The 57,671-nt window shown below is 35.5% G+C and carries 49 protein-coding genes and 1 tRNA gene (1 of these 50 cut by a window edge); 14 read left to right on the forward strand and 36 right to left on the reverse strand.

Annotated elements, in window-relative coordinates:
- From WCP78_RS04265 to WCP78_RS04280, 4 genes are all read left to right on the forward strand, one after another.
- Positions 1–721 carry the 3' portion of a DNA polymerase III subunit delta' gene (locus WCP78_RS04265; protein WP_336279274.1) on the forward strand. The gene continues 335 nt to the left of window position 1, outside the view, so only the last 721 of its 1,056 coding nucleotides appear in the window; its start codon lies beyond the left edge, outside the window; its stop codon occupies positions 719–721.
- A 61-nt stretch (positions 722–782) separates the two neighbouring features.
- Positions 783–2,342, forward strand: a complete 1,560-nt coding sequence (gene metG / locus WCP78_RS04270; protein WP_336279275.1) for a methionine--tRNA ligase — start codon at positions 783–785, stop codon at positions 2,340–2,342.
- Complete coding sequence (locus WCP78_RS04275) at positions 2,332–3,105, forward strand: TatD family hydrolase (RefSeq protein WP_336279276.1); 774 nt, start codon at positions 2,332–2,334, stop codon at positions 3,103–3,105. Before metG ends, WCP78_RS04275 begins: the two co-directional genes overlap by 11 nt.
- A 10-nt stretch (positions 3,106–3,115) precedes the next feature.
- Entirely contained in the window at positions 3,116–3,919 is an 804-nt protein-coding gene (locus tag WCP78_RS04280) for an MBL fold metallo-hydrolase (protein WP_336279277.1), read from the forward strand.
- A gap of 613 nt (positions 3,920–4,532) precedes the next feature.
- Here the strand turns inward: WCP78_RS04280 and WCP78_RS04285 are convergent.
- The 3 genes from WCP78_RS04285 to pcsA are packed head-to-tail and all read right to left on the reverse strand — an operon-like array spanning position 4,533 to position 6,832.
- On the reverse strand, positions 4,533–4,985 hold the full coding sequence (locus tag WCP78_RS04285) for a DUF6163 family protein (RefSeq protein WP_336279278.1): 453 nt from the start codon (positions 4,983–4,985) through the stop codon (positions 4,533–4,535).
- Positions 4,982–6,028: an enoyl-CoA hydratase/isomerase family protein gene (locus WCP78_RS04290; protein WP_336279279.1), complete on the reverse strand. Its 1,047-nt coding sequence runs from the start codon at positions 6,026–6,028 to the stop codon at positions 4,982–4,984. The genes WCP78_RS04285 and WCP78_RS04290 overlap by 4 nt, the downstream gene beginning before the upstream one ends.
- Before the next feature lie 21 nt (positions 6,029–6,049).
- Positions 6,050–6,832 (reverse strand): phosphatidylcholine synthase, encoded by a 783-nt coding sequence (pcsA, locus tag WCP78_RS04295; protein ID WP_336279280.1) that lies wholly within the window; start codon positions 6,830–6,832, stop codon positions 6,050–6,052.
- A 239-nt stretch (positions 6,833–7,071) separates the two neighbouring features.
- Here pcsA and WCP78_RS04300 point away from each other — a divergent pair, with 239 nt between their 5' ends.
- Both WCP78_RS04300 and WCP78_RS04305 read left to right on the forward strand, forming a co-directional pair.
- On the forward strand, positions 7,072–8,313 hold the full coding sequence (locus WCP78_RS04300) for a UbiH/UbiF family hydroxylase (protein WP_336279281.1): 1,242 nt from the start codon (positions 7,072–7,074) through the stop codon (positions 8,311–8,313).
- Positions 8,300–8,767: an NUDIX hydrolase gene (locus tag WCP78_RS04305; RefSeq protein ID WP_336279282.1), complete on the forward strand. Its 468-nt coding sequence runs from the start codon at positions 8,300–8,302 to the stop codon at positions 8,765–8,767. The genes WCP78_RS04300 and WCP78_RS04305 overlap by 14 nt, the downstream gene beginning before the upstream one ends.
- A 207-nt stretch (positions 8,768–8,974) precedes the next feature.
- On the opposite strand, the gene WCP78_RS04310 is transcribed toward WCP78_RS04305, so the two are convergent.
- Complete coding sequence (locus WCP78_RS04310; protein ID WP_442895300.1) at positions 8,975–9,271, reverse strand: hypothetical protein; 297 nt, start codon at positions 9,269–9,271, stop codon at positions 8,975–8,977.
- A gap of 173 nt (positions 9,272–9,444) precedes the next feature.
- Between WCP78_RS04310 and WCP78_RS04315 the strand changes: the two genes are divergently transcribed.
- The 3 genes from WCP78_RS04315 (at position 9,445) to sodC (ending at position 11,101) form a co-directional block, all read left to right on the forward strand.
- Entirely contained in the window at positions 9,445–9,795 is a 351-nt protein-coding gene (locus WCP78_RS04315) for a hypothetical protein (protein WP_336279283.1), read from the forward strand.
- Positions 9,767–10,087, forward strand: coding sequence for a hypothetical protein (locus tag WCP78_RS04320; protein ID WP_336279284.1), 321 nt, complete (start codon positions 9,767–9,769; stop codon positions 10,085–10,087). The genes WCP78_RS04315 and WCP78_RS04320 overlap by 29 nt, the downstream gene beginning before the upstream one ends.
- A 486-nt stretch (positions 10,088–10,573) precedes the next feature.
- On the forward strand, positions 10,574–11,101 hold the full coding sequence (gene sodC / locus WCP78_RS04325) for a superoxide dismutase [Cu-Zn] SodC (RefSeq protein WP_336279285.1): 528 nt from the start codon (positions 10,574–10,576) through the stop codon (positions 11,099–11,101).
- A 461-nt stretch (positions 11,102–11,562) separates the two neighbouring features.
- Here sodC and WCP78_RS04330 read toward each other — a convergent pair whose 3' ends face one another.
- The 6 genes from WCP78_RS04330 to WCP78_RS04355 form a co-directional block, all read right to left on the reverse strand.
- Complete coding sequence (locus WCP78_RS04330; protein WP_336279286.1) at positions 11,563–11,964, reverse strand: SUF system Fe-S cluster assembly protein; 402 nt, start codon at positions 11,962–11,964, stop codon at positions 11,563–11,565.
- Entirely contained in the window at positions 11,957–13,201 is a 1,245-nt protein-coding gene (locus tag WCP78_RS04335; protein WP_336279287.1) for an aminotransferase class V-fold PLP-dependent enzyme, read from the reverse strand. The genes WCP78_RS04330 and WCP78_RS04335 overlap by 8 nt, the downstream gene beginning before the upstream one ends.
- An 11-nt stretch (positions 13,202–13,212) precedes the next feature.
- The gene (gene sufD, locus WCP78_RS04340) at positions 13,213–14,481 is read right to left on the reverse strand and encodes a Fe-S cluster assembly protein SufD (RefSeq protein ID WP_336279288.1); all 1,269 of its coding nucleotides are present in this window, start codon (positions 14,479–14,481) and stop codon (positions 13,213–13,215) included.
- Between the two features lie 12 nt (positions 14,482–14,493).
- Positions 14,494–15,249 (reverse strand): Fe-S cluster assembly ATPase SufC, encoded by a 756-nt coding sequence (sufC, locus tag WCP78_RS04345; protein WP_336279289.1) that lies wholly within the window; start codon positions 15,247–15,249, stop codon positions 14,494–14,496.
- 57 nt (positions 15,250–15,306) lie between these two features.
- The gene (gene sufB, locus WCP78_RS04350; RefSeq protein WP_336279290.1) at positions 15,307–16,818 is read right to left on the reverse strand and encodes a Fe-S cluster assembly protein SufB; all 1,512 of its coding nucleotides are present in this window, start codon (positions 16,816–16,818) and stop codon (positions 15,307–15,309) included.
- Positions 16,819–16,972: 154 nt separating this feature from the next.
- The gene (locus tag WCP78_RS04355) at positions 16,973–18,118 is read right to left on the reverse strand and encodes a cysteine desulfurase family protein (protein ID WP_336279291.1); all 1,146 of its coding nucleotides are present in this window, start codon (positions 18,116–18,118) and stop codon (positions 16,973–16,975) included.
- 185 nt (positions 18,119–18,303) lie between these two features.
- Between WCP78_RS04355 and WCP78_RS04360 the strand changes: the two genes are divergently transcribed.
- From WCP78_RS04360 to WCP78_RS04370, 3 genes are all read left to right on the forward strand, one after another.
- A complete protein-coding gene (locus WCP78_RS04360) occupies positions 18,304–18,984 on the forward strand; it encodes an alpha/beta hydrolase (RefSeq protein WP_336279292.1) in 681 nt (226 codons plus the stop codon).
- A 285-nt stretch (positions 18,985–19,269) separates the two neighbouring features.
- Complete coding sequence (tyrS, locus tag WCP78_RS04365) at positions 19,270–20,526, forward strand: tyrosine--tRNA ligase (protein WP_336279293.1); 1,257 nt, start codon at positions 19,270–19,272, stop codon at positions 20,524–20,526.
- A 206-nt stretch (positions 20,527–20,732) separates the two neighbouring features.
- Positions 20,733–21,215, forward strand: coding sequence for a peroxiredoxin (locus tag WCP78_RS04370; protein WP_336279294.1), 483 nt, complete (start codon positions 20,733–20,735; stop codon positions 21,213–21,215).
- A 127-nt stretch (positions 21,216–21,342) separates the two neighbouring features.
- Here the strand turns inward: WCP78_RS04370 and prfB are convergent.
- The 3 genes from prfB to WCP78_RS04385 all read right to left on the reverse strand — a co-directional run bounded on the left by prfB (position 21,343) and on the right by WCP78_RS04385 (position 26,467).
- Positions 21,343–22,471 (reverse strand): peptide chain release factor 2 gene (gene prfB, locus WCP78_RS04375; RefSeq protein ID WP_336279295.1). Its coding sequence is split into 2 segments (ribosomal slippage): positions 21,343–22,401 and positions 22,403–22,471, totalling 1,128 coding nucleotides; the frame shifts between segments, so codons are not numbered across the junction.
- A gap of 168 nt (positions 22,472–22,639) precedes the next feature.
- Positions 22,640–25,090, reverse strand: coding sequence for a penicillin-binding protein 1A (locus WCP78_RS04380; protein WP_336279296.1), 2,451 nt, complete (start codon positions 25,088–25,090; stop codon positions 22,640–22,642).
- Positions 25,091–25,246: 156 nt separating this feature from the next.
- Positions 25,247–26,467: an N-acetylmuramoyl-L-alanine amidase gene (locus tag WCP78_RS04385; RefSeq protein ID WP_336279297.1), complete on the reverse strand. Its 1,221-nt coding sequence runs from the start codon at positions 26,465–26,467 to the stop codon at positions 25,247–25,249.
- A gap of 595 nt (positions 26,468–27,062) precedes the next feature.
- Between WCP78_RS04385 and WCP78_RS04390 the strand changes: the two genes are divergently transcribed.
- Positions 27,063–29,693 carry an Rne/Rng family ribonuclease gene (locus WCP78_RS04390; protein WP_336279298.1) on the forward strand — a complete coding sequence of 877 codons (2,631 nt, stop codon included), beginning with the start codon at positions 27,063–27,065 and terminating at the stop codon, positions 29,691–29,693.
- An 82-nt stretch (positions 29,694–29,775) separates the two neighbouring features.
- Here the strand turns inward: WCP78_RS04390 and WCP78_RS04395 are convergent, their stop codons facing one another.
- On the reverse strand, positions 29,776–30,387 hold the full coding sequence (locus tag WCP78_RS04395; RefSeq protein ID WP_336279299.1) for an invasion associated locus B family protein: 612 nt from the start codon (positions 30,385–30,387) through the stop codon (positions 29,776–29,778).
- A gap of 305 nt (positions 30,388–30,692) precedes the next feature.
- On the opposite strand from WCP78_RS04395, the gene WCP78_RS04400 reads away from it, so the two are divergent.
- Entirely contained in the window at positions 30,693–32,510 is a 1,818-nt protein-coding gene (locus WCP78_RS04400) for an extracellular solute-binding protein (protein ID WP_336279300.1), read from the forward strand.
- A gap of 248 nt (positions 32,511–32,758) precedes the next feature.
- On the opposite strand, the gene mfd is transcribed toward WCP78_RS04400, so the two are convergent.
- The 22 genes from mfd to WCP78_RS04510 all read right to left on the reverse strand — a co-directional run bounded on the left by mfd (position 32,759) and on the right by WCP78_RS04510 (position 57,646).
- Positions 32,759–36,250 carry a transcription-repair coupling factor gene (gene mfd / locus WCP78_RS04405; RefSeq protein WP_336279301.1) on the reverse strand — a complete coding sequence of 1,164 codons (3,492 nt, stop codon included), beginning with the start codon at positions 36,248–36,250 and terminating at the stop codon, positions 32,759–32,761.
- A gap of 10 nt (positions 36,251–36,260) precedes the next feature.
- Positions 36,261–36,545, reverse strand: coding sequence for an FAD assembly factor SdhE (locus WCP78_RS04410; RefSeq protein WP_336279302.1), 285 nt, complete (start codon positions 36,543–36,545; stop codon positions 36,261–36,263).
- 69 nt (positions 36,546–36,614) lie between these two features.
- Entirely contained in the window at positions 36,615–37,295 is a 681-nt protein-coding gene (locus WCP78_RS04415; protein ID WP_336279303.1) for an ABC transporter ATP-binding protein, read from the reverse strand.
- Entirely contained in the window at positions 37,295–38,563 is a 1,269-nt protein-coding gene (locus WCP78_RS04420; protein WP_336279304.1) for a lipoprotein-releasing ABC transporter permease subunit, read from the reverse strand. The genes WCP78_RS04415 and WCP78_RS04420 overlap by 1 nt, the downstream gene beginning before the upstream one ends.
- 11 nt (positions 38,564–38,574) lie before the next feature.
- Positions 38,575–39,900 (reverse strand): proline--tRNA ligase, encoded by a 1,326-nt coding sequence (gene proS / locus WCP78_RS04425; protein ID WP_336279305.1) that lies wholly within the window; start codon positions 39,898–39,900, stop codon positions 38,575–38,577.
- Positions 39,901–40,118: 218 nt separating this feature from the next.
- Complete coding sequence (locus WCP78_RS04430) at positions 40,119–41,795, reverse strand: ribonuclease J (RefSeq protein ID WP_336279306.1); 1,677 nt, start codon at positions 41,793–41,795, stop codon at positions 40,119–40,121.
- A 52-nt stretch (positions 41,796–41,847) separates the two neighbouring features.
- On the reverse strand, positions 41,848–42,657 hold the full coding sequence (locus WCP78_RS04435) for a biotin--[acetyl-CoA-carboxylase] ligase (RefSeq protein WP_336279307.1): 810 nt from the start codon (positions 42,655–42,657) through the stop codon (positions 41,848–41,850).
- A complete protein-coding gene (gene nuoN / locus WCP78_RS04440) occupies positions 42,657–44,114 on the reverse strand; it encodes an NADH-quinone oxidoreductase subunit NuoN (protein ID WP_336279308.1) in 1,458 nt (485 codons plus the stop codon). The genes WCP78_RS04435 and nuoN overlap by 1 nt, the downstream gene beginning before the upstream one ends.
- Positions 44,115–44,129: 15 nt before the next feature.
- Entirely contained in the window at positions 44,130–45,599 is a 1,470-nt protein-coding gene (locus WCP78_RS04445; RefSeq protein ID WP_336279412.1) for an NADH-quinone oxidoreductase subunit M, read from the reverse strand.
- On the reverse strand, positions 45,599–47,563 hold the full coding sequence (nuoL, locus tag WCP78_RS04450; RefSeq protein ID WP_336279413.1) for an NADH-quinone oxidoreductase subunit L: 1,965 nt from the start codon (positions 47,561–47,563) through the stop codon (positions 45,599–45,601). The genes WCP78_RS04445 and nuoL overlap by 1 nt, the downstream gene beginning before the upstream one ends.
- Positions 47,564–47,569: 6 nt before the next feature.
- Positions 47,570–47,878 carry an NADH-quinone oxidoreductase subunit NuoK gene (gene nuoK / locus WCP78_RS04455; protein ID WP_336279309.1) on the reverse strand — a complete coding sequence of 103 codons (309 nt, stop codon included), beginning with the start codon at positions 47,876–47,878 and terminating at the stop codon, positions 47,570–47,572.
- Positions 47,879–47,888: 10 nt separating this feature from the next.
- A complete protein-coding gene (locus WCP78_RS04460; RefSeq protein ID WP_336279310.1) occupies positions 47,889–48,509 on the reverse strand; it encodes an NADH-quinone oxidoreductase subunit J in 621 nt (206 codons plus the stop codon).
- Between the two features lie 97 nt (positions 48,510–48,606).
- Entirely contained in the window at positions 48,607–49,098 is a 492-nt protein-coding gene (nuoI, locus tag WCP78_RS04465; protein WP_336279311.1) for an NADH-quinone oxidoreductase subunit NuoI, read from the reverse strand.
- A 14-nt stretch (positions 49,099–49,112) separates the two neighbouring features.
- Positions 49,113–50,159, reverse strand: coding sequence for an NADH-quinone oxidoreductase subunit NuoH (nuoH, locus tag WCP78_RS04470; protein ID WP_336279312.1), 1,047 nt, complete (start codon positions 50,157–50,159; stop codon positions 49,113–49,115).
- A 23-nt stretch (positions 50,160–50,182) separates the two neighbouring features.
- A complete protein-coding gene (gene nuoG / locus WCP78_RS04475) occupies positions 50,183–52,252 on the reverse strand; it encodes an NADH-quinone oxidoreductase subunit NuoG (RefSeq protein ID WP_336279414.1) in 2,070 nt (689 codons plus the stop codon).
- Between the two features lie 50 nt (positions 52,253–52,302).
- Entirely contained in the window at positions 52,303–53,610 is a 1,308-nt protein-coding gene (gene nuoF / locus WCP78_RS04480; RefSeq protein ID WP_336279415.1) for an NADH-quinone oxidoreductase subunit NuoF, read from the reverse strand.
- Positions 53,611–53,757: 147 nt separating this feature from the next.
- Positions 53,758–54,414 (reverse strand): NADH-quinone oxidoreductase subunit NuoE, encoded by a 657-nt coding sequence (gene nuoE, locus WCP78_RS04485; protein ID WP_336279313.1) that lies wholly within the window; start codon positions 54,412–54,414, stop codon positions 53,758–53,760.
- Positions 54,414–55,604: an NADH-quinone oxidoreductase subunit D gene (locus WCP78_RS04490; RefSeq protein WP_336279314.1), complete on the reverse strand. Its 1,191-nt coding sequence runs from the start codon at positions 55,602–55,604 to the stop codon at positions 54,414–54,416. Before WCP78_RS04490 ends, nuoE begins: the two co-directional genes overlap by 1 nt.
- Positions 55,605–55,716: 112 nt before the next feature.
- The gene (locus tag WCP78_RS04495; protein ID WP_336279315.1) at positions 55,717–56,325 is read right to left on the reverse strand and encodes an NADH-quinone oxidoreductase subunit C; all 609 of its coding nucleotides are present in this window, start codon (positions 56,323–56,325) and stop codon (positions 55,717–55,719) included.
- Positions 56,326–56,341: 16 nt separating this feature from the next.
- A complete protein-coding gene (locus tag WCP78_RS04500) occupies positions 56,342–56,923 on the reverse strand; it encodes a NuoB/complex I 20 kDa subunit family protein (RefSeq protein ID WP_336279316.1) in 582 nt (193 codons plus the stop codon).
- Complete coding sequence (locus WCP78_RS04505) at positions 56,914–57,279, reverse strand: NADH-quinone oxidoreductase subunit A (RefSeq protein ID WP_336279317.1); 366 nt, start codon at positions 57,277–57,279, stop codon at positions 56,914–56,916. Before WCP78_RS04505 ends, WCP78_RS04500 begins: the two co-directional genes overlap by 10 nt.
- Positions 57,280–57,569: 290 nt before the next feature.
- A tRNA-Asp gene (locus tag WCP78_RS04510) sits at positions 57,570–57,646 on the reverse strand.
- Between the last annotated feature and the right edge of the window lie 25 nt (positions 57,647–57,671).

Below are 57,671 nucleotides of genomic sequence, written 5' to 3' on the forward strand. Positions count from 1 at the left end.
TAAAACAGTTGTATCCATTGATGATATTCGTGATATTACCCATTTTTTAAATCAAACATCACAAGACAATGGGTGGCGCATTGTTATTATTGATCCAGCAGATGATATGAATGTAAATGCAGCTAATGCAATTCTTAAAACGCTTGAAGAACCTCCTGCAAAAACTTTATTTATCATCATCACCCATTCTTCAGGTAAATTGCTTCCAACCATTCGTTCACGGTGTCAACAAATTTCTTTGCGACCATTGCATGATAAAGAGATGAAACAAGTTATTAGACATGTTTTTTCTAACCAAGTAGTAACCGATGAAGAAACGATTGATATAATTATTCAAAGATCCAAAGGAATCCCTCGGAAAGCAGCATTACTTATTTATCATGACGGACTTGAAATTATAAAAAACATTGATGCTTTTTTAGAACAGCCTGTTTGTAATCCTGCTATGGTACACGCTTTTGCTCAAACACATTCGTCCTTGTCTGCAGGTATTCAATTTCAACAGTTTTGTGATGAAATTCTTGATAAAATTCAAAAAAGAGCTATCATGTTAGCTGAAAGAGGAAGTTTTACTTTTTCAAAAAAATGTGCAGAAGCGTGGCAGGAGATTTATCAGGAAATAGAGGAAATACGGTTATTTAACATTGATAAAAAACAATTCATTATCAATTTGCTTTTTAAAGTGCATAAGATCATTCGTGAGAGTGAGCTTTTTTCGTGACAATATGATTAACAGGCGTTATGTCATTGTATCTTTGATTGCGTTTTAAAACGAGTATGACATGCGTGACACATATTATATAACAACTCCAATTTTCTATCCTAATGGTACTCCACATATTGGGCATGCCTATAGTGCTATTGCAAGTGATTCTTTAGCTCGTTTTCAACGACTAGATGGTAAGAGTGTATTTTTTCTTTCTGGAACGGATGAACATGGTCTGAAAATGCAACAGACAGCACAAGCGTTAGGTATAAAACCTCAACAACTTGCAGACAATAATAGTGCTGTATTTAAAAAAATGCTTGCGGTATTCAATTGTTCTAACGACGATTTCATCCGTACGACAGAAGAGAGACATTGTCAAGCGTGTCAAGAAATTTGGAAAAAGATGGAAGCTAACGGCGATATTTATCTTGGCCGTTATAGCGGTTGGTATTCAGTTCGTCAGGAAGCTTATTATGAAGAAAAGGATACTGAAATTGGGGAAGACAAAATTCGTCGTGAAAAAGAATTAGGTTCTCCAGTTGAATGGAACGAAGAAGAAAGTTACTTTTTTAGACTTTCGCGTTATGAAAAAGCTCTTCTTGACTATTATGAAAAACATCCTGATTTTATTGCTCCTTTTGAACGGCGTAACGAAGTTATCAGTTTTATTAAATCTGGCTTAAAAGATATTTCCATTTCAAGGACAAGTTTTACTTGGGGTGTTTGTGTTCCAGAGAATCCAAAACATGTGATGTATGTCTGGGTTGATGCGCTTACAAATTATCTCTCAGCAATTGGCTATTTCGATAAAAATTCAAAAAATCGTAACTTTTGGCCTGCAGATATTCATATCATTGGTAAAGATATTATTCGTTTTCATGCAGTTTATTGGCCTGCATTTTTAATGTCTGCCAAAATTGAATTACCTAAGCACATCTTTGCTCATGGTTTTTTACTTAATCGCGGAGAAAAAATGTCAAAGTCCATTGGAAACGTAGTTGATCCTTTTGAAATGGTCAATCACTATGGTCTTGATCAAGTTCGTTATTTTCTGCTCCGTGAAGTGCCATTTGGCCAAGATGGAAGTTATAGCCATGATAACTTTGTAAATCGTATTAACGCCGATCTTGCAAATGATCTTGGTAATTTAGCACAGCGTTCTTTGTCTATGATTGCTAAAAATTGTGATGCAAAAGTTCCTATACCAGCTGCATTATTAGTTCAAGATGAACAGCTTTTGGAACAATCTCTTCAAACACTTGAAATTGTGCGCCAAGCCATGTTATCTCAGAAAATGCATGCAGCTCTTTCAGCCATTTTTTCACTTGTTGCAAGTGCTAATCGTTATTTTGCCAATGAACAACCTTGGAGTTTACGCAAAAATAATCAAGAAAGATTTTGTACAGTTCTTTACATAACTGTAGAAATTCTGCGGCGAATTGGAATTATGTTATTGCCTTTTATACCACAATCAGCTGCAAAAATTCTTGATAGCCTTGCAATTCCTAAAGAAGATCGATTACTGTGTCATATAAGTAGTTCAAAGATTCAAGAAGATATTGATCTTCCGCCACCACAACCAATTTTCCCTCGTTATATTATTAAGAAAGACGATATTCATCATGCTAATTGATACACATTGTCATCTTGATTTTGAAGATTTTTCACAAAATTTGAATGATGTTATACAACGGGCTTTAGATGCTGATGTTAAACGTATGATAACGATTTCAACACATGTTCATAAATTGGATAGGCTTTTAGAAATCACACAGACATATGACCAAGTATTTTGTTCTGTTGGTACCCATCCTAATCATGCTCATGAAGAACAAAATATCACAGCTGAAAACCTTATTCGCTTATCAAAACATCCCAAAATTGTTGCGTTTGGAGAAGCAGGGCTTGATTATTATTATGATTACTCCTCACCTGAAGAGCAACAAAAAATTCTCTTAGAACATATTATTGCTTCTCGAGAAACACAATTACCCATTATTATTCACTCACGCAATGCTGATACAGATATGGAGAGAATATTACGCGAACAGACAAAAGAAGGATCTTTTCCGTTTGTATTTCATTGTTATTCATCGGGAATGCAGCTTGCTCGTACTGGTATTGAGCTTGGTGGTTATATATCTTTTTCAGGTATTCTTACATTCAAAAATGCGCTTGAAGTTCGTGAAATAGCAAAAATTGTGCCTCATAAGCAATTGTTGATTGAAACAGATGCTCCGTTTTTAGCACCTATTCCTCATCGAGGTAAAACAAACGAGCCATCTTTTGTGCGTTTTACAGCATCTGTTTTGGCTGAAACTATTGACTTAAGTCTTGAAGAAGTAGCTCAGATAACGACACAGAATGCTTTTCGCTTATTTAACAAAATGAAATAAGGTCAAAGGTATGTTGGATCGGTATCGATTTACAATCTTAGGCTGTGGTTCTTCTCCAGGAGTACCACGTCCCAATGGTGATTGGGGAGCTTGTGATCCGAATAATTCTAAAAATAAACGCTACAGAAGCTCCTTATTGGTCGAGCGCATCAATAAATCAGGTAAAAAAACAACAGTTATTATTGATACTGGTCCAGATTTTCGTTCACAAATGATTGATGCACATGTAAGCCACCTTGATGCAGCTATTTATACACATTCCCATGCCGATCATACTCATGGTATTAATGATTTGCGTAGCTATGCGCTTGCACAAAAATGTCTGATAGATGTTTATGCAGATGCGTTTACACTGAAGCATCTAAAAAATTCTTTTGGATACTGTTTTCAAACACCGAAAGACTCATTTTATCCACCAATTTTAAAAGAAAATCTTATCAATGAAGATAGCCAATTTACAATTCAGGGGCAGGGCGGTGCAATAACAGTTAATACACATTTACAATTTCATGGTGGTATCCACTCTTTAGGTTTTCGTTTCGGAAATGTAGCTTATTGTACAGATGTTAGCAAATTTCCTGAAAAAACGTTACCAAAATTAATGAATTTGGATGTTTTAATTATTGAGGCTCTTCAGTTTGAATCTCATGCAAGCCATCTTTCAGTTGATCAAGCATTGCAATGGATAAAATATTTGAAACCAAAGCAAGCTATATTAACACATATGGATAGATCGCTTGATTACAATGAGCTTATTAACTATATTCCACCGCACATTAAGCCTGCATATCAAGGCCTTACTTTTGAGATATAAATAAAATATTTTAAAAATATTATTTAATATCCAGAAAAAAGTACTTCAATTACAATGATACACAACAAAATGATAAATTCTTCGGATATTTATTGCCGCCAAATGAACTTTTATCTAACAAACATAGAATTGAGAACAATCTTATATTTTTACATAATTTACTAGTCTTGTCTTTTTAAATTTAATGAAACTATATCTTTGAATAATCGTAAAATTTTTAAATTATCTTGCTGTTGATCAAGAATTTATAATGGACAAAGTATTTATGTTTAAAACCAAATTAATATCTATACTAATGTAAGTAAAATATATTCTGATATTTTATTTGCATATAAAAGACTTATTTTTGACATAATTGTGTTATAAAAGTGAATTATATGACGGTAATATGATCATTATTAACGAAGTTATAAATTTTTATTCGTTTTCACATATCGCATAATATATATTATGGAACTTTTTAATAGAAAGGATACATATATGGTAGTATCAGCGCTTTGGGGAACAATAGCGACATTATTATGGATATTTTCAACAAAGGTAACCAGTGTGTGGGACTTATGGTGGGTTCCATTTACTTAAGATAAACAAAAACTCTCGGATAGGATCAATATTACTGGTCTGATCCTATTCCAGAAGTATCAGTTCCAGATTTTTTTTTAAAGAAAATTATCATAATTTGTAATATCATAAAAATTAAGAATAGTGTTCCGTGAAATAATGGCATAAGCGACTGATAGGTAGAAACTGAATCAAAACAAAGAGTTTTTATCACAAATGTTTCGGTAAATACTGCTATGCACCATAAGACAATTCCCCACGGTGAATACATCCAAAGCCCAATTAATGCGATAGGATAAATAATAGCTAATGTGCCTGTTAAAAATTTCCATTGCCATGGCATAAGATCAAATTGCCATAAAACTCCAGGAAATACACCAACAAGACGTAACCAATAAAAAATACTCAAACTCAAGCAAATTAGCGCTAAAAATCTTAAATAAAAGCTATAAATTAATAATAATATATTGATTTTTGAAGTATGTTTTTGAGTGCTATTTATCAAAACAATAATTCTCGTTTTACGGGTTGAAAATAAGCGTTGATCATTTCGTCTGTTATATCTGACAGTTTATTGGGATACCATCTAGGTGTATAGCTCTTGTCAATCAACGTTGCACGCACACCTTCACGAAAATTATGCGTATCAATCATGTGATGTGCAATACGATTTTCAATTTTCATACAATCTTCCAGAGATTTAAATGAACTTTGTTTCATTTGTTTCCAAATAACTTTCAAGCTCGTTGGAGCACGTGATTGTAAAATATTATAACATTTTTTAGCAAATAAAAGTCCTTCATTGCTTCTTTTATAAAGCAACTCTATACATTCTTCTAGTGTTTGTGTACTAAAGCAAGTTCTAATAACACTGCGTATTTCATGATTTGTTTCATAGTCCCTTGTGATTGCCCGTTCTTTCAAAGCTAAAATAGGGCTTCCCTGCTCAATAATCGCTTTTCTAATAACATCTAGTTCAATTGCTGAAACTGCATGAGTTGCTAACCTTAAATTTAAACAATCTCCCCATCTTATACGCATACCTGTCAAAGCAAGGTAAACACCAAAATAATCTGGAAGAGGAGGCAAAAAAAAGCTTGCACCAACATCTGGAAAAAAACCAATAGCACCTTCCGGCATAGCGAAGAGTGTATTTTCTGTAACAATCCGATACGAGCCATGTACAGAAATACCAACCCCTCCTCCCATACAAATACCATTCAAAAAAGAGACATAAGGCTTTGGAAAACGCTTAATATAAGCATTTAAACGATAAGTATCACGAAAATATTGATAAGAAGATTCTATATCTTTCATATGATAGATCTCTACAATATCTCCACCAGCACAAAAGGCACGTCCCTCTCCTTCAATTAAAACACATAAAATATCATCATCTTTTTCCCATGTACTGAGAGCTTCTTGGAAAGCAGAAATCATCCTATGATTAAGAGCATTTAATGCAGAAGAACGTGTAAGCTTTATGATACCAGCATAACCCTCTTTTGTAAAAGAAATGTCATTACCGCCCCCAAAATCAATTTGCATTTTATGCCCTTCTTAAAGTACCTACTTCATTGTTTTAACGTTTTTTTGCACACCTAATTGAGGAAATAACTGCATAACAGCACCAATACAATATATATAAATTCCTGTTATTGAAATTCCTATCTTAATCCAAGATGGAGCATTAAGTTGGTAAAAAAACGCAGAAACGCCAAAAGCACACCATAAGAGAAAAATTGAAAAATTAAGTTTGCGCAAACGAATAACTCTAACTGGGTGTATAAAATAAATTGGTAAAAAAGATACAACTGCTGATAAGGCTATAATAGTAAAAGCAACCCATTCTCCTGGTCTGACTACAAAAAGCATAAAAACCATCATATTCCAAACTACGGGAAATCCTTTAAAAAAATTCTCTTTGGTTTTCATTCCAGTATCAGCGTAATAAATAGCCGATGAAATAACAATGATAGCGCTCAATAAAAACGATACTCTCGATCCCATAAAACCACTTTGGTAAAGAGCAAAAGCTGGAATTAAAACATAAGTTACATAATCAATAATGTTATCTAATAGTTCTCCAGACCATGTTGGAAGAACGTACTTAACATCAAGTTTGCGCGCAATTGGCCCATCGATACCATCAACGAGAAGTGCTAGTCCAAGCCAACAAAACATAGCAGTCCATTCTTTTTCAGATGCAGATATAAGAGAAAGAAATGCTAAAAATGAACCCGACGCTGTTAATAGATGGACAGAAAAAGCCTTCGCTTGCGGCATCGTTACTGTCTTATGGCGCAACAGATCAGCCTTAGTTTTTATTCTTTTTGTCAGTTTACGTTTCAAAGTTTTGTTATCCTCACTTTAAAGCTTTTATCCCCTTTATTCATATGTCATGTTTTTCTTATGATATGATTCATTTATAAAAAACACAAAAAAGTTACTTTTTTATATCGTGTTGAAAAGTTATTTTTTATTTATGTTACTGCTTATATAATATAATAGGAGAGTTTTATGTAATAAAAAGAGATTATTCACTTAGAAAAGTTAAAATAGTTGATAGATTAGGAAAGGTTTAAGTAGTTGTGACATTTCAAAAAAACAAACATGAAAGTATTACTGTTATTGGTGCAGGTCCAGTCGGTATGTTAGCAGCACTTAGCCTTGCACATAAGGGGTATTCAGTTTCCCTTATTGGCCCACCTGCTCACGCAGATGAATTGCGTACAACAGCTCTTATGATGCCAGCTATTCGTTTACTTCAAAAGTTAAATATTTGGGGTACTCTCAAACATCATGCTGCGGCTCTATCTTTTATCAAAATTATTGATATAACCTCTAGAGTTGTGCGTGCTCCTACTGTAAATTTTTGTTCAACTGAAATTGGTGAAGAGGCTTTTGGGTATAACGTCCCCAACAGTGAATTAAACAATGCTTTAAAAAATTCTATTCTGCGTACACCGAATATTGTAAGATTTTTTTCTCCGGCAAAATTTTTTAATTATCAGCAAAATCACGTATCCATCACTCTTGCAGACGATACAGTTATTAAAACGTCGCTCATTATTGCCGCGGATGGGCGCAATTCTTTAACACGTACAGCCGCGGGAATAGGCATAAAACAGTGGGATTATTCTCAAACAGCATTGGTTTTAAATTTTTCACACGACGTTCCACATAAAAATACATCAATTGAATTTCACACAGAATATGGTCCATTTACACAGGTTCCGTTACCAGGGAATAGGTCTAGTCTTGTATGGGTTGTCAATTCTTTGCGTGCTAAAGAACTATTAATTTTAGAGCAAAAAGCAATTGCAAAAGTGATTGAAAATCAAATGCAATCAATACTTGGAAAGATAACATTAGAAACATCAGTTCAAGCGTGGCCTCTTTCAGGACTTATTTCTCATTGTTTTGCTGCTAATCGAACAATTTTAGTAGGAGAAACAGCTCATGTCCTTCCTCCTATTGGAGCGCAGGGATTAAATTTAGGATTTCGTGATGTTCAAACTTTAATTGATGTTGTGCCCAACGAAATATCTGATTTTGACTTTAAAACGATTATTATGCACTATAACCGACGTCGTAAATCGGATATAATTATTCGGAGCGTATTTATTCACATGTTCAATAATGCTTTACTTTCTAATATGTTGCCTGTACATATTATGCGAAGTGTTGGGCTTGGAGTATTACGTAATTGTTCACCGTTACGTAACTTTTTGATGAGAGAAGGTATGTACCCTGGCTCCGGATTAAAAGGGATTATGCAAATATTTCCAATCAAATTGACTGAACGATTAAGCTTATATGATAGAAATTAATAATACTAGCGTAGCTCATAATAAGTATATTTTGCTAGATAATGGATGTTTTTTGCAAGTTGGCGCATTGGTTTATCGCATAAGAAATGAAAGTCCTGAATTTCTTCTTATTACTAGTAGAAGATCTGGACGGTGGATCATACCAAAGGGATGGCCGATCCCCAAAAAATCTTTTTCACAAGCTGCATTACAAGAAGCCTTTGAAGAAGCTGGCGTGCGGGGTACAAGTGATGCATATCCTATAGGTACTTATGAATATAAAAAATCAAATTTTAAGATAAAGGAAAATAGAAAACTCTGTGTTTACGTTTTTGCCGTGCTCTATTTGCATCAAGAGGAAAACTGGCCAGAAAAAAAACAACGTATATGTGAATGGGTTTCCGTACAAGAAGCAGTTAGTCGTGTTAAAGAGCCACAGCTTAAAGATATTTTTTTGAATTATAAACCTTGTTAAAATCTGTATACATATTAAGTTCCCCTTCTATACCAATTACTTAACAATATGAATGTTGTGAAGTTCATATTTAAGTAAATAAATACTATTGATTTCTCTTCCTATTGAATCTGCAATGATAAATGATGTACATACAATCATCATAAAAAAAAATAGTTAATTTCAAATTTATACTTAATATCATCTCATACGCTTAATTAATTTCTTTCAGGCTTTCACATCGCTTTCATTTTTTATATTAATTGTTCCAGAATAATCGATAGATATGAAAAAATGACATTTTTTGAATTCTACTAAAGCACACCAAATGCCTTTGTCATCTAAACGCAATCGTTTAATATCTTTAAAACCGCTGCGCGTTAGATAAGTCTTAATTTGCGAAGCAGTAAATGAATTGTGGCCTGGTTTAGTGATATTTTTGGTAAAAGTATAATCGAGAATTTGGCAATAAAGAAAGATTCCAATTCTATTTAAGAAACTCGCACTTGCGGCATTACAAACAATATCATCAAAAAAACAATTGTAGTGAATCAATTTAATTTTTTAATAATCTTACTGTTAAGTATAATATCAAAAATATAAAATAGATGTGGGAACCTTAAGTAAATATAAAGGTTAATTAAGCGTATGAGATGAATATTTAAAATCATCGTTTAACTTAAATAAATAGTGATACAATGAAGTTAAGTATAAATTTGAAATTAACTATTTTTTTTATGATGATTGTATGTACATCATTTATTATTGCAGATTCAATAGGAAGAGAAATCAATAGTCTTTATTGTCAAATCCCTAATTATACTTTTACCAAAAATATTACTAAACCAGGCCACAATTCATTTACTGCTTCGCAAATTAAGACTTATCTAACACGCAGCGGTTTTAAAGATATTAAACGATTGCGTTTAGATGACAAAGGCATTTGGCGTGCTTTAGTAGAATTCAAAAAATGTCATTTTTTCATATCTATCGATTATTCTGGAACAATTAATATAAAAAATGAAAGCAAAAAATATGATTTATTCTAAGATTTGTAGCAGCCTTGACCCAAATGGACAACAGAGAATTTTTTTTAAAAAAATTTATAATTCTATTAAAGAACTCGCACTCATTGGAAGTTTAAACGGTAGTGTCTCTGGAGCAATTGCAGCAATTCTTGCAGCTTATGGTTATATTGCTCTTCCAGGATTTGGGCCAATTATTGCAATGGGTGTAAGTATAACATTCTTTATTAGCGTAATAATTGGTGCAACAATAGGATCAGTATTGGGTATTTTAATCGGAACACTTTGTGTCTTTACAGGCAATTTATATGCATAATAAATTGAGACAAAAACACCTTGTAAAATGCGGATAATCGATTAATTGATAAATTATATAACGGAAAAAACCTTGACCGTATTATTAATTTAATTACTGTTAAAGTATTCAATATTTCTTACTTGGATTTTTCTATATCCTAAAAATGTATCCTAAAAATGTGTTTATTAAGACTTATTTAGGAATGTGATCGTATAGATAATAAATGACTACACAAGCTATGTTGCTTATAGATAGAAAAATTGTTTTCAACTAGTAAGCGATAACCTGGGTTGATTTCTTTAAGCTTATAAAGATTTTAAATCACATTTGCTCAAAAAAAATAGTGTCCTACTTATAGCATAAATTACTTTTTTAATAAAGTAATGTGTCATACAAACCTAAATAAACTAAAAAGCTGCATTACAAGTATAAAATATAATTTTTATAATTATTAAATGACTTTGAAAAGTATTTTTTAGTTAAAACAAATATAAAAGGTGTTATATGAATAAGATTTTTTTTCCTTTACTAGCTTTATTTACATTTTTAACTTACGCATCTACATCATTAGCAATGTCAACTCAAGTAAAAATTTATGAACTTGGAAAAGATAATGTAAAAAAAGATATAGGTATAATAACAATTGAAGAAAATATACATGGATTAATTTTTACGCCAGATTTATTTAGTCTTCCAGAAGGTTTACATGGCTTTCATGTACACATGTATCCTTCGTGTGATACAAAAGACAGTGTAGTTGGTGGTGCTGCAGGAGGACATTATGATCCGAAAAATACCAACAAACATCTTGGACCTTACAATGTTAATGGACATCTTGGTGACTTACCTGCACTTTATGTCGATGAACATGGTAAAGCAACAATGAGTGTTATTGCACCAAAAATTAAAAAAATTTCTGAAATTAGCGGCCGCTCGTTAATAATTCATTTAGGAGGAGATAACAATTCAGATCACCCATTGCCATTAGGTGGAGGTGGTGCACGTCTAGCATGTGGTGTTATAGAAAAGTAAACTTAAAACTGTAAAAAGTAACAAACTGTAGAAGCACGTAATATCTTCTACAGTTTTCTGATAGGAAAATCTTCCTTTCATTTCTATTACAATTTTTTACAAAACCCTTAAATATTTTTTGGAAATTTCTGTTTTAGAAGCCACTTTATGAAACATTAATTTCTTCAACTTTTTCCTATATTTTTCAGAAATCTTATCATGCTAAAGACACTTTCTGACAACGCACAAAATTCATCCCCCCTCTCCCTTATATAGCAGAATATTTATAGGATTTTTGCCAAATACCGCATGAACATTTAACAACAATCATAATCAGTGTTAAATGTCCTTATAAGCTTAAAAAAATAGATAAATTCAGTTTGTATTGGTTAATTCATATAATCATACTCAAATTAAGTACTTACCAAAAATAAAAATGGTTCATTCATGAACAAGTAAAACAAAACTATCTTCTAAAACTTTTAATACCACCCAATAGCAACTTGAGCTTCTTCTGACATACAATCAGGTGTCCATGGAGGATCAAATGTCATGATCACTTCAACATGCGAAACACCTTCAACTGCATTCACAGCATCTTCCACCCAGCCTGGCATTTGTCCTGCAACAGGACATCCTGGTGCTGTAAGAGTCATTTCAATTTTTACCGAACGATCATCTTCAATATCAATACGATAAATAAGTCCCAATTCATAAATATCAGCAGGAATTTCTGGATCATAAACCGTTTTTAAAGCAGAAATAATATCATTCGTCATCCGTTCAATTTCAGCTTCTGGAATTGCTGATATATAAGATCTGTCTTTTTCGCTGTCTTTATTACCAGATTCAATAAAACTACATCGCTCAGTTGATTTAGCCATTAAAAAATGTCCTTGCTTTTTCTAACGCTTCCACTAATTGATCAATATCTTCATGATTATTGTACATTGCTAATGATACACGACAAGCAGATGTTAAGCCCAAATGTCGTAATAAAGGCTGTGCACAATGTGTTCCTGCACGTATAGCAACACCTTGTCGGTCAATAAACATAGCAATATCATGTGCGTGAATACCTTCTATTTCAAAAGATATAATAGCGCCTTTATGAGGCGAACGACCGTAAATGCGCAATGATTTAACCGTTTCAAGCTTTTCATGAGCATAGGCTAATAGTGTTGCCTCGTGTGCATGAATAGCATTTTTATCTTCTCTTTGTATGTAATCAATAGCGGCAGCCAATCCAATAGCTTCGACTATAGGAGGAGTTCCTGCTTCAAAGCGAGACGGCGGGGCATTATAAAGAACTTTTTCGGTAGTCACATCTTCAATCATTTCCCCCCCTCCTTGAAAAGGATGCATTTCCTCCAAGCGATATTCTTTACCATAAAGAACACCTATACCTGTAGGACCATAAAGCTTATGACCCGTGAAAACATACCAATCACAATCAAGATCTTGTACATCAACTGTTAAATGTACAGCTCCTTGAGAACCATCAACCAAAACAGGGACGGAATTTTGGTGTGCCAACTTAATAATCTCTTTAACAGCAGGGATAGTTCCTAACACATTAGACATATGAGTAATAGCAACAAGTTTTGTTTTATTGCTCAAAGCTTTCTCAAAGTCTTCAATATGCAAAACGCCATTTTCATCGACTGGAACAAAAATAAGCTTAACACCCTTTTGTTCACGAATAAAATGCCAAGGAATAATATTTGAATGGTGCTCCATAATGGTGAGGACAATTTCATCCCCTTCATTTAATTTAAACATACCCCATCCATAAGCAACAGCATTAATGGCTTCCGTAGCATTTTTTGTAAAGACAATTTCCTTAGCTGTTTGAGCATTTAAAAAAGTACAAACAGTTTTTCGGGCATCTTCATAAGACTGAGTAACTGCATTTGATAAAAAATGTATTCCTCGATGCACATTTGCGTAATGGCGTCGATAAAAATCATTCATCGTGTCAAGCACTGATTGTGGCTTTTGTGCGGATGCACCACTATCAAGATAAGCCAATCGCTTTCCATAAACATCACATTGTAAAATAGGAAAATCACGGCGAACTTTTTCTACATCATAATTTAACGTTGGTACGTCATTTTCCATTTTATTTTGCCTTAAATATTCTTTTTTAACCATTGAACAATAACATCATCAAGTATGGTTTTAATTTTATCCTGCTGGATGTCATCGATCAATTCTGAAACAAAACCTTTGATCAAAATTTCTTGAGCAGTTTTAAAAGGAATACCACGTGCCATCAAATAAAAAAGTTGATCACGATTAATTTTTGCAACGGTCGCTCCATGACCACATGCAACATCATCAGCAAAAATTTCCAATTCAGGCTTTGCATTAAATTCTGCATCATCTGAAAGGATAAGACTATTGCAAGCCATACGTGCATCCGTTTTTTGAGCTTTTTGTGCTACCCGTATCATTCCTTGAAATACACCATGCGCTTCATCTGTAATAACATTGCGAACAATTTCTGTTGAAGTTGATCCTTCAGCAATGTGACGAACTGTCATTGTAAGATCACTATGCGTTTTCCCAAATAATAAATTTATTGTTCGTAATTGAAAATTAGATTCTTCTTTTTGCAACTCAACATCAATTTCTTGACGATTAAGCTGACTGCCAATATTAATTATATAAAGCGATAATTTTGCATTTTCTCCAAGTGTCGCATGTAATCGACTAAATTGAGTAGAATTTATTCCTCTATCCCTGATAAGGATCCATGTGACGTCACTACGATCTGCAACATCTAACGAAAATATTGAACTTACAAACGTATCTTTATCATTACCAATTTCGCGCTCAATAATAGTAGCTTGGCTATTTTGTCCAATTTTTATCTCTGAAAAAGTATGAGACTGCCCCCCTCTTTGAATATTTTGTATCTCTATGGGAGTATTTAATTTGGTATTCTCAAGAATCTGAATAATCCAACCATCTGTAACAAAAGCTGTGTTCAATTGCCCGATAAAATCTTCATCGACAGTGACTGGAACTATTTTTACACAATTTTTTTTCAATGCATCTGCAAAACTTTCTGCTGAAACATTTGATATTTCTGATTTTATAACCGTTCTGCCATTTTCAATAGAAAATATGCTATTGTCTGGAAGTAATGCGTCAACTAACTCACTGTTATTTGTTTCTAAAAAATCACAGATAGTTTTTAATAAAACACGCAAATTAGTATAATGCCAATTCTCAATTTTACGCGAAGGAAGCTGTGCTTTTTTAAATAGTTCAATAGCTTCTTTGCGTATTGTGCGTACTGCTTCATTCCCAGGTAAAGTATCAATACATCGATTAAAGTTATTGATAATATCTGTTTCAACTTCTATAAATTTTCGTTGTGAATTCATACGCATATCCCAATAACCTTAAGCTGCTTCATTAATAATATCAGCATATCCATTTTTTTCTAAATAAAGTGCCAATGATTTATCTCCGCTTTTGATAATCCGACCTTTATGAAGAACATGCACTGTATCAGGAATAATATAATCAAGTAGACGCTGATAATGGGTAATAAGCAAAAATGAACGTTCCAAATCACGAAGCTTGTTAACACCATTTGCAACTATCTTTAATGCATCAATATCTAAACCAGAATCTGTCTCATCTAAAACACAAACTTTTGGTTCTAATAAAGCCATTTGGAGAATTTCAGTTCGTTTTTTTTCACCACCTGAAAAGCCAACGTTTAAAGGACGTTTAAGCATAGACATATCTATATCAAGCTTCGAAGAAGCTTCTTTAACGCGTTTTATAAATTCAGGAGTTTTAAGCTCTTCGTCTCCACGAGCTTTACGTTGAGAATTTATTGCAACTTTTAAAAATTCCATTGTTGCAACACCTGGTATCTCCATTGGATATTGAAATGCAAGAAAAATGCCAAATGCAGCTCGTTCTGCTGGATCCATTTCTAAAAGCGATTGTTTGTTATAAAGAATATCACCTTCTGTTACCTCATAATCATCGCGTCCAGCAAGCAAATAAGATAAAGTAGATTTTCCTGCTCCATTTTGTCCCATAATAGCAGCAACTTCGCCATTTTGGATAGTTAAATTTAAACCCTGAATGATCTCGGTTTCAGTTCCAGCAATACGAGCGCGCAAATTTTTTATCTCTAACATAATGTTATCCTGTTCTCACAACTTGTACTTAGCATATTATTTTGCGTTATGGATAAATCAACCCACGCTACCTTCAAGACTAATACCAATGAGTTTTTGTGCTTCAATAGCGAATTCCATTGGAAGCTTTTGAATGACTTCTTTTACAAAACCATTCACAATTAACGCAATAGCCTCTTCTTCAGGAATTCCTCGTTGCATAACGTAAAAAAGTTGATCATCAGATATTTTAGATGTTGTTGCCTCATGCTCAAGCTGAGCTGTAGCATTTTTTGCTTCAATATAAGGTACTGTGTGAGCACCACAATCATTGCCAATGAGTAAGCTATCACATTGGGTAAAATTCCGCGCATTTTGTGCTTTTCGGTGTGCAGAGACCTGGCCACGATAGGTATTATTGGAAAAGCCTGCAGAAATACCTTTAGAAATAATACGACTTGACGTATTTCTTCCTAAATGAATCATTTTAGTACCAGAGTCAACTTGTTGATAACCATTTGCAACAGCAATAGAATAGAACTCCCCACGTGAATTATCTCCACGTAACAAGCAAGACGGGTATTTCCAAGTAATAGCAGAGCCAGTTTCAACCTGTGTCCACGAAATCTTAGAATTATCACCTCGACAATCTCCACGCTTCGTCACAAAATTATAAATACCACCTTTTCCTTCTTTATCACCAGGATACCAGTTTTGTACTGTAGAATACTTAATTTCTGCATTCTTCAATGCAATAAGTTCAACAACGGCAGCATGAAGTTGATTTTCATCACGTTGAGGCGCAGTACAGCCTTCAAGATAAGAAACATAAGAATCTTCATCTGCAATAATGAGTGTTCGTTCAAATTGTCCTGTATTGCGCTCATTAATCCTGAAGTAGGTCGAAAGTTCCATAGGACAACGAACTCCTTTAGGAATATAAACGAAAGAGCCATCTGTAAAAACAGCTGCATTCAAAGCAGCATAATAATTGTCACTAACTGGGACAACAGCTCCTAAATACTCTTTAATAAGGTCGGGATGTTGAATAATCGCTTCTGAAATAGAACAAAAAATAACACCAGCACGTGCTAATTCTTCTTTAAATGTTGTAACAACAGAAACAGAATCAAAAACTGCATCGACAGCTACTTTCCCTGAAGCATAAATATTATCATCAAGGTTAGAAGGCTCTCCTTGTTTTCTTACACCCGCTAGAATTTCCTGCTCTTTGAGAGGAATGCCGAGCTTTTCATAAGTTAACAATAATTCAGCATCAACCTCATCTAAAGACTTTGGCCCTGCATGATTTTTAGGAGCAGCATAATAATAAAGCTCCTGAAAATCAATTTTTGGATATTGAATGCGCGCCCAATGTGGTTCTTCCATTGCAAGCCAACGATGAAAAGCTTGTAAACGCCACGTTAACATCCACTCAGGTTCATGTTTTTTGGCAGAAATAAATCGAATAATATCTTCGGTTAATCCTTTAGGAGCTTTATCTGTCTCAATATTGGTTTCAAAACCATATTTATATTGATCAACATCTATTTCACGTACCTTGCGTATTGTTTCCTGTACTGCAGGCATTAACTTTCTCCATTTTTTTGGTATCACGAACCTATAATTATCGTTCCCACAAGATTACAGAAGCAATTTATCTTTTAAACTACATGCAAAGTGAAAAAGTTTCAATTAAGCTTATTTTATTTTTTAAAATAACTCTAAATTTAAATGATAAACTCTATTTTTTATGATTATTTATAATTTGAGAAAAAACCAATAAAAAATCATCAATATCTTCAGAAGTGGTGCTGTGTCCTGTTGAAACACGAATCGCGCCAGTTGAAGAATGATGCCCCATTGCTTCCAGAACTCGGCTTTGTTTTACTTTTCCTGAAGAGCAAGCAGAACCTGCTGATACAGAAAATCCTGCTAAGTCAAAACCAATCTGCATGGTCTCAGCTTTTATATTTTGCACAGAAAAATAAGTCGTATTTGGCAAGCGTTGCGCTTCTTTTCCAAAAATTTCAACATCCTTACTAATTTTTTCTAACCCATCTTCTAATTTATTACGTAAATAAATTAACCGATTTATTTCTTCTTGAGTATAACAATCAGTGATTGCTGCCCCAAAAGCAGCAATGAGCGGTAAAGCTTCTGTCCCTCCACGCAGTCCTTTTTCTTGCCCTCCTCCGACAATAAGAGGACAAGGCATCAAAAGATCACCACAGGAAACAAAAGCACCAACTCCTTTGGGGCCACCAATCTTATGGGCAGAGAGTATAAAAAAATCTCCTCCCATCTTGTTAATATCAATAAAATTTTTATCTACATATTGTGTTAAATCAACAATCAGAATACCTCCAGCATTCCGAACGATAGCAGCGATTGATGTTATTTGTTGAATAACACCAGTTTCACCATTTGCAGCTTGAATAGCAACGAGCGGGAGACCTTTTATGTTATCGTGCATTGCTAAAAGAGAGCTTAATTTATCTTGTTGAATTAAACCATGCTGATCAACAGGAATTATGCTGATCAATTCTTTAGAAAAACGCCCCCCTTCTGCAACAGATGGATGTTCGGTAGCCCCAATGTAAAGGCGAGAAAATTGTATCTTAGAGCTTCCCATATTATAAAATGGTGTTAACACAGTCATTGCTGCTTCACTTGCTCCAGATGTAAACACAACATGGTTGGGGTCTGTATTGAGCCTATCAGCAATTTGCCGACGTGTTTTTTGTAATAAAGCCTTAGCAGCTCGTCCTTCTGTATGAACAGAAGATGGATTCCCAAATATTTCCAAAGATTCTAATAACGCTGCTCGTGCCATTTTTGTCAGCGGTGTGGTTGCATTATGATCAAAATATCGGCGTTTTATACCCATTTTACATCTCAATCATTAATCTTATAAATTGATTTTCAAAAATAGCGCAATTTTCTTGAAAAATGCACAAAAAACAGAATATCTAACGGTTCATTAAAATGAAATGATCATGTAAAAAGACTACTATAGCAGAAATAGACTAAGGTCAATGAAGAAGAGCTCTAATAGCATTTAAGGAACATTTAATGCCAGAAATTATTTTTAATGGTCCAGCAGGCCGTCTCGAAGGACGCTATCAGCCTTCACAACAAAAAAATGCACCAATCGCAATTATTCTGCATCCTCATCCTCAATTTGGTGGAACAATGAATAATAAAATTGTTTATGATCTATTTTACATGTTTCAACAACGTGGTTTCACTACGTTGCGCTTTAATTTTCGTGGTATTGGTCGCAGCCAAGGAGAGTTTGATTATGGAATAGGAGAACTTTCAGATGCTGCCGCTGCACTTGACTGGATACAAGCACAACATCCTGATTCTAAAAATTGTTGGGTAGCGGGATATTCATTTGGAGCTTGGATTGGTATGCAGCTTTTAATGCGCCGGCCAGAAGTTGAGGGCTTCATATCCGTTGCTCCTCAACCTAATATTTACGATTTTTCATTTCTTGCCCCTTGTCCATCTTCTGGGCTTATTATTCATGGCGATATAGATAAGGTTGCCCCTCCCAAAGATGTCCAAGGTCTTGTTGATAAATTAAAAACGCAAAGAGGAATCGTTATTACGCAAGAAATATTAAAAGGTGCCAATCATTTTTTTAGCGGACACAATAAAGAACTTATTGAACGATGTGCACAGTATTTAGATAATCATATTATCAAGGAACTTTCGATTCTGCCGAATGAAATATCTTTACTCACTTAGAAGTATTAGAACATTATAAAGAGTGAACAATGATCATTATAAAAAATTCAGTTTCTCCTTAGAAGAGTTTTGTATTTTCTTATATCTTACCACGTACAAGAATAGAAATTTACCTTCTAAAATTAATGATAATCACTCTTTTGATCGTATAACGCATAAAATAAATTTTGTGTTATATTTACGTCTAGTATTTTCATTCTCTTGTGATCTTCTTGTGGTTTATATGCCATCTATGGTACTAAGAACTGGTTATAAAACAAGCGCAAATTGGTTAGGAAAAGATTCATGCTTCCCTTTAAATCTGATTTTTTACATATTATGAGAGAGCGTGGCTTTATCCACCAAATTTCGGATGAAAAAGGCTTAGATTCACTCTTTGCAAAAGAAGTTGTAACTGCTTATATTGGATTTGATCCTACAGCATCAAGTCTGCATGCTGGAAGCCTCCTTCAAATTATGATGCTTTATTGGTTACAAAAAACCGGTCATAGACCTATTATTTTAATAGGTGGAGGAACGGGTATGATCGGTGATCCTTCTTTCAAAGATCAAGCTCGCAGTTTGCTTACACAAGATAATATTGCTAAAAACATTGCTGGTATTAAAAAGGTATTTTCTAATTATTTAACATTCGGCGATAAAAAAACTGATGCGTGTATCGTTAATAACGCTGAATGGTTATGCAATTTAAATTATTTAGAATTCTTGCGAGATATTGGCAAACACTTTTCCGTTAATCGTATGTTGTCATTTGATTCTGTCAGGCTCAGGCTTGAGCGCGAACAGTCTTTGTCATTTCTTGAATTTAATTATATGATTTTGCAAGCATATGATTTTGTTGAGCTTTATAAGCGTTATGGATTACGCGTACAAATGGGTGGCTCTGATCAATGGGGTAATATTATCAATGGAATTGAATTAGGACATTCTTTAAACACACCTCAATTATATGCATTAACTTCACCGTTACTTACCACTTCTTCCGGTGCAAAAATGGGTAAGTCGTTGAATGGTGCTGTGTGGCTTAACGCGGATATGCTTTCACCTTATCAATTTTGGCAATATTGGCGCAATACAGAGGACGCTGATGTTATACGATTTTTAAAGCTGTATACCACATTGCCAATGGAAGAAATTAATAAGCTTTCCACATTAAAAGGTACTGAAATTAACGAAGCAAAAAAAATTCTTGCAACAGAGATTACAGCAATGTTGCATGGACGGAACCTTGCAAATGCAGCTGCAGAAACTGCTCGTAAAACTTTTGAAGAAAAAACTTTAGGAGACAATCTTCCAACTATTGAAATTAACACCAAAGAATTAAAAATAGGCACTGGATTACTGACCCTTTTAGTACAAGCAGGGCTGGCTAAGTCTAATAGTGAGGCTCGCCGACATGTCCAAGGCGGAGGTGTACGTGTCAATGATCAAATTGTTGAAGATGAGACGCGCCTTATTATTGAAGAAGATGTCAATACAGCAGGAGTGATTAAGCTTTCTTTTGGTAAAAAAAAGCACGTTTTAATTAAAGCTCTACAATAACCTTTATTTCATTCTATGTTTTTTATGCATGTTATAATTGTGATAGATACTGTTTCCATCATTTAGTTTTCCAATTTAATTCTAAAGTGCCTTTGCTATTATCTTTTAGATAAAAATTTTTTAATTATTATATTTAGAACAGTTGAATAGCTATTTTTTCTATGTATTCTAACGCTTTATATTCACTAAAATAGAAAGACAAAACGATGACAAAATCAATGAAAGGTACTTCAGCTCCTGATTTTAATTTACCATGTGATGGTGGAAGTAAGTTATGTCTTTCTGACCTCAAAGGAAAATTGGTTGTCTTATATTTTTATCCGAAGGATGATACAAGTGGATGCACAACTGAAGCAGTTGATTTCACACGATTGAAGACACAGTTTGATGAAATCGGTGCTGTTGTTATTGGTATGTCTCCAGATAATATTAATAAACATAACAAATTCAAAACAAAGCATGAACTTGATGTTATCCTTGTGTCAGATGAAGAAAAAACTACACTCGAGAAATACGGTGTTTGGGTTGAAAAAAGTATGTATGGGCGCAAATATATGGGTGTTGAACGAAGCACTTTTTTAATTGATTCAACTGGGAAAATAGCAGAAGAGTGGCGCAAAGTTAGCGTATCTGGACACGCAGAAAAAGTTTTAGCCGCTGCCACACTTTTACACAATAATGGCTCATAAATACGGTTATTTATACGCATGTAAAATGAAGCTATTTCAAAGTCAGTTCTGTTATCTAACCGATATAACTTGAGTTTAACGAGCTGAGTTAGTAGATTAGGCAAAAAATTGAATTAGGACTGTTAATTTAATCAACATCTTCAATTTTTTGCTCTTTTCCGTGAATACGTCTAGAAAGTGCTGCCTCTATAAAAGCATCTAAGTCGCCATTTAGTACGGATTGCGGATCAGTATTTTCAACGCCAGTGCGTAAATCTTTGACAAGCTGATAAGGTTGAAGAACATAAGATCTAATTTGATGTCCCCACCCGATATCTGTTTTAGAAGATTCAATAGCGTTCGTTTCCTCTTCTCTCTTTTTCAGTTCTTCTTCATAAAGCCGAGCGCGCAACATAGACCATGCGGTTGCTTTATTTTTATGTTGGGAACGCTCAGTTTGACATTGAACAACAATACCCGTTTTTATATGCGTAATGCGAACTGCAGAATCTGTTGTGTTAACATGTTGCCCTCCCGCACCTGATGCACGATATGTATCAATACGAACATCTGATTCTGAAACATCTACTTCAATATTATCATCAATAACAGGATAAACCCAAATACTTGCAAAAGACGTATGTCGCTTTGCATTCGAATCATACGGAGAAATCCGTACCAAACGATGGACTCCTGATTCTGTTTTCAGCATACCGTACGTGTTATACCCTTTTACAAGAATAGTTGCTGATTTTATTCCTGCTTCTTCTCCATCGTGAATTTCCAATACTTCAGTTTTCATTTTATGTTGCTCAGCCCAGCGCATATACATGCGTAAAAGCATAGAAGCCCAATCTTGGCTTTCCGTACCACCTGCACCGGCATGAATTTCCAAATAAGTATCATTTGAATCTGCTTCTCCTGATAGAAGCACATCAATTTGCTTTTTATCTATTTCGTTTTTAAGATTACGTATTACATTTTCTGCATCAGTGATAATTTCCATATCACTTTCTTCTTCGCCCATTGCAATCAACTCAATACATTCTTCAAGCGTTTTCATAAATGATCGAATGCCATTTATTGAGTCTTCGAGACTTTGACGTTCACGCATCATATCCTTTGCTTGTTGGGCATTATGCCAAAGCGTTGGATCTTCTGCTTTTTGATTAAGATATTCAAGCCGTTTTAGTGACTGTTCCCAGTCAAAGATGCCTCCTTAGCAATTTAATTGCTTGTTGAATTTCATCGACCAAAGTTTCTATTTCTGTACGCATAATTTAACGCCTTAACTGTTTTATTTGCACTTTTTAACTATGCTCTTAAGCATATCAATATGTTAGCATAGATACATTTATTAAAATTTATTTTTTCAAGTGTATCATATAAATAAGCAGATTTATTTATATCACCTATTATCATATTTAGGAGAATTGCTTAATTTATTAATATAACCCACCAGAACCACTTTCAAGCGCTTTATTAACCTGCGGAGATATTGTTATTGAAGGTACACCTTCTTGAAAAGATGTACCTCCATCAATGACCTGATATATATCTGCAGGACCAGTTCCTGGTTTAAATGCCTCTATAATAACATTACTATCCCCCTCCTCAGCGAGCATACCTGTCCTACGATTAATTGGCATTAAAACCATTCCTTTTGGCATTTTAAATGGAACATCTGGTTTACCTTTCAGAGCATTTTGTATAAACTCACCAAAAATAGGCGCTGCTAATGCACTTCCTGTTCCATTATACCCTAACGGAGCAGGTTGGTCATAACCAATGAAAATACCAACAACCAGATTGGGGGTAAATCCCATAAACCAAACATCTTTAGAATCATTCGTTGTTCCCGTTTTAGCAGCAATGTGTCGATGAAGGTAATGCAAACGTGCCGCTGTACCACGTTGAACAACGCCTTCCATCATTGATGTAATCTGATAAGCTGTCATAGGATCAAGTACTTGATCTCGCTCATCAATCAATGTTGGTTCGGGTTGATTATTCCATGACTGGGCATTACAATTTTCACATATACGATCATCATGACGATAAATAGTTTTGCCGTAGCGATCCTGAATTCGATCGATAAGTGAAGGTTTAATAGAACGTCCACCATTGGCAATAACTGAATAAGCTGTAACCATTCGTAAAACTGTTGTTTCAGCGGCTCCCAAGGCCATGGGAAGATAAGGCTGTAATTTGTCTACAATACCAAAACGCTCTGCATATTCGGCAACAAGAGGCATTCCCATATCATGTGCAAGTCGTACAGTCATAAGATTACGGGAATGTTCAATACCATAACGCAGAGTTGAAGGCCCTGCAAATGTGCCACCATAATTTTTGGGTTGCCAAACCTCACCATTTGTTTGGCGAACCTCAATAGGACCATCCAAAACGACTGATGCTGGTGTATATCCATTATCTAATGCTGCTGCATATACAAAAGGTTTGAAAGCAGAACCAGGTTGACGGTAAGCCTGTGTTGCACGATTAAATTCCGATTCAGAAAAAGAGAAACCTCCTACCATCGCCAGAACACGACCAGTGTGAGGATCCATAGCGATGATGGCACCTTCAATCTTTGGGATTTGCTGTAAACTGTATATTTTGTTTGTATTTGATATTTTTTTAACAAAAATAACATCTCCAACTCGCAAAATATGAGATAAGTCTTGAACAGTTCTTCGATAACCATTTTTATCAATAGTATTTAATGCCCATTTTGAATCTTCTTCAGATAAAACAGCAATTTCCTGTTTTTTGGATAATGCCCCCGAAGATTCACGCTGTGGCTGCAAACCAATTTTTATTTTATTTGCATGAGTAGAAAGAACAACGGCCAAATGCCATTCAGGAATATCACTTAACCCTGAAATATTTGCGAGTTCAACACTCCAATCGCTCATTTCATTAATATGTTTATAAGCTCCACGCCACCCTTGCAAATGATCAAATTTAATTAAACCATTTTGCAAAGCACGTCGAGCAATAACCTGTAAACGTGGATCAAGTGTTGTACGAACTGAAAGTCCACCTTCATAAAGTGTTTTAGCTCCATAATTACGCATTAAATAACGACGTATTTCTTCGACAAAATAGTCGGCAGAAAAAACATGATTATCACCATCACGTATGCTTATCTCCAAAGGTTTTTCTTTAGCTTCCTTACCTTGTTCGAGTGTTACATATCCGTTTGCAACCATTCTATCTATAACCCAATTGCGCCGTTTAATGGCACGCTGTGTATTTTTAAATGGATCATAATTCGCTGGTCCTTTCGGAAGAGCAGCCAAATAAGCACATTGCTCTAAAGTAAGTTCATTAACAGACTTATTGAAATAAGCTAAAGAAGCCGCTGCAACGCCATAAGAACTACGACCAAGATAAATCTCATTGAGATAAAGCTCAAGGATATGATCCTTTGAATAAGTCTTTTCAATACGCATTGCTAAAATAGCCTCTTTTAATTTTCGCTCTAACGTTGCATCTGAATTTAAAAGGAAGTTTTTAGCGACTTGTTGCGTAATGGTTGAAGCTCCTTCTGGACGTTTTCCAGAACCAATATTACGGATATTATTGATTAATGCTCTAAAAAGTCCTTCAGGATCTAAACCGAAATGATGATAAAAATTTTTATCTTCTGCCGAAATAAAAGCATCTTTAAGAAGCTTTGGTATTGACTGAATTGGTAAATAAAGACGATGTTTTGTTGCAAATTCTGCTATGAGACTTCCATCAGAAGCATGAACACGCGTCATCACAGATGGCTCATATAACGAAAGAACCTCATAATCAGGCAATGTACTCGCCTGACTAATTGTTACTACTCCCCAGAATCCAATAGTAACAATCCATTGTAAAAGATATTTAATAAAAATCATCATCGAAACGGCTATCGCTTTCTTCAGAATTGATCAAAGGAAAAACACAGAATACCATCAAAACAAGGTGTCATTATCATTAACTCAAGATAAGATAAAGATAAGCTACTTTCTATTTTTTATGCTAAAATTCAATTGATACTCTATTTTTCTACAGGTTTAAAGGGGTTGCGTGATTTTCTGCTTATATTCAGCGAATTGACGGATAGAATTAGCAATAGCGGTAGCCATTTTTTTTCTCCAGTTGGGGGTGTTTAATAGTTGTTCATCCTCTTTATTAGATAAATAGCCCACTTCTATCAAAACAGAAGGCACATCTGGAGCTTTTAAAACTTGGAAACCACCATATCTATGAGGGTTATTTATCAAATTAATATGACTTTTAGATAAGTTTAAAATAACTCTATTGGCAAAATTAACCGAAAATGTGTGCGTTTCACGCCTAATAAGATCGGTCAAAATATCTGTAATTTCAAGGGTTTCTTCTTCAGGTAATCCATCGAGCAGATCAACTTTATTTTCATTTTCAACTAAGGATTTTGCAATTTCATCAGATGCCTTATCTGATATGGTATATACTGTAGCTCCACGAAGAGAATGCACATTAATGCTATCTGCATGAATAGATATAAAAAGATCAGCATTAAATTCCTGTGCCTTTTTAACCCTTTCACTTAATCTCAAAAAAACATTAGAATCTCGCGTTAGAGTAACACTAATATGAGAATCTTTTTTTAATTCATCTCGTAATGCGCGTGCGAAGGCTAGCGTTATATCTTTTTCTAAAACTCCCGTAATACCTTGTGCACCACCATCAATTCCTCCATGACCAGGATCAATAACAACACAAAAATAGTGCGGTGGGCTTAGTTTTATTTTGGTATCTTGAGTGTACTTTTGTTGATTTTTTAATACCTTATTAAATTTTTTTTGTGTAGTCTGTGTAATATCAATCAATAACTGCCATAAACCATTATCTAATTTTTGTATAACACTTCTTTCAATAGAAAAAATAACTTTGCTCGTCAAAATAATACGTGAGGTTTGCATATCAGAGAAACCATAGCGTACCTCTGATACCATGCCCGATAACGAACTTTGTTTATTTAAAGATGTATTTTGTGCTGAAAAATCAACTGTAGGTAAATTAATGATTAAACGTGCAGGTCTATCAAAAATTTGTAACCGCACATTTGGTTTAGCATTAAAAATCGCAATAATGCGCGTAGATACATTATCCCCAACAGTTCGGAAATTAACAAGTTTTAGAGAATCCGCTGCTTGACTGTATGTTTGGAATATTAAAAAAAATAATAAACAACATGTAAGGCGCAAAATAATATTCCAATAAACTGCTTTTGACTCTTTTTCTTTAATCATAAGAAAAATGCTTTTTTAAAGCAACAACTAACCTTTTTGTATGCAAGCGATATATAGAATCTAAAGTTAATTTTTAATAAATGCTAAATCTTTTATAAACAGCAAAAGATTAAATTTAAACAATAAAACATTATAATGCCTTACATGTATATTGCTACTTGCCAAAAATATAATATCAACATAAAAGAATGTTTACGTCTTCTAGCCAATGATGGCCATCTAGTATTGACTTAATTTATCTGGAGCTCATATTAAGTTGTCTTTAGAAGGTTTTTTGCGTGTTACGCGTTTAGGCTTTTTATGAGTAAAAAGTCTTCAAGCCTCAAAGGCTAGGATTGCGTTGTTTAAGATTTAATGATTCGGATATCCGAACTGTTTTCAAGATTTTTTTTGCCGGAGACTTATAAAAATATGAGTCATATACAGATGGGGATGATGATTGTAAGTATTGCAAATACAGTAATGTACTCACCTGTAAAAAACCATCTTGTTATGCTGGCCCCCCCTTTTTACGGCAGACAGCTCTTTATTTCTACAAATAGTCGTACTGCTCGTCTGAATAAAATTGCATATATTGCTTTCAGGATTTTAACTTATGTCAAACAAAATGCTTATAGATGCCTCCCACCCAGAGGAAACACGTGTCGTTGTTGTCCATGGCAACAAAATTGAAGAACTTGATTTTGAATCAGAACATAAAAAACAGCTTAAAGGAAATATTTATTTGGCACGTGTTACACGTGTAGAGCCATCACTTCAAGCAGCTTTTGTAGAATACGGTGGAAATCGTCACGGTTTTTTAACATTTTCGGAAATTCATCCGGATTATTATCAAATTCCTATTGCTGATCGTCTTGCTCTTCTTGAAGAAGAAGAGAGAGCAGCTATTAACGAAAATCATGCAGATAGCTTCATTGAAGAAACACAAAAAAATAAAAAACGCTCTAGAAGAACAAAAAAAGATGAGAATAATCAAGTAATGGCTTTAGATGTTGGCAACGACATTATATCTGAAGCAATTACAACTGATGATACAGAAGAATCCTTTGATACAGATGTTTCTGATGATGATATTGAAATGGTTGGTTTGGAAGATGTACATGAAGAATTTTCTACCTATCAACATAGGCAAGAACGTCAATATAAAATTCAAGAAGTAATTAAACGACGTCAAATTTTGTTGGTACAAGTAATCAAAGAAGAGCGCGGGAATAAAGGGGCAGCACTTACAACTTATTTATCCTTAGCAGGTCGTTATTCTGTTTTAATGCCTAATACAGCACGTGGTGGTGGTATTTCACGAAAAATAACGAATATACAAGATCGTAAGCGTCTTAAAGAAATTGTAAAAGACTTATCAGTTCCAAAGGGAATGGGCATTATTCTACGAACGGCTGGAGCAAATAGAACAAAAGCTGAAATTAAACGTGATTATGAATATCTTATACGGTTATGGGATACTATTCGCAATTTAACACTTCAATCAACCGCACCATGTCTTGTCCATGAAGAAAGCAGCCTCATAAAGCGTTCTATACGAGATCTTTATAATAAAAACATCAATGAAATTCTCGTTTCTGGTGATCAAGGATATCGTGAAGCAAAAGATTTTATGCGCATGCTCATGCCAAGTCATGCAAAAGTTGTTCAACCTTATCGCGATCCTACCCCTATTTTTGCACGCAACAATATCGAAACTCAACTTGATAAAATATTACATCCGCAGGTTTTTTTAAAGTCTGGTGGTTATCTTGTGATTAACCAAACCGAAGCACTCGTTGCTATTGATGTAAATTCTGGTCGTTCTACCAAAGAACATTCTGTTGAAAAAACAGCATTACAAACTAACCTAGAAGCTGCAGAAGAAATAGCTCGTCAATTACGTTTACGTGATCTAGCTGGTTTAATTGTGATTGATTTCATTGATATGCTTGAAGAACGCAATATTAGAATGGTTGAAAAAAAGTTAAAAGACTGCCTAAAGAGTGATCGTGCCCGTATTCAAGTTGGTCACATTTCACATTTCGGTCTCCTAGAAATGAGTCGTCAACGTATTCGCGTATCAGTTTTAGAAAGCACAATGCAACCATGCCAGCATTGTGCTGGAACAGGAAGCATCCGTTCTGAATCATCAATTGCTTTACATGTTATGCGCTCAATTGAAGAATATCTTCTTCATAATCCACAACATAATATTATTGTACGCACACCTGCCGCAACAGCGCTTTATGTTTTAAATCATAAACGTAATATTCTTGTTAATTTAGAAATGCGCTTTAAGCTTAATATCAGTATTGAAGCAGATGATAGCATTGGAACGCAACATCTCATAATTTCTAAGAGTACAATAGCAGAGGCAGTTACTCAATCTGTATCAGTTTTAGAAGATAATAATAAAGAAAAAGTTGAAAGTATAATTCTCACAGAAAGTGAATCTAATGAGAGTGAAATATCAACTGATACAAATAAAAAACGTCGGCGTAAAAATCACCAAGGTGGGATTAACGGTAATTCTTTTTCAGCCGTTCATAAAAAAGATGATGTCTCAAATGATGAAGATTCTCGTCGTCGTGGACGCCGTCGTGGACGATCTGGTAATCGCCGTAATCAGAATAACAATTCTTATCAAATGCGTACTCCTACCACAGAATTAGTGGAAGATTTTTCTAAGAAAGATCTGGGAGAGGTTAACAAGACACATCATGACCGCCATATCCCATCTGTTACATCTGTTGAGCATGAAGAATTTAAAAATAATACAAAGTACTCGGACATACCACAAAGTGAAATTGTAGAAACTGATATGGCTGTTAAGCCTAAAAAGCGTAAAATGCATTCTTCAAAAAAAGCGCAAAATAAACAAGTTCTTGAAAATGCTAATAGCGTAACGCCATCAGAAGAGATTTCTGAAGAAAAGCCCACAGCTAATTCAAAACGTAAAAAAACTAAAACAAAAAAAGTAGATAACTTAATTCATGAATTAGTGGAAGAACCCTCTGCAAATATAAAAAAGACAACACGAAGCACGAGAAAAAAAACAGCTGCTAAAGAATCTGCACAAAACATATCAGAGAAAAAATCTACGATAAAAAAAGCTGACGACCAAGACCTCACAAAAATTGAGAAACAAATCAGCGAACCCGTTATTATATCGTCAACACCTGATGATACTCCAAAAACTAAGCGTGTTGGTTGGTGGAAACGCAGAATTCTCTCTAAAAATTAAGCGTAAAAAAAATTGCTACGAATATAACAAAATATATTTGTAGCAATTTAAATACATAAAATAAAAAACTTTAATACTGTAATTAATTCTTCTTAGCTTTTTCTTGTTCAGCCTGCATACGATCTTCAATTTCTTTTTGCTTTGATTTAATGGCTTGTTGCAGCTTTATTTGCTCTTGTTGAAAATCTTTTTCCTCCATACCAGGGCCAGTGTATGCAGCTGTAAATCCGTTTAGAGAAAATTCAATAGGATTAGCTGAACCTCGGAAATTAACCGTTGTTACAACCATTTTTGTACCACTTTTCATAGAAGCAATGAGTTTATCATCTAAAACATCATTGGCAATACAGCTTTGTCCATTACAAATAATATAAGGAATTTTTTTAGAAAAATTATCTCCGATTTGAATATTAACCCCTTCTGGCAAAAAACGACCCGTAGGCACTTGAATTCCTATACGCCTTTCATTTTGTTTTCCTTTTATTTCAACTAAATTAAAAGCTGTCAAAGGCTGTCCAGTACTTGATACAACGGTATTCATTGTATTACAAATATCAACATCATGCTGCTTACTGCAAACTTTGTACCAACCTTGAGATAAAGTTTGCGCCTTTACAGGGCTATAAACTGTAAAAAAGAAGGCAGCAGCTCCAGCTAGTACTGAAACAGCAGAATAGATATTTTTGTGCGACATAATCAAGTCAATCCTTTCAACGTGCTTTAACAATAACCCCAACATTAGGAATGTTACATATAGTTCTAATCAGGTACATTAAATTAAACTAACAACCCCCCCCTTCTTTATATGCCTCCTATCGCAATGCAAGGAGAAAAATTAAATCAAAGAAGCTAAAAACTGTCAGTTGAATTTTATGCACTCATGTGTAAAATTTCTCCTTCTTTATCTTATTAAGAGTGATAAATTTCATTAGTACAACACACAGTTCAATAAAATTGCATAAACGAATCAATATTGCAATATGATTAAAGTAAACTTCCATGTTATTTTATATTTTTTATTATTTTAGACTCATTTTTACATTTATAATACTTCTTTTAAGCCTAAATTACGAAGCTTTCGCAAGCAGTATTGCAATGCATGGAGCTCCGAAATTATCAGATAAATTTGACCATTTTCCTTATGCATTTCCCAATGCAAATCGAAAAGGAAAAGTTACTTATGGTGTTGTTGGAACATTTGATGGACTAAACCCATTTGTAATCCGTAGTTTTAGAACAACAGCAAGAGGACTTTTTGCTGATGAGCAATTTTCTGGACTTGTTTATGAAACAATGATGGTACGCTCTCGAGATGAAGCTTTTACACTTTATAGTCTTCTAGCGGAAAAAGTTGAATTAAACGACGAACGCACTGAAATTATTTTTTTTCTTAATCCAAAGGCACGTTTCTCAGATGGAAAGCCTATAACAATTGAAGATGTTTTGTTCACGATAAGACTCCTTAAAGATAAAGGAAGGCCTCCATTTAATCAGTACATGAAACGTATAGAATCTACCGAAAAAATCGGAGATTATGGCATTAAACTCAGCTTTCCGTCTTCAAAAGATCGGGAATTTCCACTTCTTTTGGCAAGCGTAATGCCAATACTGCCAAAACATGCTATTAACGTTGATGATTTTGAAAAAAATGGTTTAAATAAAATTCTAGGAAGTGGTTCTTATATAATTGAGCATGTTAGTCCCGGAGAACGGATTATTTACAAACGCAATCCCAATTATTGGGGTAAAAATCTTCCAGTTAATAAGGGACTAAATAATTTTGAGACAATTCAAATCGAATATTTTCGTAATGATACAGCACATTTTGAAGCTTTCAAAAAAGGCATAATTGATGTCTTTGTTGAAACAAATCCAAACCGTTGGCAAAATTCCTATGATTTTTCAGCTGTTCGCGAAAAGAAAATCATTAAAGAAAGTTTTTCGCAAGGAACTCCTGCAAATATCATGGGCTTTGTTTTTAATACGCGTCGTAATATTTTTAAAAATAAAAAAGTAAGACAAGCGTTAGCGATACTTTTTGATTTTGAATGGGTTAACCATCACCTTTTCAATAATATCTATACTAGAACAGAAGGTTATTGGGATGGATCTATCCTTTCATCTATTGGAAAACCAGCAAATGAAAAAGAAAAAGTACTTCTAGCTCCTTATCCTGATGCAGTTCTCCCTGAAGTAATGGATGGGAGTTGGCGTATGCCTAAAACAGATGGATCAGGTATGGATCGATTAATAGCTCAAAAAGCTTGGAAACTTTTACAAGAAGCAGGGATGACCAAAAAAAACAATAAAGTTATTTTTCCTAATGGTTTGCCTTTTCAATTTGAAATTATGACTCGATCACCTGAAGAAGAAAAAGTTGCACTTGCTTTTCAAAGCACTTTGTCACGTTTTGGTATTCAGACTGAAATAAGGACTGTTGATGATAGCCAATATCAAAACCGTTTAGGAATGTTTGATTATGATATGATTATTGGAAAATTAAAAAGCTCTCTATCACCAGGAAATGAACAACGAAATCGCTGGAGTTCGGCTTCTCGGGACTTAAAGGGAAGTTTTAATTTTTCTGGAGCAGCTGATCCTGCTATAGATGCAATGATCACAGCGATACTCGATGCTCATTCAGATGCTGATTTTATTGCAGCTGTTCGTGCTTTGGATAGAATTCTTATTTCTGGAAGCTATTATATACCGCTTTATCATTTACCTGAACAATGGATAGCTCACTGGTCATATATTAAGCATCCCACTTATACATCACTATACGGATACCGTCTTCCAACTTGGTGGCGTGAATAACGGCTAAAAGAGCCTTTTTAATTAAGCTTATTTATAATTTATAACTATAAGTTAATATAAATTAACTTATAGTTATAAATATTTAAATGTAACTCTATAAAAGTATTTTTTAATACACATACATTAATTAAATATATAATAAAATAATTAACGATATAATATATCTTAAACATTATAATATAAATATTACTATATTTATATTATATCATTATTAAATTATATAAGCTTATCTTATTAAAGATAATCTATTATTTTGCTATTTCTACAAGCTGTGTCATAATAGTTATTGCTCCAACCAGCCTTGCATCCACAGTGAGCCAATCACGAGTAAGAACAATACTTTGATCTGGTCGTATTTTCGCCATTGAACCTTGTTTTCCAACCCATTGAATGAGGGCAACACTGTTTTCAAAATAATTATTACGAAACTGTACAACGCCTCCTTTTGGTCCAGCATCTAATTTTTCTACATGAGCTTTTCGACACAATGTCTTAATATAAAAAACTTTAAGAAGGTGCTGAACTTCAAGTGGCAAAGAACCAAAACGATCGACTAATTCAGCTCCAAATTCATCAATTTGTTCTAAATTATCAAGCTCTGTTAAACGACGATAAAGTGCCATACGTAATGATAAATCAGGGACAAAACTTTCTGGTATCATTACTGTTGTACCAAGCGAAATTTGAGGCGACCATTGCTTATCTTCACTTTCTTCACCATCTTTTAATTCAGCAACAGCTTCTTCAAGCATTTTTTGATACAGCTCAAATCCAACTTCTTTGATATGCCCTGATTGCTTTTCACCTAAAAAATTGCCTGAACCGCGAATATCCATATCATGACTTGCCAATTGAAAACCTGCCCCTAACGTATCAAGAGATTGTAAAACTTTAAGACGACGATCAGCAGCAGAAGTTAAAACTTTACCTGAAGGAAATGTAAAGAGCGCATAAGCACGCTGTTTTGAACGCCCTACTCTACCACGTAATTGATAGAGAGCTGAAAGGCCAAACATCTCAGCGCGATGCACTATTAATGTATTAGCTGTGGGGATATCAAGACCTGATTCAATAATGCTCGTCGATAACAGCACATCATATTGTCCATCGTAAAACGCATTCATTATATCATCAAGTTGCCCAGCAGACATTTGCCCATGAGCTACAACAAATTTGAGTTCAGGAACATGCGTTTTGAGATATTCTTCGACAGATACGAGGTCAGAAATACGAGGACATACATAAAAACTTTGTCCTCCACGATAATATTCTCGCAGCAAAGTTTCTCGTACAACAAGTGGATCAAAAGGCGAAATAAAAGTACGTACTGCCATTCTATCAATAGGTGGGGTTGTTATCAATGAAAGTTCCCTTACCCCTGATAATGCTAAACCTAAAGTTCGTGGAATAGGTGTTGCTGAAAGCGTAAGAACATGAATATCACTTTTAAGTTCTTTTAAACGTTCTTTGTGTTTTACCCCAAAATGCTGCTCTTCATCAATTATGAGAAGCCCTAGCCGTGAAAAACTCACTGCATCGCTTAATAACGCGTGTGTTCCAACGACAATATCAATTGTACCATCTGAAATACCTTTTTTAATTTGTACACGTTCTTTAGCTTTTACAAGTCTTGAAGCATGACCAATTTTAATTGGTAGCCCTTGAAAACGCGATATAAAGGTTTTATAATGTTGCCGTGAAAGTAAAGTTGTTGGCACAACAACAGCAACTTGATAACCATTTAATGCTGCAACGAAAGCACTTCGAATAGCGACTTCTGTTTTCCCAAAGCCAACATCTCCGCATATTAAACGATCCATCGGTTTTCCTGATGCCAAATCATCTAAAACAGCATCAATTGCACTCATTTGATCTTCAGTTTCTTCATAAGGAAAACATGCAACAAATTCATCAAATGATCCAGTTGGTGGAACCAAAGCAGGCGCAGAACGTGTAGCACGTTCTGCAGCTATACGGATCAATTGACCAGCCATTTCCAATAAATGTTTTTTTAGACGCGCTTTACGTGCTTGCCAAGAAACACCACCCAACTTGTCTAACGTTATATCTGTTCCTTCTGATCCATAACGTGAGAGAAGTTCGATATTTTCAACAGGTAAAAAAAGCCTATCTCCTCCAGCATAGTCAATTTCAAGACAATCTCTCAAAATTCCAGCTGTCATAATAGTTTTGAGGCCAACAAATTTTCCAATACCGTGATCAATATGCACGACAATATCGCCAGAATTTAAAGCAGAAATTTCAGAAATAAAATTTGTATTTTGTTTACGTCGTCTTGGCGACCTTATTAATCGATCTCCCAGGATATCCTGCTCTGCAATAATGGCAAAATCTTCAGTTTCAAAGCCATGTTCAATCATTATGACAGCTGCAGATATACAATCACGTGGTGTTGCTTTGACAGTTTGTAATGATTTCACAATGTTAATTTTCTTTAAGCCATGCTCCTCAAGAACTTGAACTAAACGATTGAGAGAACCTTCACTCCAACAAGCTAAAAGCACCTTTTTCCCAGCAGTACGCAATGAAGCAATATGATTAACTACACTTAAAAAAACATTTTTTTCTTGAGCATTACGTTCTTTTATAAAATCATATCCCAGCTTAATATTTGAGTGAATAACAGTAGTTTTTTCTGAATTTTCCGGGATATTAAAAGGTGTAAAATCAATACGCTTCTCAGATTTTTGTATGCATTCTAAAACATGCTCTGGTGTCAAATAGAGAAGACCAGGATCGATCGGATGATAAGAAACAGTATTTTCTTTATCATTTTCACGCTCTTTGCGAGCATTATAATAATCTTCAATAAGACGATAGCGTTCAATTAATACTTCTTCTACAAGATGCTCAAAAATAATAGGCAAATCACCACAATGATCAAAAAAAGTATCAAGATTTTCATAAAAAAATGGAAGCCAATGTTCCATACCAGCAAAACGCCGTCCTTGAGAAATTGCTTCATAAAGCATATTATTTTTTTGTGAAACACCAAATGTATGGATATAATTTCTTTTAAAGCGATTAACGAGTTCAGGTGCAAGAACAACTTCACTCATAGATTGCAATAAAAGTTCATTTTTTTTGCCCGTTGTTCTTTGTGTTTCTGAATCAAATACGCGAATAGTTTCCAGAGTATCTCCAAAAAAATCAAGACGTAAAGGCTCGACATCCATAGGAGAAAAAATATCAATAATTCCTCCCCTTACAGCGAATTCACCAACATCCCGGACAACAGTAACACGCTCAAAACCATTAGATTCTAAAGATTGAACTAAGTGCTCCATATTAATAGTTTGGCCAACACGTGCATAAATAATTTGAGATTCAATCATTTTTTGAGGAGGCAATTTTTGCATAACTGCGTTTGCTGTCGTTAATATAATCGCCGCATGCGGTTTTTTACGTAAATTTGATATATGTGTTAAAGCTGATAGCCGACGTGCCATAACTGAAATCCCAGGGGACACGCGATCATAAGGTAAACAATCCCATGCAGGAAATTGGATAACAGGCAAATTCGGTTCAATAAAATTTAAAGTTTGCAATAAATGAGGAATTTTTGTTCCATCACGAACAACATAGATCAGCGGTTTATTCGGTGCAATTTGTGAACTTAATTTAGCAATTGCAAAAGCTTCAAATCCATCAGTAATCCCATCAAAGATCATGTGAGCAGAAGTGTTTTTGGGAATAATAATTTTCTTAAATAAGGACATCGGATCGATTTTAATTTATACAAGCATGATAATTTACAATGTCGCGAAAAAGTGGACTATCAATTTCAGATGGTGGTAAAGCTACTCCTGTAGTCCACATCAACAGATCACGATCATCAAAAGACATGATGTATTCAAGTTCTGAAACCGTTTTATCATTCATCTTAACAATATGGGCATTCACGTAGCGTCCCAAAATTAAATCCATTTCACGAATACCTCGATGCCATGCGCGAAAAATCAGTCGGCGACGACGCGTATCCAATTGATTTTCATCAACGACAAAAACTGTCATAAAAGTCTCCTTAACAGATGAAAAGTGATATAAGCGCAGATTCAATCTAATAAATTTTGTACCTCATCTTTAGGGAAGTTCAACAATCTTTTTTTCTCTAAGCGTAATTCGACGATGCATTTGCTTAGCTAAACCATAATTATGTGTTGCAATAAGAGCAGAAAGACCAGATTGACGAACAAGCGCAGATAAAGCCTGAAATACATAAGCTGAGGTCACAGGATCAAGATTTCCTGTGGGTTCATCAGCTAAAAGAACCGAAGGTCCATTTGCTACTGCACGCGCAATAGCAACACGCTGTTGCTCACCACCAGATAATTCTGATGGACGATGTTTAGCGCGATGAGAAACACGCAAATATGTCAATAATTTAAATGCACGATCTTCTGCTATAGATTTTTTAAATCCTGCTATCATTTGCGGTATCATGACATTTTCTAATGCTGTAAATTCTGGAAGCAAGTGATGAAATTGATAAACGAAACCAATATCGTTTCGTCTAATAGCTGTTCGCTCACGATCAGAGTGCTTAGCACAAGAAACACCTCGTAACACCACATCGCCATTTGTTGGCTTTTCCAATAATCCAGCAATATGAAGAAGCGTTGACTTTCCAGCGCCAGATGGTGCTACAAGCGCTACAAGCTCCCCGCGATTAAGGATAAAATTAGCTTTATCTAAAATAATTAAGGGTTTATCGTTCTCAAAAAAATGGTGCTCAATTTCAACAAGCTTTAAAACAGCTGTCATTATTCATACCTTAAAGCTTGTACAGGATCTAGTTTAGCAGCTCGCCATGCCGGAATAAATGCAGCAAGGAATGATAAAAATAAAGCCATTACAGCAACCATAACTGTTTGTCCCCATTCAATTCTTGCGGGTAGTTTTGTTAAAAAATATAATTCAGGATTAAAAACATCTACATTAAATAACCAAGATATAAAATCCTGAATATGATTGATATTTATAGAAGCTATAACACCTAAAATTAACCCTAATATGGTTCCAATGAATCCAATCATCATACCAGCCGTAATAAATATACGCATAATCGCATTTTTATGTGCTCCCATCGTGCGCAAAATCGCAATATCATGACTTTTATCTTTCACAAGCATAATCAGGCCTGAGATAATATTCAAAGCAGCAACAAGGATAATAAGTGAAAGAATGAAAAACATAACATTCTTCTCAATCTGTAAAGCTGAAAAGAAAGCCTGATTGCGTGTACGCCAATCAATTAAATAAACTTGTTGATTAATAAGATTCTCTACTGATGGTTTTATTTTCTCAATGGTATCAGGATCATTCAAAAACAACTCTAACGACTGAACATTATTTCCTAAATTAAAAAACATTTGCGCTTCATGGAGGGGCATAAAAACAAATATTGAATCATACTCAGACATACCAACTTCAAAAATAGCAGTTACTTTATAAGCTTTAACGCGTGGCGTAATTCCAAAAGGAGTATCATCACCATCTGGCGTAATAATACGAAGATAATTTCCAATTGTAAGCCCTAATTTTGCTGCCAAACCACTTCCAATCGCAACACCCTCCTCTTCATCAAATCGAGCAAGAGTCCCTAATTTGATGTTTTGAGATACTGTTTTAAGTTTTTCCAAGTCTTGTTTACGCATACCACGTACTAGTGCACCAGATCCTCCTTCAAATTCACCTTGTACAAGTGCTTGACCTTCAACAACAGGTAAAGCAAACTTTACCCCATTCACGGATTCTAAAGAAGGAATAAGAGAATTATAATCGGAAAAACCAGAATTAATTGTTTGAATAACAAGATGCCCATTCATACCAAGAATGCGATTGAGAAGTTCTGTACGAAACCCATTCATAACAGCCATAACAACAACTAAAGCAAACACACCCAACATAATCCCAATTAAAGAGATAGTTGAAATAACAGATGCAACTGCATATTTTTTATTGGGAATCATATAACGAAAAGCTATCATCCATTCATACGATGAAAACCATTTACTCCTCAACCCATTCATAACATTACCTATCAAATTACAGAAAACTGATTGAGTACTTCTTCAACCTTTAGAGATTGTTTAACTCCCGTTTTTCTATCTTTAATCTCAACTTCATTTTTTGCAACGCTTTTAGGTCCAACAATTATTTGTGTTGGCAAACCAATCAAATCCATTATTGCAAATTTAGATCCAGGACTCTCATTTCTATCATCTAATAATGGATCAAAACCTGCATGCTTTAATCCCTGATAAAGGGTCTCACATATACTGGTGCATTTTTCATCACCTGGTTTCATATTTATTATACCAAAATCAAATGGTGCTATAGATTTTGGCCAAATAATACCATGTTCATCATGAGAAGATTCAATAACTGCAGCAACAAGACGCGAGGGTCCAATGCCATAGGATCCCATTGAGACCAAATGCTCTTTTCCATCTTGCCCCATCACTTTTGCGCCCATTGGAGCAGAATATTTAGTACCAAAGTGGAAAATATGTCCTACTTCAATACCACGAGCCGATAGACGATTATCATTAGAAACTTTATTCCACTCTTCTTCATTATGCATTTCCTCTGTTGCTGCATAAAAAGATGTCCATGTCTTCACAATATCAGCTAAAACAGCCTTATCAGTAAAATCAATCAAAACATGCGGAACAGTAATATCAAGAAACCGCTTATCGCAAAATATTGCGCTCTCACCCGTTTCGGCTAAGATAATAAATTCATGACTGAGTTCACCACCTATAGGACCTGTATCTGCACGCATAGGAATTGCTTTTAAACCCATACGAGAAAAAGTACGTAAATAAGCAACAAACATACGATGATAAGAGATTTTTGCGCTCTCATGATCAAAATCAAAAGAATAAGCATCCTTCATTAAAAATTCTCGCGCACGCATCACCCCAAAACGTGGACGAATTTCATCTCGAAATTTATATTGAATATGATACAAATTGAGTGGGAGATCTTTATAAGAACGAACATATGAGCGAAAAATATCTGTTACCATCTCTTCATTGGTTGGGCCATAAAGTAAATCACGCTCCTGTCTATCTTTTATACGTAACATTTCTTGGCCATAATCATCATAACGACCACTTTCACGCCAAAGATCAGCAGACTGAATTGTAGGCATTAATATTTCTATGGCACCAGCTCGTTCTTGCTCTTCACGAATAATTTTACAAACTTTATCAAGTACTTTTTTACCTAATGGAAGCCAAGAATAAATACCTGATGCTTGTTGACGAATCATGCCCGAACGCAGCATGAGACGATGAGAAACAATTTCTGCTTCTTTGGGATTTTCTTTTAAAATAGGGAGGAAATATCGAGAAAAATGCATTAAGATAATTAACTCCTAATTCGGTACATTATATCAGAATATCTTTAAATATACCATATGCTAAGCTTTACTTACATTCTGAATACTTGAAAACATACCAATCTTGTTGTTGAAAATTATGTATTATATTTTTATTTTGCTCATTTTAAGTGGCAAAATAATCTGACATTCTACTCTTGTTTCCTTAACGAAAAAGAAATGCACACGGTCTAAATATTTTATTTTGATCGATGTAAAAAAACCATACAAATTGGTTTCTTTTGCCAAACTTCATAAGCAGCTGCTCTTACTGCACGCCGTATTGCTTCTCGGATAAGTTCATTATTTTTTCGTTTAATGCGTGGAATATTGTAAATAGTATTTTCTACAACGTTTAAGAGAATATCCTTCAAAGATTCCCCTTTTCCATTGCTTTCAGGTAAACCAAACGTTGTCAAACCAATATCACCCAAAAGATCATGCTTACTATTTATTTGAAAGGAAACAGCAACATAGCCAGCATAACTTAATTTGCGGCGTTCACGAATCCCTAACTCATCCTCGTTACCGATAAGGCAACCATCTTTATAGACACGACCAACAGGAACTTGATCAACAACTTCAACAGGATCTGGTGCAAGACGTAACATACTGCCATTTCTGACATCAACAACAATTTTAATACCTGCTTGACGTGCTAAAGCTGCTTGAGCAGTAAGGTGTATTGCTTCACCATGAACAGGAACAAGTATTTTCGGCTTGACCCAATCATACATTTGTAAAAGTTCTGAACGATAAGGATGACCTGAAACGTGAGTAAGGGCATCTTCATTTGTAATATTTTTGATTCCCAAATCAATAAAACGATTTTGTATTTCAATAATAGATTTTTCATTTCCCGGAATACTGCGTGATGAGTAAATAACCGCATCGCCAGCAGAAAGTGCAATATTTCCCATTTCATTTCGCGATAATTTGGCTAAAGCAGCACGGGGCTCACCTTGACTACCCGTTACAATTAAAACAATATCTTTTCGCGGAATATAGCTATAATCCTCTTCTGTAATGAATGATGATAAACCATCCATATAACCAAGCTCTTGCGCAACCATAATACTTCGTTTGAGAGAACGGCCAACAACAAGAACCTTACGTCCAGCTGCTTGAGCCGCAAGAGCAATAGAACGTATCCGACCAACATTAGAGGAAAAAGTTGCAATAGCAACTCGTCCTTCAGCTTTTGAAATAATTTCAGAGAGACTTTCTTGTACTTGCTGTTCAGATGGTGATTTTTTATCTCGGCACGCGTTAGTAGAATCACAAAGCAATGCTAAAATACCTTTATTGCCTAAAGCACGAAACCGCTTTTCATCCGTTAAATTCCCAAGCGAAGGTGTGTGATCAATTTTCCAATCACCAGTATGGATCACAGTTCCTAAAGATGTCGTAATTGCTAAAGATACAGATTCTGGAATAGAATGATTAACAGCTATAGCTTCAACTGCGAAAGAACCGATCTCAAAAGAATCACCAGCTCGAAAAATATTTAATGGAACTTTATAAGATCTAAAATCTGATTGCTTTTTACTTTCCAATAATCCTGCTGTAAAAGGAGTGCAGTAAACTGGAACTTGAAGCTTTGGCCATAAATCAAGAACAGCACCATAATGATCTTCATGAGCATGTGTCAAAATGAGACCGCGTATATTGTGCCTTTCATTTTCCAGAAAACGAATATCTGGTAAGATAAGATTTGCTCCTGGTAATTCAGAACCAGCAAAACTAACTCCCATATCAACAAGCAACCATTCACGAAAACTCGAAGAACCGAAGCCATAAGCTGCTAAGTTCATCCCTATTTCACCTACCCCTCCCATAGGTAAAAAAACAAACTCATTCTCATTGGCTACGACCATAAACATCTCCTAAATTATCAGGATAATTTGCTGATGAAATAAAATTTATAAATTAATAATAACCTGCACCAACAGAAGCATCCACACCAAAATGAACATCTCCTGTTGTTATAATTATTTGCCGATCATTTTGTTGTCTTATGATGCAATTAAAATCACCATCAAGGCCATCAAAAATACCTTCAGTGTTTTTTTTATCATTGATTATTTTAACATGCTGCCTAAGGTGAGCGGAGTATAAAAGCCATTTTTTACGAATTATATCACATCCTCCTGATTGTTTCCAAAGGAGATAATTTTTAGCAAAATATTCAGTTAAAACCATAAATAACTGCTTTGCCTCAATATGCAAACCAATATTTTTTAAGCTTGAAGTGGGATAAAACGTATCGTTACAATGATGCTTTACATTCATTCCTATGCCGATAACCAATGCGTATTGGTGCGGTATTACTTCAAAAGTTTCGAGCAAAATACCGGAGCATTTGGCTCCTTTTAATAAAATATCATTCGGCCATTTCAAGCCAATAATGCTACGTGCTTGTTTCTCATCTAGTATAAATTGTTTTACTGCCTCTGCCATACTGACTGCAGCAACAAAACCAAGATGAGCAGCTGTCTTCGGTATAACACCATCAAGTAATAAAAGGCTGGCATAAAGATTTCCTTTCGGACTATACCACGACCTCCCTCTTCTTCCTCTACCTTGTAATTGCTCTTGCGCAACGACCCAAAGATAACCAGGATGGCCAGCATATGCTTTTCTCTGTGCTACAAGATTTGTTGAATCAACAGCATCGTAGACCTTAACGGTATACCCTTGTTGTTGTGCAAAATCTGATAAAACATAAACCATATTCATTAAAATAATGCGATTGCTGCTTTTTCAGCCAATTCCGCAAACCAAATCCCTCCAAATGTATAAAATAAAATAAATAACGCAGATAAACCAAGACAAAACTGGAGTTCACTAGATAGAGTTACAAAATGAGTTTTTGCACTATCAAACCACATAATTTTAATAACTCGCAAATAGTAAAAAGCTCCCACAACAGATGCAATCATCCCAATAACAACAAATGGAACAAGACCAGCGTGAACAGCAGCAGAAAATGTATACCATTTACCAAAAAAACCCGCCATAGGTGGTATACCTGCTAAAGAGAAAAGCTGTATAGTCATCACAACAGCCATGAAAGGATTAGTCTTTATCAATCCCGACAGATCATAAATATTCTCAACATTCCCGTTATTAGATCGCATACCGAGAATAAAAGCAAATGAACCAAGTGTCATACCAAGGTAAATAGTCATATAAAGAATAACACTTTTTACTCCAAGCATATCTCCAGCAGCCAAACCAACAAGCGCATATCCTATATGACTAATTGATGAATAAGCCATTAGACGCTTAATATTACTTTGACCAATTGCAGCAAATGCACCGAATATCATAGATGCAACTGCCATAAAAACTACAATTTGCTGCCACGCAGGCATAACACCATCAAAATTTCCCCCTAACGGAATGAAGGACATAACAACAATACGAGTTACTAAAGCCATCGCTGCAATTTTAGGAGCAGCAGCAAAAAATGCTGTAATAGGTGTTGGCGCTCCTTCATAAACATCAGGCGTCCACATGTGAAATGGAACTGCAGAAATTTTGAAACCTAAACCAGCCAAAATAAAGACAATTCCAAAAATAACACCTAGTTTTAAATTTTCATCTTTTAAAACAACAGCAATTTCACGAAAACCAATTTGACCAGTAAAACCATACAGTAAAGAAATACCATAGAGTAATAATCCTGAAGACAGCGCCCCTAAAACAAAATATTTTATACCAGCTTCAGAAGATTTGACATTATCACGATTAATTGCAGCCAAAACATATAAAGCTAAAGACTGTAGTTCTAACCCCATATAAAGTGACAGCATATTACCAGCTGAAATCATAAACATCATACCAAGAGTGGCTAAAAGAACTAAGACTGGAAATTCAAATATATCAAATTTTTGAGCACAGGTAAAACCAACCGACATGATAAGAGCAAAAAGCGCTGCAACAAGCGTTAAAACTTTCATATAGCGGCTGAAAGAATCTATAATGAGCACATTAGTTTGAAACAAACCACTTTTTGGAAAAATAACAATAATGACAATAGTTGCAACAAGAAGAGCAATTGCTAAACCAGTTACGGTTAAATACGAACGTGCATTGGAATAAACACCAATTACAAGTAATATAATTGCTCCCAATGCTATTAAAATCTCGGGAAAAATTAACACTAATTGAGCTATTATTTCAGTTTGCATGAGCATTGTTCTCTTCTAGTGCAGTTTATTGATAAGAGCTTTTACGGAAAACGCTGTTGTTTTGAGAATAGGCGTTGGATAGATACCAAAGAATATCGTAAGAGCAACAAGCGGATAAAGTATAAGCTTTTCTCTTGTAAAAAGATCTATGAGTACTTTTAAACTTTCTTTATCCAGAGACCCAAAAATCACCCGCCTATACAGATAAAGTGCGTAGGCAGCAGATAAAATGACGCCAGCTGTAGCAAAAACTGCAACCAATTTATTAACTTGGAAAACACCTATTAAAGTTAAAAACTCTCCCAAAAATCCTGAACTTCCCGGCAAACCAATATTCGCCATAGTAAAAATTAAGAAAACAACAGCATATTTAGGCATATTATTGACCAGACCGCCAAAAGCTGAAATTTCACGTGTATGCAGACGATCATATATAACTCCAACACAAAGAAACAAAGCCGCCGAAATAAGTCCATGTGATAACATCTGGTAAATCGCACCTTGGATACCTTGTTCATTCATAGCAAAAATACCCATGGTGACATATCCCATATGAGCTACTGAAGAATAAGCAATAAGTTTCTTTATGTCATTTTGAACAAGTGCAACCAATGATGTATAAATAATAGCGATAAGCGACAATGTGAAAACAACAGGAGCGAAATTAGCTGAAGCAATTGGAAACATTGGTAAAGAAAAACGAAGGAAACCATAACCTCCTAATTTCAATAATACACCCGCTAAAATAACAGATCCAGCCGTTGGTGCTTCCACGTGAGCATCAGGTAACCATGTATGAACCGGCCACATTGGCATTTTAACCGCAAAAGAAGCAAAAAATGCAAGCCATAACCATATTTGTGTACGTGCAGGAAACTGATAAGCCGTTAAAGTCGGTATATCAAGTGTTTTAGCTTCCCAATACATAAACATAATAGCAACCAGCATAAGTACTGAGCCGAGTAAAGTATATAGAAAAAACTTCATACTAGCATAAACGCGACGCGGACCACCCCAAACACCAATAATAATGAACATTGGAATAAGACTGCCTTCAAAAAAGACATAAAATAATATTGCATCAAGAGCGCAAAAAACCCCAATGATAGCAACTTCAAGAAGTAAAAAAGCAATCATGTAAACTTTTAATCTATCTTGAATGGTTTCCCAACTTGCCAAAATACAAAAAGGTAAAAGAAAAGCAGAAAGAACCACGAACAGAATAGAAATACCATCAACCCCCATGTGGTAATAAATACCACTATCCAACCAGTTGAATTTCTCAACCATTTGAAAATCAGGGTTTGTATTATCAAATCCTGCCCAAATCACCAAAGAAACAGCTAAAACAAATATACTCGTAAAAAATGCGACATTACGTATATTACGCTTTGCTGCTTCACTATCATCTTTGATGAATAAAATTAAAATTACACCAACAAGCGGTAAAAAAGTAACTGTAGAAAGAATAGGCCAATCGGTCATCAGTTTAAGCTCCCGATCATCATCCATGTGATTAATGCTGCAACACCAATAAGAATCGTAAATGCATAGTGATAAAGATAGCCCGTCTGCATCCGAACAACTTTATTTGTAATATCAATAACACGCGCAGCAACACCGTTCGGACCTAAACCATCAATAATCTTACCATCACCCACTTTCCAAAGAAAGAAGCCAATTTTAAAAACGGAACGAACAAATAAGATGTCATATAATTCATCAAAATACCACTTATGGTAAAAAAAACGATACACTGAAGGCATTAATTTGACAATTTTTTTCGGAATGAAAGGGAAAGAAACATAAAATAAATAGGCCAGTATAAAACCAAAAATCATTACCATAAATGGCGACCATTTAACCCAATTGGGGACATTGTGTGCTTCATGAAGAATGTGATTATGACTTCCCGTAAATAATGCACCTTTCCAAAATACATCATATAAATTACCAAAAAAATAAGGTTGGAAAACTACACCAGCAAAGAGCGCTCCTATAGATAAAACAAATAGCGGAATCAACATAATTGGAGCCGATTCATGAACATGATGCATAACATCAACAGTTGCTCGCGGCTTACCATGAAATGTCATAAATAGAAGCCTCCATGAATAGAAACTTGTTAATAAAGCAGCAAAAACAAGGAGCCAAAAAGCATATTCTGAAGCAATATTATGTGATGCAAAAGCAGACTCTATAATCGCATCCTTAGAAAAAAATCCAGCTGTACCGAAAAATGTTCCTGGAATTCCAACCCCTGTCAACGCAATAGTTCCTATTACCATCATCCAATAGGTTACCTTTATATGTTTACGTAGCCCCCCCATTTTTCGCATATCTTGTTCATCTGACACTGCATGAATTACAGAACCTGCACCAAGAAACAGTAAAGCTTTAAAAAAAGCATGGGTAAACAGATGAAAAACAGCGGCTCCATAAGCACCAACACCTAGCGCAACAAACATATAACCAAGCTGTGAGCATGTAGAATAAGCAATAACGCGCTTAATATCATTTTGCACCAATCCTATAGTTGCTGCAAAAAATGCAGTTGTTGCTCCAAAAATAACAACCACTGTTAAAGCAATTGAAGAAAGTTCAAAAATTGGAGACATACGCGCAACCATAAAAACACCTGCTGTGACCATTGTTGCTGCATGAATGAGTGCTGACACAGGAGTCGGCCCCTCCATCGCATCTGGAAGCCATGTATGTAAAAGGAACTGTGCCGATTTACCCATAGCACCGATGAATAACAAAAGACATGTAACAGTAATCGCCGTCTGTCCATCAAGCTGCCAACCTAAAAATGTCATACTTTGTTTGAAGCTATTGTCTGCAGCTTTCTCAAAAATAGAAGAAAAATCAACAGACTGGAATAAAACAAAAACGCTAAAAATGCCTAAAAGAAAGCCAAAATCTCCAACACGATTAACCACAAAAGCTTTCATAGCAGCTTTGTTAGCAGAAGCTCTTTGAAACCAAAATCCAATCAGCAAATAAGAAGCAAGTCCAACACCTTCCCACCCAAAAAACATTTGGATTAAGTTGTTAGCTGTTACTAACATAAGCATCATAAATGTAAACAAAGAAAGGTAAGCGAAAAATCTAGGTCTTGAAGGATCATGATGCATATAACCAATAGAATAAATATGAACTAACGCAGAAACACTATTAACAACAACAAGCATAACAGCTGTCAACGTATCAATATGCAAAGCCCAATTGAAGCTTAAAACACCGACACTAATCCAATTAAATAACGACACGTCAACTACTGAAACATGACCAGCAACAATATTTAAAAAGGCTACCCATGATAATACAGCAACAATCACCATAAAACTACATGTTATTAATTCACTAGCACGAGCTCCGATAGTTTTTCCACACGTAGCAGCAATTAAAGAACCTAAAAGCGGAAGGAAGACGATTATATAATACATCACTAATCAGCCCTTCATCATATTAACATCTTCAACCGCAATAGAACCACGATTACGGAAAAAAACCACAAGAATTGCTAAACCAATTGCAGCTTCAGCGGCCGCTATTGTTAAGATAAATAACGCAAATACTTGACCAACTAAATCATGAAGAAATGCTGAAAACGCAATAAAATTAATATTAACTGAAAGCAATATAAGCTCAATTGACATAAGAATAATAATAACATTCTTTCTGTTTAAAAAAATTCCAGCAATACCAATTGTAAACATTAGAGCAGAAACAATAAGATAATGAGTAATATCAATGTACATAATCCCCCCCTTAAATGCCCTTGCCTGATTCAACTTGTTTAATCTCAATTGCACTTTCTACTGTCCTAGAAACTTGCATTGAAATAGATTGCCGTTTTACACCAAATTTATGACGAAGTGTTAGAACAATAGCACCAATCATTGCAACCAATAAAATTATTCCAGCAATTTGAAAATAGAAAACGTAATCTGTATAGAGAATATCACCTAAGGCTTGTGTATTTGTTCGCTGCGTTAAATTTGGCATCGGTTGCATAATATGCATCCCAAGATTTGAAGAAAAATCATTGCTAACAAAAACAACAATGAGCTCTGCAACAATAATAGCTCCAACAAGAATTCCAATAGGAGCATACCTAAGCGCACCATTCTTAAATTCAGCAAAATCAACATCAAGCATCATCACAACAAATAAGAATAAAACTGCCACAGCACCGACATAAACAACAAGCAAAATAAGTCCTAAAAATTCTGCTCCTGCAAGCAAAAATAAAGCTGCTGCATTAAAAAATGCCAATATTAAAAATAAAACTGAATGTACTGGATTACGTGCTGTAATAACAATAATTGCACTTGCAAGCATAACAAAAGCAAATAAATAGAAAAACGCCACCGCTAGACCTGTTAGCATAGGCCTCTCCTTAGTTTATAAAATAATTGGTATAAAAACTCATACCAGATTAGAATTTATCGGAAAAAATCATCCGATTACTCACTTAATAACACACTTAACGATAAGGTGCATCCATCAATATATTCCGCGCAATCTCTCGCTCCCAACGATCTCCATTCATTAAAAGCTTTTCTTTATCATAATAAAGCTCTTCACGCGTTTCTGTCGCAAATTCAAAATTAGGCCCCTCTACTATAGCCTCAACAGGACAAGCCTCTTGACAAAAACCACAGTAAATACACTTAACCATATCAATATCATAACGAACAGTTCTACGTGTACCATCATTGCGCCGAGGTTCCGCCTCAATTGTAATAGCCTGAGCAGGACAAATTGCTTCACACAATTTACATGCAATACACCGTTCTTCACCATTTGGATAACGACGCAACGCATGTTCACCACGAAAACGTTGAGAAACAAAACCTTTTTCATAAGGATAATTAATCGTAGGTTTCGGTGAAAAAAATTGACGCATCGCTAAGAAAAAAGCACTCACAAATTCTAATAAAAGGAGCGATTTTGCTGCTTGAATAAGACTTGACACAATGAAACCTCTTCTTAAGCTAAACCAGTACATTTTAAAAAAGCAGCAGTTATCACAACCATTGCTAATGAAATAGGAAGAAACACCTTCCAACCAAGCCGCATTAACTGATCATAGCGATAACGTGGGACAAATGCCTTAACTATAGCAAACCAAAAAAAGACAAAACAAACCTTTAAAATGAACCAAATAACACCAGGAATCCAATTAAGCCACCAAACATCTAAAAATGGCAACCATCCACCTAAAAATAAAATAGTTGTTAATGCACACATTAAGACAATAGCAACATATTCACCAAGGAAAAAAAGCATATAAGGAGTTGAAGAATATTCAACCATATGACCAGCAACAAGTTCAGATTCTGCTTCCACTAAATCAAAGGGTGGGCGATTTGTTTCTGCTAGTGCAGAGATAAAAAATATAATAAACATTGGGAAAAGAGCTAACCAATTCCAATCCAAAAAACTACTAAAAGGAAGACCAAGAGCGGTACCAATTCCATAACTCTGCTTATGAACAATCGTTGTAAGATTTAATGAACCACTCACTAAAATAACAGTTACAAGCACAAATCCAATCGAAACTTCATAAGAAATCATTTGTGCAGCTGAACGCAGAGCTCCTAAAAAAGGATATTTTGAATTTGACGCCCATCCCCCCATAATAACACCGTAAACCTCAAGAGATGAAATGGCCAAAATATAAAGCAACCCAACGTTAATATTTGCAATTGCCCAACCTTCATTAACAGGAACAACAACCCAAGTTGATAAAGCAAGCGTAGCAGAAATAAAAGGAGCTAAAAGGAAAATACCCTTATTAGCACCAGCAGGGATAATAGGTTCCTTGACAATGAATTTAATTAAGTCTGCAAAAGATTGCAACAACCCCCATGGGCCAACAACATTTGGACCACGCCGCAATTGTACAGCAGCCCAAATTTTTCTATCTGCATAAAGAAGGTAAGCAACTAAAATTAAAAGAACAACCAAAAGGAGAATGGTCTTTCCAACTATAACAAGCAACGGCAACAACCAAGTCATAAAGAAATCATACATAATTATTCCTTTTTCCTCTGCCTTTACTCTGCAGCTTGCGCGGCACGGTTTTTCGCTAGAGATGAACATTCAGCCATCACTGCAGAAGCACGTGCTATCGGATTTGTCAAATAAAAGTCTTTAACCATAGAAGTAAATTCTTGCGTTTCTAGAGAAATCATTTGTGAACCAAGAGTCTTAAGATCACTTATATCTGAGGGCATTATATCATCCATAACACAAAGATGTGGATAATCATTAAATAAGCTCTGCCTTAATTGAGTTAGAGAATCAAAAGGGAGTTTTTTTTCTAAAACATCAGATAAAGCACGCAAAATAGCCCAATCTTCTTTTGCCTCACCTGGAGCAAAGCCAGCCCGATTAGTCATTTGAACACGCCCTTCTGTATTCACATAAAGTCCTGACTTTTCGGTATAAGCTGATGCTGGCAAAATAACATCAGCAGCATGCGCACCATTATCACCATGACTACCAATATAAATTGTAAAGGCCTTTTTATTAGTCAGCTCTACTTCATCAGCACCAAGCAAAAATAAAACTTCACAAGTTTTGATAATACTTTCTACCCCAATCTTAGAAGTAAAACCAATATCTAACCCCCCAACGGTTGACGCAGCATTATGAAGAACAGCAAATCCATTCCATTCCTTACTAATAGCTCCAACACTGTCAGCTAATTTTGCAAGATTTTTTAAAACAGACAAACCTTCTTTACCTGAAACTGCCCCCTCTCCAATAAGAATAAGTGGCCTTTCAGCTTCCTTCAACACATTAAAAAATGCATCTTGCTTACAAATAAGCGCATTCAATGCATCAGTACCAGCTCCTAAATAAGAATACGGGTAACGTAAATCGACTTTTTCTCCAATTAAAGCAATGGGAAACTGTCCCATACGTTGCCGTTTTAAAATACGTGCATTTAAAACGGCTGCTTCGTAACGTGGATTAGATCCCACGATAAGCAATGCATCAGCTTGTTCAATACCCGCAATCGTTGGATTAAAAATATAACTTGAACGCCCAAATTCAGAAGATAAAGCCATCCCCCTTTGACGACAATCAAACACTTTTGATCCTAATGAAACCAATAATGCCTTAAGCGCATACATTTCTTCAACAGAGGCAAGATCCCCAGCAATTGCCGCAATTTTTTCTGGCAGAGCTTTAGAAATTACCATCTTAATTTTTTCAAAAGCTTCAGTCCAACTCACAGGCTGAAGTCTTCCATCTTTGCGCACATAAGGCTTATCAAGCCTTTGAGTCCGTAATCCATCCCAAATAAAACGCGTCTTATCAGAAATCCATTCTTCATTTACGTCTTCATTTGTACGCGGCATAATGCGCATAACTTCACGACCGCGACTATCAATACGAATAGCACTACCGAGCGCATCCATAACATCAATTGATTCTGTTTTAACTAATTCCCATGGACGTGCGTGAAACGCATAAGGTTTCGATGTTAAAGCCCCCACTGGACAAAGATCTATAATATTTCCCTGTAATTCAGATGTGATTGCTTTTTCAAGATATGTTGTAATTTCAGCATCTTCACCACGCCCTATTAAACCAAGCTCAGAAATACCTGCTACTTCTGTTGTAAAACGAACACAACGTGTACAATGAATACACCGTGTCATAACAGTTTTCACCAGTGGCCCAATATATTTATCCTCTACAGCACGCTTATTTTCTGTATAACGAGAACAATTCCGGCCATAAAGCATTGCTTGATCTTGAAGATCACATTCTCCCCCCTGGTCACATACAGGGCAATCTAAAGGATGGTTAATGAGAAGAAACTCCATAACACCTTCACGCGCTTTTTTAACCATGGCAGTGTTAGTAAAAATTTCAGGCACCTCACCATTAGGCCCTAATCTTAAATCACGAACCCCCATCGCACAAGAAGCCTGAGGTTTTGGAGGCCCTCCCTTGACTTCCACTAAGCACATACGACAATTTCCAGCAATTGATAAAGATTCATGAAAACAAAAACGCGGCACTTCAGCACCTGCAGCTTCAGCAGCCTGAAGCAATGTATAATAATCAGGAACTTCAATCTCTTTACCATCAACTTTGATATTTATCATCATTCATTTAGCCCGCGGATAACCTACCTAAATTCACATTCCGTCACTCTTTATACAACCGCCTTCAAAGCAATATTTTTACTTTGAACTGTATTTCGCGTATAATCATCAATTCTGCGTTCAATTTCTGAACGAAAATTACGTATCAATCCCTGTATAGGCCACGCCGCAGCATCACCAAGTGCACAAATAGTGTGTCCTTCAACCTGTTTAGACACTTCAAATAAAAGATCAATTTCGCGTTTTTGCGCTCGTCCTTCAACCATACGCCCTAAAAGACGCATCATCCAACCAGTTCCTTCACGACACGGTGTACACTGACCACAACTTTCATGCTTGAAAAAAGCTGCTATGCGCCAAATCGCCTTGATGATATCGGTTGATTTATCCATGACAATAACGCCACCTGTACCAAAAGAAGACCCAACATCCCGCATTCCATCAAAGTCCATGATAGCATCAACCATATCTTCACCACGAACAACTGGGCAAGACGCTCCGCCTGGAATAACTGCTAAAAGATTATCCCATCCACCACGAATCCCTCCCGTATGTTTTTCAATTAATTCACGAAAAGAAACACCAAGAGCTTCTTCAAATGTACAAGGTGCATTAACGTGTCCAGAAACCATAAACAATTTTGTTCCAACGTTATTTGCACGTCCGATCGACGAAAACCACGATGCTCCTCGACGCAAAATTGTTGGAACAACAGCAATAGACTCTACATTATTTACGGTTGTTGGACAGCCATAAACTCCCATATTAGCAGGAAAAGGTGGCTTAAGCCGAGGTTGCCCCTTTTTTCCCTCAAGGCTTTCAAGAAGAGCCGTTTCTTCGCCACAGATATAAGCACCAGCACCGTGATGGATAATAATATCACAAGCATGCTTATACTTCGTTTTTTTACCCAGTAAACCAGCATCATAACATTCATCTATCGCAGCTTGAAGCGCTTCACGCTCACGAATATATTCACCACGAATATAAATAAAAGCGACATTAGCTCCCATAGCAAAAGTAGCAATAGCACACCCTTCAATTAAGGTATGAGGATCATTCCTTAAAATATCGCGATCTTTACATGTTCCGGGTTCTGATTCATCTGCATTTACAACCAAATAATGTGGCCGACCATCACTTTGTTTTGGCATAAAAGACCACTTCATTCCTGTAGGAAAACCAGCACCTCCACGACCACGCAAACCCGATGCTTTTACCTCATCAATAATCCAATCACGACCTTTTTCAATAATTGCTCTCGTGCCATCCCAATGCCCACGCAACATTGCAGCCTTTAATGATTTATCTTTTAAACCATAAATATTGGTGAAAATGCGATCTTTATCAGCCAGCATATTTCCCCTTTTTTTTCTTGCCTGTAGCATTTCTAGCATTTCCTCAAAAGCAACTTTTAAAAACCTTTAAGACTTTTTGTTTTTAATCAAAGATTTAAAATGAATAAAAACAACCATTTTCTTAATAAGAAGATATTGATTAAACTCCTATTTTTTCGTTTCCTTGGAAACTCGAGCACTTTTTTGTTCTTTATCATCATCGATTAAAGAAGTTAAACCGCCAATCGGCTCCGATGATTGACGGCCATTTTGCGGACCAGCTACTATCTCAGAGCCCTTACCCGCCTCAAATGCATCAATAATTTCTTCAAGACGTTTCGCTGTTAGATCTTCATAAGTATCTTTAAAAATCATAATCATCGGAGCATTCACACAGGCGCCAAGACATTCCACCTCTTCCCACGATAATGTCCCATCCTGATTAGTAACGAAAGGTTCATTATGAATTTTTTGTTGACAAACTTTAATCAGCTCGCCAGATCCGCGTAACATACAAGGCGTTGTTCCACAAACTTGAATATGTGCTTTCGTTCCAACTGGCTGAAGTTGAAACTGGGTATAAAAAGTTGCAATTTCTAAAACACGAATATAAGCCATCGAAAGAATCTGAGCTATATGTTCGATTGCAGCACGTGTTACCCAACCATCTTGTTCTTGAGCACGCATTAATAATGGAATCACAGCAGATTGCTCACGCCCTACAGGATACTTTTTTATGGTATTTTCTACCCATATCTGATTTTTCTCTGTGAAAGAAAACTTTACAGGCTGGTAAACATCATCTGCAAGACGGCGTACAGACATCAACGATCAACCTCCCCAAACACAATATCAATCGACCCCAAAATTGCTGTAGCATCAGCCAGCATATGACCTCGAGTTAAAAAATCCATAGCTTGCAGGTGTGCAAAGCCTGGAGCTCGCAATTTAACACGATAAGGCTTATTAGTCCCGTCAGAAACAAGATAAACACCAAACTCACCTTTCGGAGCTTCTACAGCAACATATACCTCACCAGGAGGAGTATGAAAACCCTCTGTATAAAGTTTAAAATGATGAATAAGTGCTTCCATAGAACTTTTCATTTCACTCCGCTTTGGCGGAACAATTTTACGATCTAAGCTGGAAACTGGCATATTTCGCTCAGTACTAAGCAAACGATTCACACATTGGGACATAATCTTTGCCGATTGACGCATTTCTTCCATACGAATGAGATAGCGATCATAACAATCACTGTTTTTACCTACAGGAATATCAAATTCCATCTCATCATAACATTCGTAAGGCTGACTTTTACGTAAATCCCATGGAACACCAGCTCCACGAATCATAACACCAGAAAAACCACGTGCCCAAGCTTCATCAATGCTCACAACCCCAATATCAACATTGCGTTGCTTAAAAATCCTATTAGGCGTCACAAGCGCATCTAGCTTACCAAGAGCAATAAGAAACGGATCAATGAAATTCCCAATATCCTCAATTAAAGATTCAGGTAAATCTTGATGCACACCACCAGGACGAAAATAATTAGCATGAAGCCGCGCACCACAAGCACGTTCATAAAAAATCATAAGTCTTTCACGCTGCTCAAACCCCCAAAGAGGAGGTGTTAAAGCACCGACATCCATCGCTTGCGTTGTTACATTAAGTAAATGATTAAGAATACGCCCAATTTCAGAAAATAAAACACGGATTAATTGCCCCCGCTTAGGAACCTCAACGCCTAGTAATTTTTCAATGGCAAGAACAAATGCATGCTCCTGATTCATAGGAGCAACATAATCTAAACGATCTAGATAAGGCCCAGCTTGAAGGTAAGTTTTTGTTTCCATTAACTTTTCGGTGCCGCGATGTAATAATCCAATATGCGGATCCACACGTTCAACAACTTCACCATCTAATTCAAGAACCATACGCAAGACCCCGTGCGCTGCAGGATGTTGCGGACCAAAATTGATATTAAAGTTTCGCACATTAACTTCAGCCACAGTCAACCTCTTGCTTCTCAAACAAACTTCATATTAAACGTTAACAATTTTCATATCATTAAAATACTCAGCTATTTTTGCTGTTTAATGCTATATTTTATCAACTCCGATATCATTTATTGCTGTCTGCTTTTTCATCATATGGAAAAGCGCACTGAACACCTTCCCACGGAGAAAGAAAATCAAAACTGCGCATCTCTTGTCGCAAAACGACAGGCTCATAAATCACCTTCTTTGCTTCATTATCATAACGACACTCAACGAATCCCGTTACAGGAAAATCCTTGCGTAAAGGATGACCTTCAAACCCATAATCAGTTAATATCCGCCTTAAATCTGGATGACCTGAAAACAAAATTCCATACATATCATATGTTTCACGCTCATACCATTCCGCTCCAGGATAAATTAAACAAGCAGAAGCAACAGGGGTATTTTCATCAGTACGCACCTTAACACGCAATCGTAAATTATGGCGCGGAGATAATAACTGATAAGATACATCAAAACGTTTATCTCGAGAAGGATAATCAACACCACTAATATCTATAATGTTGATAAACTGACAGCGAGAATCATCACGAACAAATATTAAAACATCTGTAATTGCATCAAGACGTGACACAATAGTCAATTCACCAAACGCAAGAACAACCTCCTCAAGCCTATCCCCTAATTGGCTTTTTAAATAGGCAGAAAGTTCAACCAATGCTTCATTCATTTAAATCACAACGCCCCTATCGCTCTATAGACCCAGTACGACGAATTTTTTTCTGCAATAATAGTATACCGTACAGCAATGCCTCCGCTGTAGGAGGGCATCCTGGAACATAGATATCTACAGGCACAATACGATCACACCCACGCACAACTGAATAAGAATAATGATAATATCCCCCACCATTCGCGCATGAACCCATAGAGATCACATAACGCGGCTCAGGCATCTGATCATAAACTTTCCTTAAAGCAGGCGCCATTTTATTTGTTAAAGTACCAGCTACCACCATCACATCGGATTGACGGGGTGAAGCCCGCGGTGCATATCCAAAACGTTCATTATCATAATGAGGCATTGAACACTGCATCATTTCTATAGCACAACAAGCTAAACCAAAACTCATCCACATCAAAGAGCCAGTACGTGCCCAAGTAATCAAAGCATCTGCAGAAGTAACTAAAAACCCCTTATCCGATAATTCAGCATTGATATCACGAAAAAAATCATCATCGGAACCTATTAACTTGCCCGTATTAGGATCAATAATCCCCTTTGGTTGTGGAGCAATAGCCACAGAATTGTCAGATATTAATCCCATTCAAGAGCTCCTTTTTTCCATTCATATATAAATCCGATAGTCAAAAGTGCTAAAAACATAATCATTGACCAAAAACCGAACATACCTATCGACTCAAATGAAACAGCCCAAGGAAAAAGAAAAGCAACTTCAAGATCAAAAATAATAAATAGAATCGACACCAAATAAAATCGAATATCAAATTTCATGCGGGCATCATCAAATGAATTAAACCCACATTCATAAGCTGATAACTTTTCAGGATCAGGAGAACGATAAGCCACCATGTAAGGCATAACCAATAAAACCCCACTAATAACGGCTGAAACGATGATAAAAATAAATATCGGTAAATAAGAGCTCAATAAGTGAGTCATAATCCTCTTCCGCTTTAATGAAATGCCCGAGTTAACATACTTATCCAATACTGTTTTATAAAGCACACAAATTGGAACAACTGCTTCGCTAACTCCGCTCGTACAGCTTCAAGGGCATGCCGCGCGATATTATACTCTAATTGTTATAGGTACCGCAGAGAAAAGAAAGACGCAACCCCCTATTAACATAAACCGTATGAAAAAAGGAATTTTAAATTCAATGTAAAATTTAAAAGGCTAATACCAAGATAGCTAAACGAAAATAAAACCCAGATTCACAAGAACAAAAATGGCGCGAGTGACGGGACTCGAACCCGCGACCTCCGGCGTGACAGGCCAGCACTCTAACCAACTGAGCTACACCCGCGCATTTTTTAAACCAATCAAAATTG

The sequence above is a fragment of the Bartonella occidentalis genome, assembly GCF_037070875.1.
GTDB lineage: Bacteria > Pseudomonadota > Alphaproteobacteria > Rhizobiales > Rhizobiaceae > Bartonella.

Coding starts and splice junctions, on each gene's coding strand:
- metG (WP_336279275.1), top strand. CDS start 783: ATGCGTGACACATATTATATAACAACTCCAATTTTCTATCCTAATGGT.
- WCP78_RS04275 (WP_336279276.1), top strand. CDS start 2,332: ATGCTAATTGATACACATTGTCATCTTGATTTTGAAGATTTTTCACAA.
- WCP78_RS04280 (WP_336279277.1), top strand. CDS start 3,116: ATGTTGGATCGGTATCGATTTACAATCTTAGGCTGTGGTTCTTCTCCA.
- WCP78_RS04290 (WP_336279279.1), bottom strand. CDS start 6,028: ATGCAAATTGATTTTGGGGGCGGTAATGACATTTCTTTTACAAAAGAG.
- WCP78_RS04305 (WP_336279282.1), top strand. CDS start 8,300: ATGATAGAAATTAATAATACTAGCGTAGCTCATAATAAGTATATTTTG.
- WCP78_RS04315 (WP_336279283.1), top strand. CDS start 9,445: ATGAAGTTAAGTATAAATTTGAAATTAACTATTTTTTTTATGATGATT.
- WCP78_RS04320 (WP_336279284.1), top strand. CDS start 9,767: ATGAAAGCAAAAAATATGATTTATTCTAAGATTTGTAGCAGCCTTGAC.
- sodC (WP_336279285.1), top strand. CDS start 10,574: ATGAATAAGATTTTTTTTCCTTTACTAGCTTTATTTACATTTTTAACT.
- WCP78_RS04330 (WP_336279286.1), bottom strand. CDS start 11,964: ATGGCTAAATCAACTGAGCGATGTAGTTTTATTGAATCTGGTAATAAA.
- WCP78_RS04335 (WP_336279287.1), bottom strand. CDS start 13,201: ATGGAAAATGACGTACCAACGTTAAATTATGATGTAGAAAAAGTTCGC.
- sufD (WP_336279288.1), bottom strand. CDS start 14,481: ATGCGTATGAATTCACAACGAAAATTTATAGAAGTTGAAACAGATATT.
- sufC (WP_336279289.1), bottom strand. CDS start 15,249: ATGTTAGAGATAAAAAATTTGCGCGCTCGTATTGCTGGAACTGAAACC.
- sufB (WP_336279290.1), bottom strand. CDS start 16,818: ATGCCTGCAGTACAGGAAACAATACGCAAGGTACGTGAAATAGATGTT.
- WCP78_RS04355 (WP_336279291.1), bottom strand. CDS start 18,118: ATGGGTATAAAACGCCGATATTTTGATCATAATGCAACCACACCGCTG.
- WCP78_RS04360 (WP_336279292.1), top strand. CDS start 18,304: ATGCCAGAAATTATTTTTAATGGTCCAGCAGGCCGTCTCGAAGGACGC.
- tyrS (WP_336279293.1), top strand. CDS start 19,270: ATGCTTCCCTTTAAATCTGATTTTTTACATATTATGAGAGAGCGTGGC.
- WCP78_RS04370 (WP_336279294.1), top strand. CDS start 20,733: ATGACAAAATCAATGAAAGGTACTTCAGCTCCTGATTTTAATTTACCA.
- WCP78_RS04380 (WP_336279296.1), bottom strand. CDS start 25,090: ATGATGATTTTTATTAAATATCTTTTACAATGGATTGTTACTATTGGA.
- WCP78_RS04385 (WP_336279297.1), bottom strand. CDS start 26,467: ATGATTAAAGAAAAAGAGTCAAAAGCAGTTTATTGGAATATTATTTTG.
- WCP78_RS04390 (WP_336279298.1), top strand. CDS start 27,063: ATGTCAAACAAAATGCTTATAGATGCCTCCCACCCAGAGGAAACACGT.
- WCP78_RS04395 (WP_336279299.1), bottom strand. CDS start 30,387: ATGTCGCACAAAAATATCTATTCTGCTGTTTCAGTACTAGCTGGAGCT.
- WCP78_RS04400 (WP_336279300.1), top strand. CDS start 30,693: ATGTTATTTTATATTTTTTATTATTTTAGACTCATTTTTACATTTATA.
- mfd (WP_336279301.1), bottom strand. CDS start 36,250: ATGTCCTTATTTAAGAAAATTATTATTCCCAAAAACACTTCTGCTCAC.
- WCP78_RS04410 (WP_336279302.1), bottom strand. CDS start 36,545: ATGACAGTTTTTGTCGTTGATGAAAATCAATTGGATACGCGTCGTCGC.
- WCP78_RS04415 (WP_336279303.1), bottom strand. CDS start 37,295: ATGACAGCTGTTTTAAAGCTTGTTGAAATTGAGCACCATTTTTTTGAG.
- WCP78_RS04420 (WP_336279304.1), bottom strand. CDS start 38,563: ATGAATGGGTTGAGGAGTAAATGGTTTTCATCGTATGAATGGATGATA.
- proS (WP_336279305.1), bottom strand. CDS start 39,900: ATGCATTTTTCTCGATATTTCCTCCCTATTTTAAAAGAAAATCCCAAA.
- WCP78_RS04430 (WP_336279306.1), bottom strand. CDS start 41,795: ATGGTCGTAGCCAATGAGAATGAGTTTGTTTTTTTACCTATGGGAGGG.
- WCP78_RS04435 (WP_336279307.1), bottom strand. CDS start 42,657: ATGAATATGGTTTATGTTTTATCAGATTTTGCACAACAACAAGGGTAT.
- nuoN (WP_336279308.1), bottom strand. CDS start 44,114: ATGCAAACTGAAATAATAGCTCAATTAGTGTTAATTTTTCCCGAGATT.
- WCP78_RS04445 (WP_336279412.1), bottom strand. CDS start 45,599: ATGACCGATTGGCCTATTCTTTCTACAGTTACTTTTTTACCGCTTGTT.
- nuoL (WP_336279413.1), bottom strand. CDS start 47,563: ATGTATTATATAATCGTCTTCCTTCCGCTTTTAGGTTCTTTAATTGCT.
- nuoK (WP_336279309.1), bottom strand. CDS start 47,878: ATGTACATTGATATTACTCATTATCTTATTGTTTCTGCTCTAATGTTT.
- WCP78_RS04460 (WP_336279310.1), bottom strand. CDS start 48,509: ATGCTAACAGGTCTAGCGGTGGCGTTTTTCTATTTATTTGCTTTTGTT.
- nuoH (WP_336279312.1), bottom strand. CDS start 50,159: ATGTATGATTTCTTTATGACTTGGTTGTTGCCGTTGCTTGTTATAGTT.
- nuoG (WP_336279414.1), bottom strand. CDS start 52,252: ATGATAAATATCAAAGTTGATGGTAAAGAGATTGAAGTTCCTGATTAT.
- nuoF (WP_336279415.1), bottom strand. CDS start 53,610: ATGCTGGCTGATAAAGATCGCATTTTCACCAATATTTATGGTTTAAAA.
- nuoE (WP_336279313.1), bottom strand. CDS start 54,414: ATGTCTGTACGCCGTCTTGCAGATGATGTTTACCAGCCTGTAAAGTTT.
- WCP78_RS04495 (WP_336279315.1), bottom strand. CDS start 56,325: ATGAATGAAGCATTGGTTGAACTTTCTGCCTATTTAAAAAGCCAATTA.
- WCP78_RS04500 (WP_336279316.1), bottom strand. CDS start 56,923: ATGGGATTAATATCTGACAATTCTGTGGCTATTGCTCCACAACCAAAG.
- WCP78_RS04505 (WP_336279317.1), bottom strand. CDS start 57,279: ATGACTCACTTATTGAGCTCTTATTTACCGATATTTATTTTTATCATC.